The organism is Zavarzinia compransoris (assembly GCF_003173055.1).
Taxonomy (GTDB): Bacteria; Pseudomonadota; Alphaproteobacteria; order Zavarziniales; family Zavarziniaceae; genus Zavarzinia; species Zavarzinia compransoris.
The window spans coordinates 165,353-222,249 of the sequence record NZ_QGLF01000004.1 but is presented as its reverse complement, the minus strand read 5'-3'; the positions used below and the strand labels follow the sequence as shown (position 1 = coordinate 222,249).

Genomic DNA, 56,897 nt, shown 5'->3' with positions numbered 1-56,897 from the left:
ACCTCCACCTTGGCCGCCGTCACGGCGGCGCGGACCGTCGTCTGCATCTTCAGATTGATGTCGTCCAGGCTGATGCTGGTGCCGCCCACCTTGAGGTCGATGCGCCGTTCCGCGACCAGTTCGATGACGCCGGGGGTCGGGAAGAGCGCCGCCAGCACCTGCTCCTGACGGCGCAATTGTTCCGACAGGCGGGCGCACAGGCTTTCGAGCTGGGCGATGCGGGCCTCGGCCGAGAGGCCGACGGTCGTCGGCGCCGGCCCGGCCGCCGACGGCCTGTTCATGTTCTGCGCCGAAAGGGTCGGCGGCGGGTTGCCCTTGAGATCGACCATATCTGCCTCTCTCCCCGTGCTTCGCCCGCAGGAGGCGAAGCGGATGCGACGGACACCGGAACACGCGACGCGGACGCAACACGCCGGCCGCAGGTTCAGCGCATGCGAGCCGCGACGGTATCCGCGGCCAAGGATGGCCGGGGGGAGCCGGGAACCGGGAGGCAAGCCGCCGGCCTTGCGGCCGGCGGTCGATGATAGAACAGTGTCGCCGCGTCAGGAAGCGGCGGCGAGGGTCGTATTCTCGCGCTCCGCCTTGATCCCCTCGGCGAGAAGGAAGGCGAGTTCGAGCGCCTGAGCGGCATTGAGGCGCGGATCGCAATGGGTGATGTAGCGATCGCCCAATTGCTCGTCGACGATGTCGATCGCGCCGCCGATGCATTCGGTGACATTCTGCCCGGTCATTTCCAGGTGGATGCCGCCGGCATAGGTCCCCTCGCCCTGGTGGACGGCGAAGAAGCCGCGCACCTCGGTCAGGATGCGGTCGAACGGCCGGGTCTTCAGGCCCGACGCCGACTTGATCGTGTTGCCGTGCATCGGATCGCAGGACCAGACGATCTTGCGCCCCTCGCGCTTCACCGCGCGGGCGAGGGCGGGCAGCTTGCGCTCGACCTGATCGTGGCCCATGCGGGTGATCAGGGTCAGGCGGCCGGCCTCGTTCGCCGGGTTCAGGGCGTCGATCAGGCGGATCAGCTCGTCCGGCTCCATGCCCGGGCCGACCTTGCAGCCGATCGGGTTGCGGATGCCGCGCATGAATTCGAGATGCGCCCCGTCGAGATTACGGGTGCGCTCGCCGATCCACAGCATATGGGCCGAAGTGTCGTACCAGCCGCCCTTGGTCGAATCCTCGCGCGTCATCGCCTGCTCGTAGCCGAGCAGCAGGGCTTCGTGGCTGGTATAGAAATCGGTCGTGCGCAGCGCCGGCGTGGTATCGCCGGTGACGCCGCAGGCGGCCATGAAGTTCAGCGCCTCCTCGATCCGCTGGGCGAGATCGCGGTAACGCTCCATCGCCGGGCCGGAGACGAAGCCCATGTTCCAGCGGTTCACCTCGGCCAGATCGGCATAGCCGCCCTGGGCGAAGGCGCGCAGCAGGTTCAGGGTCGAGGCCGATTGGCTATAGGCCTGGAGCAGGCGGTTCGGGTCCGGGATCCGCGCTTCCGGCGTGAATTCCGGGCCGTTGATATTGTCGCCCCGGTAGGACGGCAGCGAGACGCCGCCGATCTCTTCGAACGGCGCCGAGCGCGGCTTGGCGAACTGGCCGGCGATCCGGCCAACCTTGACCACCGGGCAGGAGGCGGCATAGGTCAGCACCACCGCCATCTGCAGGACGACGCGGAACAGGTCGCGGATATTGTTCGGGTGGAATTCGGCGAAGCTCTCGGCGCAGTCGCCGCCCTGAAGCAGGAAAGCCCGCCCCTCGGCAACCTCGCCCAGCGCCTTCTTCAGCTTCCTCGCCTCGCCCGCGAACACCAGGGGGGGATAGGTCCGGAGCTTCGCTTCGACCGCATCGATGGCGTCGGCATCGGGATATTCCGGCACCTGCTTGATCGGCAGGTTGCGCCAGCTATCGGGGCTCCAGGGCTTACCCATTTGCTTGTTCCAGACCAGGGGTTCCAACAATAAGGGACACAGATATAGGGAGTTTGTGACCGGAACGCCAGCTTTGCCGCCGGTTTTGCCCACGGCGGGACCGGCGTTCCCTGCAATGGCCCATGACGTCACGCTTGGGGTTGCCCGCCCTGCCCGGCTCTGGAACACTGCGCCGGGCTCGAATCCACACATAAGGGACAGAAAAATGGACGTCCGCGCTGCGGTAGCCTTCGAGGCGGGCAAGCCGCTGGAAATCGTCACGGTCCAGCTGGAAGGGCCGCAGGCGGGTGAAGTGCTGGTCGAGATCAAGGCGACCGGGGTCTGCCATACCGACGCCTATACGCTGTCGGGCGCGGATCCGGAGGGGCTGTTCCCGGCGATCCTGGGCCATGAGGGCGCGGGCGTCGTGGTCGAGGTCGGCCCCGGGGTCACCAGCCTGAAGCCGGGGGACCATGTGATCCCCCTCTACACCCCGGAATGCCGCGAGTGCGACTATTGCCTCAGCCGCAAGACCAACCTGTGCCAGAAGATCAGGATCACCCAGGGCCGCGGCCAGATGCCGGACGGCACCAGCCGCTTCTCCTACAAGGGCCAGCCGCTGCACCATTACATGGGCACCTCGACCTTCGCCAACTACACGGTGGTGCCCGAGATCGCCCTGGCCAAGATCCGGCCGGACGCGCCCTTCGACAAGGTCTGCTACATCGGCTGCGGGGTCACCACCGGGGTCGGCGCGGTGATCAACACGGCGAAGGCGGAGCCCGGCTGCAACGCGGTCGTCTTCGGCCTGGGCGGGATCGGCCTCAACGTCATCCAGGGCCTGCGGATGGTGGGCGCCAATATGATCGTCGGCGTCGACCTCAACGACGACAAGCAAGAATGGGGCCGGCGCTTCGGCATGACCCATTTCGTCAACCCGAAGAAGATTTCGGGCGATGTCGTCGCCCATCTGGTCGAACTGACCCGGGGCGGGGCGGATTATTCCTTCGACTGCACCGGCAATACCACGGTGATGCGGCAGGCGCTGGAGTGCTGTCACAAAGGATGGGGCGAAAGCATCATCATCGGCGTGGCGGCGGCGGGCCAGGAGATCTCTACCCGTCCGTTTCAGTTGGTGACCGGGCGGGTGTGGCGGGGTACGGCCTTCGGCGGCGCCCGCGGGCGGACCGATGTGCCCAGGATCGTCGACTGGTACATGGACGGCAAGATCGAGATCGACCCCATGATCACCCATGTCCTGCCCCTCGACCGCATCAACGATGCCTTCGATCTCATGCACCACGGGAAATCCATCCGCGCCGTCATCACCTTCTGAGCGGCGGAGCTTTGCCATGACCATCGAGACCGTTGAAACCCACAAGGCCCATGGCGGCGTACAGGGGGTTTACCGCCACCGGTCGGCCGCGACCGGCGGTACCATGACCTTCGCGGTCTTCATGCCGCCCCAGGCGGCGGCGGGCCCGGTGCCGGTCGTCACCTATCTGTCCGGCCTGACCTGCACCCATGCCAACGTCATGGACAAGGGCGAATACCGCAAGGCCGCCGCCGCGCTCGGCCTTGCGGTGGTCTGCCCGGACACCAGCCCGCGCGGCGAGGGGGTGGCCAACGACGATGCCTATGACCTCGGCCAGGGCGCCGGTTTCTATGTCGATGCGACCGAGGCGCCCTGGGCGCCGCATTTCAACATGTGGACCTATGTGACCGCGGAATTGCCGGCGCTCGTCGCCGCGCAATTCGCGGTCGATCCCGCCCGCCAGGGCATCACCGGCCATTCCATGGGCGGCCATGGCGCCCTGACCGTGGCGCTGCGCCACCCCGGCCGTTACCGCTCGGTCTCGGCCTTCGCGCCGATCGTCGCGCCCATGCAGGTACCCTGGGGGCAGAAGGCGTTTCCGGCCTATCTCGGGGCCGATCCGGCCAGATGGCGCGGCCATGACGCCGTCGCCCTGATCGAGGACGGCGCCCGCCTGCCGGAGATCCTGGTCGACCAGGGCACGGCCGACAGTTTCCTCGACGGCCAGCTGAAGCCCGACCTTTTGCAGGCGGCCTGCGACAAGGCGGGCATCGCCCTGACGCTGCGGCTTCAGGACGGCTACGATCATTCCTATCACTTCATTTCGAGCTTCATGGCGGACCACCTCGCCTGGCATGCCGCCCGGCTGAAGGGCTGATGTGCACAGAACGGCGGTAGACGGATAGGGCAAGGCCGGGCAAGGTCCGGCCTTGTTCCTGTTGTTGCGGCCGCGCCATGAAGAAAGTCCTGACCGATCCCTTCCTCCTCGCCCTGTTCGGCATGGTGGTGCTGGCCGTCCTGCTGCCGGGGCCCGGCCGCAGCGGCGGCATCCTGCATCTCGAAGCGGTCTCGACCTATGGCGTCGCCATCGTCTTCTTCCTTTACGGGCTGACCCTGGCGCCCGAGAAGATGAAGGCCGGCCTCGTGCATTGGCGCCTGCATCTGGTCGTCGTGCTCGGCACTTTCGTGCTCTTTCCCCTGGTCACCCTGGGGGCCGAGGCGGCGGCGACGCCCCTGTTTCCCAAGGATGTCTGGATCGGCTTCTTCTATGTCGCCGCCCTGCCCTCCACCGTGTCGTCGTCGGTCGCCATGACCTCGCTCGCCCGGGGCAATGTCCCCGGCGCCCTGTTCAACGCCAGCCTGTCCAGCCTGATCGGGGTTTTCGCCACCCCGGCCCTGATGGCCTGGTACCTGGCGCAGAGCGGGGCCGGCAGCCTGCCGCTGGGTACCGTGATCCTGAAGATCGTGCTGCTGGTCCTGCTGCCCACCGTGCTCGGGCAGCTGCTGCACAAGCCCTTGCTGAAATGGTCGGTCAGGCATGCCCGGGCGATCAAGCTGCTGGACCGGGCGGTGATCCTGTCGATCGTCTATAATTCCTTTGCGGATTCGGTCGTTTCCGGCCTCTGGCAGCAGCATGATCCCCTGATGCTGAGCGAGATCGCCCTCGCTTCCGTCGTTCTGTTCGGGGTCATCTTCGGCCTGCTGACCATTCCCTGCCGGCTGTTGCGCTTCAACCGCGAGGACCGGATCGCGGCACTGTTCTGCGGCTCCAAGAAATCGCTCGCCACCGGGGTGCCGCTGGCCGGGATCATTTTCGCCGGCCATCCGGCGCTGGGCCTGATCATCGCGCCGATCATGATCTATCACTTCCTGCAATTGGTGATCGTCTCGGTCATCGCCAATCACGAGGGCACCCGGGCGACAACCGGGACTTGAGACCAGAAGCCCGATAAGCCACGATGCGCGATCTTCCATTCCAGGGATCGCCCGTGGCCGAACGCCGGTTTCCCCGCCCCGAGATCATCGACAGGCTGCGCCTGATCCGGACCGAGTCCGTCGGCCCCGTCGCCTTCGAGCATCTTCTCGATCTCTACGGCTCGGCCGGGGCCGCCCTCGCCGCCCTGCCCGATCTTGCCCGCAAGGGCGGCCGCAAGAGCCTGCGCCTCCCCTCCAAGGCCGAGGCGGAACGGGAAATCGCCGCGGTCGAAAAGGCCGGCGCGCAGCTGATCGCCAAGGGCGAGAGCGATTATCCCCCGCTGCTGGCGGCGATCGAGGCCGCACCGCCGCTGATCACGGCCAAGGGCCACCTGCACCTCGGTCGCCAGCCCGCGGTCGCCATGGTCGGGGCGCGCAATGCCTCTGCCGCCGGGCAGCGCCTGGCGCGGGAGATCGCCGGCGACCTTGGCCGCGCGGGGCTTGTCGTCGTCTCCGGCCTGGCCCGGGGCATCGACGGCGTTGCCCATCTGGCCGCCCTCGAGACCGGCACCATCGCCGTCGTCGCCGGCGGCATCGACGTGGTCTATCCGCCCGAACATGCCGCCCTGCAGGCGCGGATCGGCGAGGCCGGCCTCGTCATCGCCGAAATGCCGCCCGGCACCCAGCCCCAGGCCCGCCATTTCCCCCGGCGCAACCGCCTGATCTCGGGCCTTGCCCTCGGCGTCGTGGTGGTCGAGGCGGCCTTGAAGTCGGGCAGCCTGATCACCGCGCGCTTCGCCCTCGAACAGGGGCGCGAGGTGATGGCGGTGCCGGGCAGCCCGCTCGACCCGCGTGCCCGCGGTGCCAACGACCTGATTCGCCAGGGCGCCCGCCTCGTCGAATCCGGTGCCGAAGTCGTGGAGGCGCTGCGCCCGATGATCGGCCCGCCGCTGACCGAGCCCTCGGGCGGGGATTTCGCGAAACCCCCGATGCGACGGCCCGATGACGCGGAAATCGATCGCCATCGCGCCCGGGTGCTGGACCTTCTGTCGCCGGTGCCGGTGCCGGTGGACGAGTTGCTCCGGCAAGCCGAATTGACTCCACCCGTCCTTTTCACCATTTTGCTCGAACTGGAACTGGCTGGCCGCTTGCTGCGCCATGCCGGCGGACGGGTTTCGCTGATCTGACCGCCTTGTAGACGTGCCCTTTTGAACCGGGACCCAATGAACGTTGTCATCGTCGAGTCTCCGGCGAAGGCCAAGACCATCAACAAGTACCTCGGCCCCGGCTATACGGTGCTCGCGAGTTTCGGCCACGTCCGTGATCTGCCTGCCAAGGATGGCTCGGTCCGCCCGACCGAGGACTTCGCCATGGATTGGGAAGTCGACGCCGACGCAAAGAAGCGCATCACCGACATCGCCAAGGCGGTGAAGGGGGCCGAGCGGCTCTATCTCGCCACCGACCCGGACCGCGAGGGCGAGGCGATTTCCTGGCACGTGCTGCAGATCCTGAACGACCGCCACGCCCTGAAAGGGGTCGAGGTCGGCCGCATCACCTTCAACGAGATCACCAAATCCGCCGTCACCGGCGCGATCAAGGCCCCGCGCAAGCTGGACCAGGAAATGATCGACGCCTATCTGGCGCGCCGCGCCCTCGATTATCTCGTCGGCTTCACCCTGTCGCCGGTGCTGTGGCGGAAACTGCCGGGTGCGCGTTCCGCCGGCCGGGTGCAATCGGTCGCACTGCGCCTGATCTGCGAGCGCGAGCTTGAGATCGAGCGCTTCAAGACCCAGGAATACTGGTCCGTGGTCGGGCGCTTCGCCGCCGGCGACGGCAGCACCTTCGACGCCCGCCTGACCCACCTCGACGGCAGGAAGCTCGACAAGTTCGACATCAATTCGGCGGATAAGGCGGAAGACGCCAAGGCCGCGATCGAACGGCGCGAGTTTCATGTCGACAGCGTCGAATCGAAGCCGGCCGCGCGCCACCCCGCGCCGCCCTTCACCACCTCGACCCTGCAGCAGGAGGCGGCCCGCAAGCTCGGCTTCTCCGCCCAGCGCACCATGCAGATCGCCCAGCGCCTCTATGAAGGCATCGACGTGGACGGCGAGACGGTCGGCCTGATCACCTATATGCGGACCGACGGCGTCTCCATGGCGATGGAGGCGATCCAGGGCGCGCGCCGCCTGATCGACAGCGAATTCGGCCAAGCCTATCTGCCGGACAGCCCCCGGATGTACAAGGCCAAGGCGAAGAACGCGCAGGAAGCCCACGAAGCCATCCGCCCGACCGATTTCTTCCGCCACCCGGACAAGCTGCGCCGCCTCGATCCCGACCAGCGCCGGCTTTACGAATTGATCTGGAAGCGGGCGCTGGCCTCGCAGATGAACCCGGCCCGGCTGGAACGGACCACGGTCGAGGTCGCCTCGCGCGATCGCCAGGTCATCCTGCGCGCCACCGGCTCGGTCGTGCTGTTCGACGGTTTCCTGGCGCTGTACCAGGAAGGCGTCGACGACCGCGCCAAGGACGACGAGGACGGCGGCCGCCTGCCGAAACTGGTGAAGGACGAGGGCCTGCGCCGGGGTCCTGTCACCATCGCCCAGCATTTCACCGAGCCGCCGCCGCGCTATTCCGAGGCGAGCCTGGTCAAGAAGCTGGAAGAACTGGGCATCGGCCGGCCCTCCACCTATGCCTCGATCCTGTCGACATTGCGCGACCGCGCCTATGTCACCATGGACAAGAACCGCTTCCTGCCCGAGGACAAGGGCCGGCTGGTCACCGCCTTCCTCGAGAGTTTCTTCGCCCGCTATGTCGAATACGGCTTCACCGCGGGCCTTGAGGAACAGCTCGACGAAATCTCGGCCGGCAAGATCGGCTGGAAGGATGTGCTGCGGGCCTTCTGGGCCGATTTCGCGGCCGCGATCGAGGGCACCAAGGACCTCAAGATTTCCGACGTCATCGAGCAATTGGACCAGTTGCTCGGCCCGCACCTGTTCCCGGACGGGGCCGAGGGCAAGGACCCGCGCGCCTGCCCGTCCTGCGGCAACGGCCGCCTGTCCCTGAAGCTCGGCAAGTTCGGCGCCTTCATCGGCTGCTCGAACTACCCGGAATGCCGCTTCACCCGCCAGTTCGGTATCGCCAATGACGACGGCCAGAAATCCGCCATCGGCGACGACGGCATCAAGATCCTGGGCGACGATCCGGCCAGCGGCGAGAAGGTTTCGCTTCGCTCCGGCCGTTTCGGGCCCTATGTCCAGCTCGGCGAGGGCGAGAAGCCGAAGCGCGCCAGCCTGCCCAAGGACCTGACGCCGGATGCGGTCGACCTCGAGAAGGCGATCGCCCTCCTCTCCCTCCCGCGCGAGGTGGGGGCGCACCCTGAGAACGGCAAGGCGATCCAGGCCGGCATCGGGCGCTATGGCCCCTATATCGTCCATGACGGGCGCTATGTGAACCTGCCGACGTCGGAGGAAGTCTTCACGATCGGGCTGAACCGCGCCGTCTCCCTGCTGGCGGAACCGCCGAAGCGGGGCAAGCGCGCGGCCGCCGCCCCCCTGAAAGCCTTCGGCGACCATCCGGAAGACGGCAAGCCGGTGAACATCATGGACGGCCGCTTCGGCCCCTATGTGTCGTGGAACGGCGTCTATGCCACGATCCCCAAGGGCACCGATCCCCAGAGCCTGAGCCTGGACGAAGCCCTCGCCCTTTTGGCCGCCAAGGCGGCGAAGGGCGGCGGCAAGAAGCCGGTGAAGAAGGCGGCCCCCCTCCAGGCCAAGGCCGAAACGGCGGACGAGGCCGAAACGCCGGCAAAGAAGCCGGCCGCGAAGAAGGCGGCGGCCAAGCCCGCGGCAAAGAAGGCTGCGCCTAAAAAGGCCGCCCCCAAGAAGGCGGCCCCCAAAAAAGCGGCCCCCCAAAAAGCCAAGGCGGACTGACGGCCTTGGCCAAGCCGCCCCCGAAGCCGCCCGGCGCCGCCCTGCCCACCAAGGAAGAGATCGCCAAATTCCTGGCGGAACACCCGGGCAAGGCCGGCAAGCGGGAAATCGCGCGGGCCTTCGGCATCACCGGCGATGCCCGGATCGAATTGAAGCGCCTGCTGGCCGAGATGAAGGACCAGGGCGTCATCGGGCGGGAGCGCCGCCGCGGCCTGGTCGCCGCCGGCGCCCTGCCCTCGATCACGGTGATCGAGGTGATCGCGACCCCGGCGGACGGCGAGATGCTGGCGCGGCCGGTGCAATGGCCCGAGGGCCTGCAAGCGCCCGAGATCGACGTCGTGCCCGGCCGCCATCCCGGCCCCGCCCCCGGCATCGGCGACCGCGTGCTCGCCCGGATCGAGCGGGTGGAGGACCACGCCGGCCAGCCGCGCTATCAGGCGAAGATCATCCGCGCGCTTTCCCGCGAGGCGGAGCGCGTGCTCGGCGTCATCCGCATCGAGAACTCGGGCGAGGCCCGTCTCGTCACCACCGACCGGCGGGCGAAGAGCGATTTCCGCGTCGAGGCGGCGGACCTGAACGGCGCCGTCGAGGGCGAGCTGGTCGAGGCGGAGACCCTGCCCGGCCGGCCCATGGGCCTGCCCAAGGTGCGGGTGCGCCGGCGCCTGGGCGCGATGGATTCGCCGAAATCGATCAGCCTGATCGCCATCCACAGCCACGGCATCCCCGTCGCCTTCCCGCCCGAGGCGGTGCAGGAGGCGAAGAAGGCGAAGCCCGTGGCCCTGGGCAAGCGCGAAGACCTGCGCCCCCTGCCCCTGATCACCATCGACCCGGCGGATGCGCGCGATCACGACGACGCCGTCTTCGCCGAGCCGGACGAGGACCCGAAGAACCCGGGCGGCCATCATGTCGTCGTCGCCATCGCCGATGTCGCCCATTACGTCCGCCCCGGCTCGGCGCTGGACCGGGCGGCCAAGGAGCGGGGCAATTCCGCCTATTTCCCCGACCGCGTGGTGCCCATGCTGCCGGAGGAATTGTCCACCGACCTGTGCTCCCTGATCGAGGGGCAGGACCGGGCGGCGCTGGCCGTCCATATGTGGCTGGATTCCGAGGGCAACAAGATCCGCCACCGCTTCACCCGGGCCCTGATCCGGATCGTGGCGGGGGTTCACTATGCCCAGGCCCAGGACGCCATCGACGGCCGCACCGACGAAATCACCAAGGGCCTGCTGGACCCCGTCCTGAAACCGCTGTGGGCGGCCTGGAAGGCGGTGATGATCGCCCGCGAGAAGCGCGAACCGCTGGAAATCGACGCCCCCGAACGGCTGGTGAAGCTGGGCGAGGACGGCACGGTCCAATCGATCGAGCCGCGCCAGCGCCTGGATGCGCATCGGGTGATCGAGGAATTCATGATCCTCGCCAATGTCGCGGCGGCGGAGGAACTGGAGACGCGGCGCCAGCCCTGCATGTACCGGGTGCACGACCAGCCGACCGCGACCAAGCTGGAGGCCTTGCGCGAATTCCTGCGCACCATCGACATCAAGCTGGCCAAGGGGCAGGTGCTGAAGCCGCGCCAGTTCAACGGCATCCTGGCCCGCACCGCCGAGGGGCCGCACGCGAGGGCGGTGGCCGAGATCGTGCTGCGCAGCCAGGCCCAGGCGGTCTACAGCCCGGAGAACATGGGCCATTTCGGGCTGGCGCTGCGCCGCTATGCCCATTTCACCTCGCCCATCCGGCGCTATGCCGACATCCTGGTGCACCGGGCCCTGATCCGGGGCGGCAAGCTCGGCGACGGCGGCCTGTCGGACGACGAAGTGCCGCTGTTCGAGGAAACCGCCGAACACATCTCGACCACCGAGCGCCGGGCCATGGCGGCGGAACGGGAATCGACCGAACGCTATCTCGCCGCCTTCATGCAGGACCGGGTGGGGGCGCGCTTCACCGCCCGGGTGAACGGCGTCACCCGCTTCGGCCTGTTCATCACCCTCGAGGATACGGGGGCCAGCGGCCTGGTGCCGATCTCGTCGCTGGGCGCCGATTTCTTCCGCCACGACGAGGCCGCCCATGCCCTGGTCGGGCGCAACCCCAGCAACCGCTTCGCGCTTGGCGACGCGGTCAAGGTGGTGCTGCGGGAAGCGACGCCGCTGACCGGCGGCCTGCTCTTCGCCATCGCCCGGCCGGGCGGCGAGGACGAGGATTTCGAGCCGCCCCCGGCCTTTCCCCGCTTTCGCCGGGGTGCCAGCGCGTCACGCGGTCGCGCACCCTTGAAGAAGAACCGGAAGCGTTCTTAACTGAAGGCCGCAACCGGAGTTCGCCATGCCCATCGAGATCAAGACCGGCCCCCGCCCGGACACCCCGGCGGAACCGCGCCGCGAATGGCAGCGTGCGGTGAAGCGCGGCGCCCGCCTGCGCTGCCCCGCCTGCGGCGAGGGGCGGATGTTCAACGGCTTCCTGAAGGTGAACGACGCCTGCCCCCACTGCGGCCAGGCGCTGAACCTGCACAAGGCGGATGACGCCCCGCCCTATTTCACCATCACCATCGTCGCCCATATCGTGGTGCCCCTGCTGCTTTTCGTCGAACAGACCTATGCCCCGGCGGAATGGCTCCATGCCGTGATCTGGCTGCCGCTGTCGCTGGTGCTGTCGCTGCTGATCCTGCCGCGGGTCAAGGGCGCCCTGATCGGCCTGCAATGGGCCTTCCGCATGCATGGCTTCGGCGCCGAAGAGGACGGCCCGGTGCCCGAACCCGCGCCGAAGGCGACGCGGGCGGCCTGAAACCGCGTCCTCCCCCCGACAAATGATGCCTACAGATCCCGCCGGCTTCCGGCGGGATTTTGTTTCATGGCCCCGGCAGGGGCCGGGCCTGGGGTGCCGCCTGTCGCCCGGAGCAATCAGAAGAAATAATTTCGATATATCTAGATATTTACAAAATGGACCTCTAAAGTCGCGGGCGACGGCGCTGGCCGCCCCTTTCCCCGACTGGAGGCGAACCGACATGAAATCCTGGGTCAGGAACCGCCTGAAAGCCCTCGGCAAGGCCGGCCGGCTCGGCCATGACGCCATGACCGCCGGGCCCCCACCCGCCCGGAAGCCGGAACCGCCGACCCCGGCCCCTTCGACGCCGGCCGCCGCGGACGGCGAATCCTCTCCCTCCTGAAAGACGCCCTCATGTCTGAACAGAGCCATCCCCTTCACCGCATCGAACGCATCCGGCAGGAGCCGAAGCGCCGCGACCTGACCGTCAGCGCGGTCGGCGACCTCAGCCCGCGCATGCGCCGGATCACCTTCACCTCGCCCGATCTTCGCGACTTTCAAAGCTGGGGGGCGGACGACCATGTGAAGATCTTCCTGCCCGACCCGGCATCGCCCGGCGGCACCAGCATGCGCGACTATACGCCCCGCTATTTCGACGCCGCGGGCGAAAGCCTGACCATCGATTTCGCCCTGCACGACACAGGGATCGCGACCGACTGGGCCCGGGGCGCCAAGCCCGGCGACCGGCTGGCGGTTGCCGGGCCGCGCGGCTCCGCCGTGGTCAGCGACGATTTCGACCATTACCTGCTGGTCGGCGACGAGACCGCCCTGCCCGCCATCGGCCGCCGGCTGGAAGGATTGCGCCCAGGCGTGCCGGTCACCACTATCATGGTGGTCGAGGATGCGGCCGAGACGCAGCATATCGAGACGAGGGCGCATTGGCAGCCGGTCTGGCTGTGCCGCAACGGCGGCGCGGGCGGCGATGCCACGCTGCTGCTGGAGGCGCTGAAAGCCTGGCAGGCCCCGGCCGGCGACGGCTATGCCTTCGTCGCCGCCGAAGCCGCGGTCGCGCGCCTCCTGAAGGATTACCTGCTCGACGTGCGCCACCACCCCAAAGCCTGGCTGAAAGCCGCCGGCTATTGGGTGAAGGGTGCGGCCGGCGCCACCGACAAGATGGAGAATTGACAGGACCTGCCCCGGCGGGCACGAGGAATTCGCCAGATGAATAGCGGGTGCCGCCTGGTCCGGCCTTTTGCCGGCGCCGTTTCCGTCGCGCGCCTTTCGACGATCGGGGGTATGACATGCTGATCCGCAACGAAACCGCCGGCGACGTCCCGGCGATCGGCCGGCTTGTCACCGAAGCCCTTCGGGTGCTTGCGCAATCCACCGGGACCGAGGCCGGCATCGTCGAGAAACTGCGCGCGCAAGGCGCCCTCGCCCTCTCGCTGGTGGCCGAGGCGGCGGGAGAGGTGATCGGCTATCTGGCCGCGTCGCCGGCCCGGATCGGGACGCAGGACGGCTGGGCCCTGATCGGCCCGCTGGCCGTTCTGCCGTCGCGGCAGCGCCAGGGCATCGGCACCGCCCTGATGGCGGAAGCCCTCCGCCGCTTGCGGGCGACCGGCCGCGGCGCGGCGCTGGTCGGCGACCCCACCTACTATGGCCGCTTCGGCTTCCGCGCCTTCCCCGGCCTCGGCGTCGCCGGCTGCCCGCCCGAGGTGGTCCAGGCCCTGCCCTTCGACGGCCAGCACCCCTGCGGGGAACTGATTCACCACCCGGCGTTCGGGCTGGACCAGCACGGGAACGGATAGCCGGCCTGCGGGCCAGCGCCACCGCTTGTTACAGCACTGCCGCTAAAGGGCGAAATCTGGGGTAATGGCGGGTTGCGCGGGAACCTGATGGGTACGACTTTTACTCTACTGCCCTCCCGATCGATCCATGAAATCGTTTGAGAACCTTACGGAAACGCGAAAAAATCTCACTTTCAATACGGCAATCGGCGGTTTCGGCAGCAATGCGCGGCGAGCACTTGGTCAACAACGGCATAGAAATGTGCTCTCCGCTGTTCGCTCTCATCTCAGTCAGGCAACAAGCCGTAGACTGATCTAATAAGCTGTCGTTCATTCAGCGCAAGACAGGGGAAGCGCGTTGTAGCGGTATTGGCACGCGACCATACCAATGCCATAGATTCGGCATGAGTGGTGCGGATTCCGCGACACGCATGGGCTGACCCAAATAGCGGGGGGAAGATGATAGTTGAGCGAAAGATCAACAATGTGTCGGACTTCCTGACCGCTATCCGAGCGGATCAGACCGCCCGGCCCGGCACAATCTGGTTCCGAGGTCATTCGGACGCGACTTGGAAACTGTTGCCCGGGTTCATGCGGTCAGCGTCCGACACGTCCGAAACAACGCTTCTCAACCGTTTTCGGCAGAGCGCAGCGATGCTCGCCGATCGGCGCCCGGCGACATCTTTCGACTGGACATTTCTTATGCAGCATTACGGTGTTCCGACCCGGCTGCTCGATTGGAGCGAGAGCCCTCTCACCTCCATGTATTTCGCAGTAGAGGATTGGGCAGACAAGCCGGCGACAGACGCCGCCCTATGGTGTCTCTGGCCCACTGAGTTGAACAAGAATGCTAATATCGTCGACAAATTGGAGGGCCAGTATATTCCATCCTTCGAGGACGATGAGCTCCAAGGCTATACTGTCGATAGCCTACGCCAAAACACACGGTTGGAACTCTTTCCCGTTGCCACCATCGCCACGCGCAATAATGCGCGCATTCAGGCGCAGATGGGTACGTTCACAATTCATCACAATAAAAGGATTGCGATCGAAGAGGTCGGTGATCATTCGCACGTCGCAAAATATATCATTCCAGCGCCAACTAAGGAGACGTTCGCCGAGGAGCTAAAATTGCTTGGCATGACCCGGTTCAGCCTTTTCCCTGAACTCGCGAGCGTCGGGGCCATCCTCAAGGATATGATGAAATGAGCTACGTCGAGACTTCTATCCTCAAGAACAGCACTATCATGCTGCTTTACTCGGAACGCTCAGAAATCAATATGAGTCCCGAGTATCAGCGCATGGGAGGGGTGTGGACCAAGGAGAAGCGCAGGCTGCTAATTGATTCCATCCTTAACGACTACGATCTGCCCAAAATATATTTCCACATGCTCAGTCCAGATGAGGTTTCCAAGTCTGGGTTCCGCTTCGCAGTCATCGATGGCAGGCAGCGTCTCGAAGCGATCTGGGCCTTTATGGACGGCGAATTTACCCTCGCCACTGACTTTGAATATCAACGAGATACGCAACTCAACCTTGCAGGCCTCAGCTATGAGGACATCGCGAAACAGCATCCGAAGATTCGGGTGAAGTTCGATTCCTTCGTCCTGCCGGTCGTTACTGTATCAATCGAGGGCAATGACATCGATCTGATCGAGGACATGTTCTCCCGACTTAATGAAGCAGTACCTTTGAATGCAGCAGAGAAGCGCAACGCAATCGGCGGCGACGTTGTCCGAGCAATCGCCGATCTTTCGCAGCACGTTTTTTTCACCAGCCGAGTGAAGTTTCACAACAATCGCTACCAGCATCGCGAAGCTGCAGCACGTTTCCTGCTCGTGGAGGATAGTCTCAACACGTCCGGCCAGATCGTCGATACGAAGAAAGTGTATCTGGATTCGCTCGCGAGGCGATATCGCGCTGAACATCAGCCTCTGGTCAATAATCTCAAGGCAAATGTGACGAGTATCCTGAATCGGATGGCAGCAGAATTTACTGCCGATGACGAACTCCTGCTCGCGCAGGGCATTCTTGTAGTTTACTACTTGATTTTCCGATCGGCGATCGCGCATGGCGAGGAGGCAAAGGTCACTCGCCGCAATCTCCTCGATTTTAGGCAGAGGCTAGCCGAAAACCGCGAAGCGGCGATCAAAAATTATGAGGGTGCTTCGTTTGATCTGCTCGAGTTCGATCGTCTCAATCAGCAGGGCACTAATGATGCATCGAGCGTCAAAGAGCGTGTCAAGATCCTCAGTGAGTTTCTTGCGGTACCCCTTCAGAAAATCTGAGGAAGCCCAAATTTTTCTCGGCGCGGCACAGACCTTCTTCCTCCCAGCGGGCAATTCGCTTCCCTAGTACTACGGATTTTTCTTCAACCATAAGATTTCAACACCGTAGGCTCTACACCAAAAATCGGACAGCCGCCGGGCGCCCCCGCCCCGACCAAGGAACCGCTTGAGATTCCCCGCCCGAACACCGATGTTCGGCAGATCATGTCGCCGCCGTCCCGCCCGTTTGCCCGTTCGTCCGCCGCCGTCGTGGCCGAGGGCCGGGTGACTGCCGTTCTCGGGCCGACCAATACGGGCAAGACCCATTTCGCGATCGAGCGCATGCTGGCGCACCGCAGCGGCATCATCGGCCTGCCGCTGCGCCTTCTCGCGCGCGAAGTCTATGACCGCATCGTGCGCCAGAAGGGCGAGGCGGCGGTCGCCCTGATCACGGGCGAGGAAAAGATCATCGGCCGCGACGCCCGCTATTTCGTCGCGACGGTCGAAGCCATGCCCCAGGACCGCCTGTTCGATTTCATGGCGGTGGACGAGATCCAGCTCGCCACCGATCTCGAGCGCGGCCATGTCTTCACCGACCGCCTGCTGCGCGCCCGCGGCCTGACCGAGACCCTGTTCCTGGGCGCCGAGACCATGCGGCCGGTGATCCGGCGCCTGATCCCGGACGCCGCCTTCATTTCCCGGCCCCGGCTGTCGACGCTCGCCCATGCCGGGTACCGCAAGCTGGCGCGGCTGCCCCGCCGCTCCGCCATCGTCGCCTTTTCCGCCAACGAGGTTTATGCCCTGGCCGAGGCGATAAGGCGCCAGCGCGGGGGTGCTGCGGTCGTGCTCGGCGCCCTGTCGCCCCGGACGCGGAATGCCCAGGTCGCCCTGTTCGAGGCGGGCGAGGTCGATTACCTAGTCGCCACCGATGCGGTCGGCATGGGGCTGAACCTCGGGGTCGATCATGTCGCCTTCGCCAGCCTCGATAAATTCGACGGCCAGCGCCACCGCCCGCTTCATCCGACCGAAGTCGCCCAGATCGCCGGCCGCGCCGGCCGCCACATGCGCGACGGCACGTTCGGCACCACGGCCGGGGTCGAGCCCTTCGACGAGGACATGATCTCAAGGGTCGAGGGCCATCGCTTCGATCCGGTCCGGCAATTGCAGTGGCGCTCCAGCGATCTCGACTTCACCTCGGTCCAGGCCCTGCTCGCGGCCCTGGACCGCCCGCCGCCCCTGCCCGGCCTGATGCGGGTGAAGGATGCGGACGACCAGTCGACCCTGCGCGCCCTTGCCGAGGACGAGGAGATCCGGACCCTGGCCCAGGGCCGCCGGCAGGTCGAGCTGCTGTGGCAGGTGTGCCAGATCCCGGATTTCCGCAAGACCATGGCGGACATGCACGTCCGCCTGCTGGGCCGGATCTACCGCCATCTCGCGACCGAGGGCCGCCTGCCCCACCCCTGGGTGGAAGCCCAGCTCGCCCGCCTCGACGATACCGAGGGCGACATCGACACGCTGGCCACCAGATTGGCCCATATCCGCACCTGGACCTTCGTCTCCTACAGAGGGGATTGGCTTGAGCGCCCGGAACCGCTACAGGAACAAGCCCGCGCGATCGAGGACCGGCTGTCGGATGCCTTGCACGAGCGGTTGACCCAGCGCTTCGTCGATCGGCGATCGTCGGCGCTGATACGAAGATTGGCCGGCGAGGCCGAACTGCTTGGGGCCATCGATTCCTCAGGTGACGTTCTCGTCGAAGGGGAGTATGTGGGACGCATGTCTGGTCTGAAATTCATCCCCGACCCGGAAGCCGAGGGTGTCGACGGCAAGGCGGTGCTCGCCGCCGCCAACCGTGCCCTGGGCCCCGAGATCAACCGCCGCACCGACGAGCTTGAAGCCGCCGGCGACGACGTGTTCAAGCTCGATCCCGAAGGCCGCGTGCTGTGGGAGGGGGCGGTGCTGGCGCGCCTGCTGCCCGGGCGCGACGTCCTGCACCCGCGGGTCCACCTGCTGCCCCACGAACTGCTGGACGGGGCGCAGCGCGAACGGGTGCTGCACCGGGTGGAGCGCTTCATCGCGGCCCGGGTCGAGACCGTGCTCGGCGCCCTGCTGAAACTCCAGACCGCCGAGGAATTGCCGGGCGCCGCCCGCGGCCTCGCCTTCCGCCTGGGCGAAGCGCTGGGCGCCATCCCGCGCCGCGACATCGCCGGCGAACTCGACGCCCTGCCCCAGCCCGCCCGTGCCGAATTGCGCCGCCTCGGCGTCAAGTTCGGCAAGCTGACGATCTACCTGCCCGCCCTGCTGAAGCCCGAGGCGACCCAGCTGAAGCTGACGCTGCGCGCCGTCGCCCTCGGCAAGGGCGCGGTGGCGCCGCCGGCGCCCGGCCATGTCGCCTATGCCCTCGACGGCCAGACGCCGGACGATTGGCTGACGGTGGTCGGGTTCCGCCGCTGCGGCGCCAAGGCCATTCGCATCGACATGCTGGAACGCCTGGACCAGGCGCTGCGCGAGAAGCAGGGCGACGACCTGGTCGTGCCCACCGGCGAGCTGACCGGCCTCGTCGGCTGTTCCAACGACGAATTCGTCGCCGTCATGCGCGCCCTCGGCTATGAGAAGCTGACCCTCGAAGACGGCGCCGTCCGCTATCGCGTGCGCGGCCGCCGCGGCCGCCCGCAGCGCCCGCCCCAGGCGGCGGCCCAGCCCGCATCGGCCCAGCCCGCAACAGACGAGCCCGTGCCGGTCGAGCCGGCCCCGACCGAAGACGCCGCGCCGACGGCAGATGAGGCCGAGGTCGCCCTCGAAGACGCGGGCGAAAACGCCGACGTCGCCGAGGCAGGCGCCCCCGAAGGCGCCCCCGAAGGCGCTGGCGAACCGGCCAAGCGCCGCCGCCGTCGCCGTCGCAAGCCCCGTCAGGCCCCGCCGGGCGAAAGCGTGGCGGCAGCCGGTTCGGAAACGCTTCCGGCCGAGGGCGGCGATGCGCCGGCCGTCGATGCGGCCCCGGCTGACGAGAGCGCCCCGGCCGACGAGGGCGCCGCCGAGCCGAAGCTGATCGGCCAATTCGCACCGAAGCCGAAGAAGCACCCCGACCCCCGCGACCGCAAGCGGAAACCCCGAAAGCGCAAGCCGGAAGGCGCCCCCCAGGCAGCGGACGGCCAGACGGCCGCGCCCGCGCCTGCGGCGGACGGCCCCCGTACCGATGCCCCCCGCACCCATGCCCCCCGCACCGATGTCCCCCGTGCAGACGTTACCCGCGCCGACGGCCCCCGTCCGCAGCAGGGCCAGCCCCGGCCGCAGGGCCAGCCGCGCCCGCCGCATCAGGGCCAGGGCCACGGCAAGCCGCAGCATGCCCAGGGCCAGGGCCAGGGTCACGGCAAGGGGGGCGGCAAGCCGCCGCACAACAACCAGAACCGTCAGCGCCGGCCCGAGCCGCCGCCGGTGAAGGTCGACCCCGATTCGCCCTTCGCCAAGCTGGCCGCACTCAGGGACAAGCTCGCCCGCTGATGGTGGAGACGTCCGGACCGGCGATCCGTCTGGACAAATGGCTGTGGCACGCGCGTTTCGTGAAGACGCGCGGCCTCGGCGCCGATTACGCCGAACGGGGGCGGGTCCGGCTGAACGGCCAGCCTGCCCTGAAGGCCCATCAGAATATCCGCATCGGCGATGTCCTGACCCTCGGCTTCGGGCCGAAGCCCCGGGTGGTCCGGGTGCTCGGCCTCGGCGAGCGGCGCGGGCCGGCGCCCGAGGCGCAGATGCTGTACGAAGACATTACGCCCGCCGGTTAGGCGCGGCCCGGGCGGGTTCGCGGCAAATCCTTACTCTGCAAAGGGTTGTCGCTGATCAGCCCCCGTGATAGGCAAACGCGTGCTTGATAGATTGCTGTCATTTCTGAAGGGGGGCGACGCCCCGGAAAAGGCCGGTTCCGACTTGGCCTTGGCCGCCGCCGTTCTGCTGCTCGAAGCCGCAGCCATGGACGACAGCATCGATCCGGCCGAAACGGACAAGGTCGAAGGCCTCCTGATCCGCCATTTCGATCTCGATCCCGCCGGGGCCAGGGCGGTGATGGAGACGGCGGCGAAACGCCGGGCCGAGTCCACCCAATTGCTGCGCTTCACCCGCCGGATCAAGGACGGGATGGACGCGGCCGAACGGGAACGATTGATCGAATGGCTTTGGGACGTGATCTATGCCGACGGCAAGGAACACGACATGGAAGCCAATCTCATGCGGCGCATCGCCGGATTGATCTACGTCGATGACGCGATCAGCGGGCAGGCGCGAAAAAGGGTACGCCGCAGGCTCGGCCTCGAGGCCTGAGCGGCTGGATGGAGTGATTGAAGATGACCTATGTGGTCGGCGAACAGTGCATCAAGTGCAAGTACACGGACTGCGTCGAAGTCTGCCCGGTCGACTGCTTCTATGAAGGCGAGAATATGCTCGTCATCAATCCGGACGAATGCATCGATTGCGGCGTGTGCGAACCGGAATGCCCAGCCGAGGCGATCTTCCCCGATACCGAGGACGGTATCGAGAAATGGGCGGAGCTGAACCGCGAATACGCCAGCCAGTGGCCGAACATCACCCGCAAGATCGATGCCCTGCCCGAGGCCGACGCCATGAAGGGCGTGGCCGACAAGCTGGAAAAATTCTTCTCGCCCCATCCCCCGAAGGGCGAGTGAGCGCGAGAGAATCGCCGCATCGCAACACGGACATGCCGCGCCTGCCCGGCCCCCGGCCATGGGCAGCGCGCATGGCGCTGTGGCGAAATAGCGCTTCCATTACGATTCGATGAATACGATCAACGGCTTAGCCTTCAGGCACGGCACCGCGGCTGAAATTTTTATGGTCCGGTGTCAAGGGGCAATGTGACAGTCCCTTCATTTTCGCCGCGCAACATGCTATAAACACTCCGGTTGGCTGATCCCCCCGGAATACCGGAAACCCGTCACACCCGTCGCCGAAGCGCCGGGCGCGGCGGCAATGTCCGGTTCACGCCATCCGGCCCTGGCAACAGTGCTTCTGTCCCCGCCTGCGGAACCCGTCGGTTCCGCTGTCCGGGCAATGTGTCTAACCGTCTGAGATGGGACGAAAAATGGCTGTCGTGACGAAGAAGAAGACGCAGGTCGATTATGCCGTTGGCGACCACATCGTCTATCCCGCGCACGGGGTGGGCAAGATCGTGGCCGTGGAAAGCCAGACGATTTCCGGCATCGCCCTCGAACTCTTCGTCATCACCTTCGACAAGGACAAGATGACCCTGCGCGTGCCCTTCGCCAAGGCGAAGACCGTGGGCATGCGCAAGCTGTCGGATCCCGATACGATGAAGGCGGCGCTGACCGTGCTGAAGGGCCGCGCCCGGGTGAAGCGCACCATGTGGTCGCGCCGCGCCCAGGAATATGAGGCCAAGATCAATTCGGGCGACCCGGTCTCGATCGCCGAGGTGGTGCGCGACCTGCACCGCAACGCCGGCCAGCCGGAACAATCCTACAGCGAGCGCCAGATCTACGAGGCGGCCCTCGACCGTCTCGCCCGCGAAGTCGCCGCCGTCGAGCAGATCGACGAGACCGCCGCCGTGGAGCGGCTGGAACAGGTGCTGCGCGCCGCCTGACCGGCCGCGGCGGCCCATTCTTCCGGGGCGGGGGCAGTGATGCCGCCGCCCTTTTTCATGGCGGATTTCGGGCCCTACTGTCCCCCTCACCCCGGCCCTCTCCCCCAAGGGGGCGAGGGAGTCGATGCCGCCTCTCCCTCGCCCCTCCGGGGAGAGGGCCGGGGTGAGGGGGAGGCCGCCCCCTGCCAGGCACCATAGTTTGTGGTCAGCCCTCGCCGTGCCGGCTAGACATGGTAGACTTCCGCCATGAGCCTGGCCCAACCGATTCTCTCGCCGACGAAACCTTCAGGGAAGGCTGCCGGGATCGCCATGACCGCAATGGCCACTGCGCACAGCGAGGTGTTCGGCCGCCTGGAATGGGCCCGGCGGGTCTGGTGCCTTGGCGCCATCCATGCCGATCTCGCCCGCCTGACCGGGGTGCATGACGCGCTGGCGGCCCGGCTCCGCCCCGGCGACCGGCTGGTCTATCTCGGCAATATGATCGGCCATGGCCCGGCCGCGGTCGACACGATCGACGAATTGCTGGCCTTCCGCCGCCATTTCCTGGCCCTGCCGGGCATGGAGCCCTGGGATATCGTCCATCTGCGCGGCGCGCAGGAGGAGATGTGGACCAAGCTGGCGCAATTGCAGTTCGCCCCCAACCCGCGCGAAGTGCTGGCCTGGATGATCGGCCAGGGGGTGGGCGCCACCATCAGGTCCTATGGCATCGATCCCGACAGCGGCTTCGGCCATTGCCGCGACGGCGTGCTGGCCATCACCCGCTGGACCGCCCGGCTGATGCAGGCGGTGCACGACCGTCCGGGCCATGACGAAATCCTCTCCGGCCTGCGCCGCTATGCGACGACGGGGCCCGCCGGCCTGCTCTTCGTCAATGCCGGGCTGGACACCGGCCGGCCGCTCAGCGAGCAGCGCGACACTTTCTGGTGGGGCAGCGGCACCGGCTTCCCGGCCGAGGGGCCGGCCTACGGCGATTTCCGCCTGATCGTCCGCGGTTTCGACCGGGCCGGCGGCGGCCCCCGCCTCGGCCCCCATCGGGCGACGGTCGACGGCGGCTGCGGCTTCGGCGGCAAGCTGGTCGCCGCCTGTTTCGAGCCGGACGGCACGGTGGCCGACTGGCTGGAAATTTGACCGGGCCGGGGCCCTACAGCCGTTCGATCTGTTCCGGGTGGGTGACGTCGATCGAGGCGCCGTTGCGGTCCTCGATCCAGCCGCGGATGCGCAGGCGCAGGCCCTGGTAGGCGGCGGGATCGATCCCGGCCTCGGCGAAAGCCCCGGCATCCCCGGGCGCGATGGTGGCGGTGAAATCGCTGCGCTGGTCCGGGCCGAAGTTCAGGAACCAGCGGCCCTTGGCCTGGCCGGTCTTCACCACCTTGCCCTCGACCAGATGGTAGCCGGGGACTTTGCCGGCCTCGGCGGCGAGATCGGCCTCGCTGGCCCGGCGCACGCGGTAGAGGGGATCGTTCCAGAGGCCGCGCTTCGCCTTTCGCGCCGCCGCCTCGATCGCCAGCATGTCGGCGGCCAGGGCCCGGTTGTCCTTGAAGGTATAGACTCGGGCCGCCCCCTGTTCGAGCATGGCGCCCTGCAGCCAGATCCCCGTCTCCTCGACCAGGAGATGGGCGAGGATGCGGCCATGGCGGTCGCGCGGGGCGCCGCCCGTGTGCAGGCTGACCCGCTTGCCCTGGCACAGGGCGGCGAGAATCGCCTTCGATTGTTCGGCGAAGGGCCAGGTCGGAAAATTCGGCCGGTCGAGGGGCAGTTTCGGCGCCTGGGTGCCGACGAAACGGACCTGATCGCCGGTATCGAGGCGGACCGTGTCACCGTCCACCACCTCGGTCACCCGCCCGCCGCCCGCCGGGGCAAGGCCGCCCGGCAGGGCCGGCGCCGCCGCGAGACGGCGCCCGAAGAGGATCAGGCCGAGGCCGATCGCCCCGCCCCCCACAATCTGCCGCCGGTTCACCGTCATGCCCGCCCTCGCCCGCGCCGGTCTGCCATGCCGACACTATAGACCACATCAGGGCGCCAGGGCCTAGAATGGCGCCACCTTCCTCGCCATCGGATGTGCATCATGACTCTTTCCCCCCGCAGCGGCGGCGCCGTTCTTGTCGACCAACTGGCGCTGAACGGGGTGCGGCGGGTGTTCCTGGTGCCGGGCGAAAGCTATCTCGCCGCCCTCGACGCGCTCTACGACCACGCCGACACGATCGAGACCGTGGTCTGCCGCCAGGAGGGCGGCGCCGCCTTCATGGCCGAAGCCCATGGCAAGCTGACCGGCGAAGTGGGCGTCTGCTTCGTCACCCGCGGGCCGGGCGCCTGCAATGCCGCCATCGGCGTCCATACGGCGATGCAGGATTCGACGCCCCTGATCCTGCTGATCGGCCAGGTCGGGCGCGAGATGCGCCACCGCGAGGCATTCCAGGAAATCGACGTCGACCGCCTGTTCGGCTGGACCACGAAATGGGCGGTCGAGGTGAACGACCCCCGCCGCCTGCCCGAGATCATGGCCCGCGCCTTCCGCATCGCCCAATCCGGCCGCCCGGGCCCGGTCGCCATCGCCCTGCCGGAAGACATGCTGACCGAGATGGTCAGCGTCGCCGATGCGCCCCCGGGCGACGCCCTCGCCCCCTATCCCGATCCGGGCGCCCTGGCCGCCCTCGCCCAGCACCTGAGCCGGGCGGCACGGCCGCTGATGATCGTCGGCGGCGGCGGCTGGACGGCGGCGGCGGCGGACGACATCCGCCGTTTCGCCAGCGCCTGGGCCCTGCCCACCGCCTGTTCGTTCCGCCGACAGGACATTGTCGACAATGCCCTGCCGGTCTATGCCGGGGAATTGGGCACGTCGGTCGACAAGGGCCTGATCGCGCGCATCCGCGAAAGCGACCTGCTGATCGCGGTCGGCACCCGCCTGTCCGAGATCGCGACTCAAGGCTACGAATTGATCAACATCCCCGTGCCCCAGATACCGCTGATCCATGTCCATGCCGATCTCGCGGAACTGGGCCGGATCTACCAGCCGGTGCTGGCCCTCAATGCCGGGCCCGGCGAATTCGCCGCCGCCGCCGCCGCCCTGCCCGCGCCGGCCGCCCCGCCCTGGGCCGCCTGGACCGAGCGCGTGCGCGCCGATTACCTGGCCAGCGCCACCCCCACCCCCTGCCCGGGGCCCCTGGACATGAATGCGGTGATGGCGACCCTGGCCGGCGCCCTGCCGGCGGATACGGTGATGGTGAACGATGCCGGCAATTTCACCGGCTGGCTGCAACGCTTCTGGTGCTACCGCCATTTCAAGAGCCAGCTCGGCCCCGCCAATGGCGCCATGGGTTACGCCGTGCCGGCCGCCGTCGCCGCCGCCATCGAATGCGCAGGGCAGCGGCCGGTGGTCGCCTTCGTCGGCGACGGCGGCTTCCTGATGACCGGGCAGGAACTGGCGACCGCCATCCGCCATGGCGCCGCCCCGGTGATCGTCGTGGTCGACAACGGTTCCTATGGCACCATCCGCATGCACCAGGAACGGCACTACCCCAACCGGGTGGTGGCGACCGACCTCGCCAACCCGGATTTCGCCGCCTACGCCCGCGCCTTCGGCGCCCATGGCGAGACGGTGGCCGAAACCGCCCAATTCGCGCCGGCCCTGGAGCGCGCCCTGGCGGCGGCGGCCAAGGGCGTGCCCGCGCTTCTGTGCCTGAAACTGTCGATCGAGGTGATCACCAGCCGCACCACGCTGACCAAAATGAAGGGCGGCTGAGGCGGCGATCTTTCGGAAATCGCATAAGGTGCATTGCGGAACAGCCGGGAAGACAGCAGGCGAAACCATCACCATCCTTTTTCCATGTCCCGGTCCCTGAACGATATTTCCCTCGGCGCGCGGCTCTACGATCGGCTCGAGGCTTTCGCCCGCCACTCGGAGGATGCGGACAGATTGACCCGCGTCTTCCTGTCGAAGGAACACCGGGCGGCGGCGGAAGAATTGCTCGGCTGGATGCGCGATGCCGGGATGAAGGCCCATATCGACGCGATCGGCAATGTAGTCGGCCGTTACGAGGGGCTGGTCCCGAACGCCCCCTGCCTGATGATGGGCAGCCATATCGACACGGTCCGCGATGCCGGCAAATACGACGGCAACATGGGCGTTCTCGCCGCCCTGGCCGCGGTCGAGGAATTCAACAAGGCCGGCGAGCGTTTCCCCTTCGCGATCGAGGTGATCGCCTTCGGCGACGAGGAGGGCGTGCGCTTTCCCGTAACCCTCTCCGGCTCGCGCGCCATTGCCGGCACCTTCGACCAGACCACCCTGTCGCTGACCGACAAAGAGGGCAAGAGCCTGCGCCAGGCCCTGGCCGAGTTCGGCTGCGACCCGACCCGTATCACCGACAGCGCCCGCCGGCGCGACCAGGTGCTCGCCTTCGTCGAGCTTCATATCGAGCAGGGCCCGGTGCTGGAAGCGGCGGGCCTGCCGGTCGGCGCGGTCACCGCCATCAACGGCGCCAGCCGCCTGTCGGTCGAGGTGAAGGGCACGGCCAATCACGCCGGCACCGTGCCCATGCACCTTCGCCGCGATGCCCTGGCCGCCGCCGCCGAGATGATGCTGTCGGTCGAGGCGCGGGGCCGGGCGGAACCGGACCTGGTCGCCACCGTCGGCCGGGTCGACGTGCTGCCGGGCGCGGTCAACGTCATTCCGGGGCTGGTGCGCTTCACCATGGACGTGCGCTCGCCCTCCGACAGCGCGCGGCGCCGGGCGGTGGCCGACATCGACCGCCGCATCGCCGAGATCGCCGCCGCCCGCGACGTCGGGATCGCCATCACCCTGACCCATGAGGCCGCCGCCTGCCGCTGCGACCCGAAACTGATCGATGCCATCGGCCGCTCGATCGCCCGCACCGGCCTTGCCCCCATGACCCTGCCGTCCGGGGCCGGCCACGATGCCATGGCGTTCGCGCGCCTGTGCCCGGTCGGCATGATCTTCGTCCGCTGCGAGAAGGGCATCAGCCACAACCCGGCGGAGGCGATCACCGTCGAGGATGCCGATGCCGCCATGCGCGTGCTGCTGGACTTCATCCGTCACTTCGACGCCAGCACCCTGACCCGCCCGGCGGAGGACCGCCCGGCCGCCTGATCCCCCCGCCGGGGGCGAGGCTATCTCTTGACCTGGAACATCCCATGACCGTGAAAATCGACGGCCGGCGCCTTTCGATCGCCGGCACCGTAAGCGTGGCGCGTCGCGGCGCCAAGGGCCGCTTCGAAAAGGCCGCCCTGCATCCCGCCGCCCGCGCCGCCATCGCCGATGCCCGCGCCTATATCGACACCCATTGGATGCACGATGAGGCGCCCTTGATGTATGCCTTCAACACCGGCGTCGGCCTGTTCAAGGAAATCCGCGTGCCCATGGCCGATATGGCGGCCTATCAGGAAAAATCGATCCTGGCCCATGCCACCGGGGTGGGCGAGCCCTTCCCCGAGGATGTCACCCGCGCCACCATGCTGCTGCGGGCCAATGCCTTCGCCTCGAATTACTCCGGCCCCAATGTCGCCGTGGTCGAGCGGCTGATCGCCCTGCTGAACGCCGGCGTGCATCCGGTCATCCCGATGAAGGGATCGGTCGGCGCCTCGGGCGATCTCGCCCCCCTCGCCTATCTGGCGGCGACGGTGGCCGGCCTGCCCCGGGCCGAAGCCGTCTACAAGGGCAGGCGCATGCCCGCGCGCGACGCCCTGGCCAAGGCCGGGTTCGAAGTCGATTTCAAGCTCGGGGCCAAGGATGCCTCGGCCCTGATCAACGGTTCCACCGTCTCGCTGGCCCTGGCCGTGCTGGCCGCCCATGACGCGCGGCGGGTGGCGAAGCTGGCGGATATTTCCCTTGCCCTCAGCCTCGAGGCGCTGCGCGGCGAGAAGGCCGCCTTCGATCCCCGCGTCCACAAGGCCCGGCCCCATGCCGGCCAGGCCAAGGTGGCGCGCAATGTGCTGCGCCTGATCGGCGATTCCGCCCGCTGCTCGCAGGCCGCCCGCGACGTGGTCTTCCCCGACGAGGCCCGCGCCCCGGGCCAGCCGGCGCCGCCCCGGGTGCAGGACGTCTATTCGCTGCGCTGCGCGCCGCAGGTCCATGGGCCGGTCGCCCAGGCCCTCGACTATGTCGAGGGGATCGTGACCACCGAGATCAATTCGGCGACCGACAATCCGCTGATGTTCGGGCTGGACGATGGCGGTTACACGGTGATTTCCGGCGGCCATTTCCACGGCGCCTATATCGCCCAGGCCATGGACCTGCTGGGCATCGCGCTGGCCGATCTCGGCGCGATCGCCGAGCGCCGCCTCGCCCGGCTGGTCGATCCCACCATGTCCTACGGCCTGCCGCGCAACCTGCTGGCGGGCAAGCGCGGGCTCAATACCGGCTTTGCCACCGTGCAATGCACGATGTCGGCCCTGGTCATGGAGAACCGCCATCTGGCGACGCCGGGCAGCGTCGATTCGATCCCGGGCAAGAGCAATGCCGAGGATCACGTTTCCAATTCGACGTGGTGCGCGCGGAAGGCCCGCACCATCGTCGAGAATGTCGAGCAGATCGTCGCCGCCGAAGCCCTGATGGCGGCCCAGGCGCTGTCGCTGGTCGAGCCGCTGGCGGGCGACTACCCCCTCGGCAAGGGCACGCGGGCGGCGCTGGACGCCATCCGCGCCGTGATCCCGCCCGCCCTGGACGGCGACCGCTGGTATCACGACGAGATCGCTGCCGCCCTCGATTTGGCGAAATCCGGCGCCATCACGGATGCCGTGGAAGCCGCGGTCGGGCCGCTGGAATGACGCCCCTTACGACCGGCCCGGCAGGGGATGGCCGGGCATCAGGTCGTAGGGGTGCCGCCAGCCCGGCTGGGCCTTGATCCGTTCCGCCCAGGCCTGGATCGGGGGATAGTCCGCCGCCCAGTCGATGCCGTATTCCGGCGCGAAATAGACATAGCCGGCCAGCGACAGGTCGGCGATGGTCAGGCGGTCGCCGACGACGAAATCGCGCCCGGCCAGATGCGCGGCCAGGACCTTGGCCGTTACCTTGACCCGGCCCTTCAGGAACTCCAGCACCTCGGGCGCCGCCGGTTTCGGGGCGAAGTTCAGCAGGAAGCGATAGGTCGCGATATAGCTGGTGAACTTGTGGTTGTCGAACAGGATCCAGCGCAGGATCTCGCGCCGCTCCTCCTCGCTGTTCCAGCCGAAACGGCCGATGGTCGAGACCAGATAGTCCAGGATCACGCCCGACTGAGTGAGACTCGTCGCGCCGTGTTCGAGGATCGGCACCTCGCCCATCACATTCTTCGCCAGGAAATCGGCGCCCCGCCCCTCGCCGTTGAAGAAATCGACGAAGCGGGGCGCCCAATCCGCCCCGGCGAGTTGGAGATACAGGGCGGGCTTATAGGCATTGCCCGACTGGGCGAAGCAATAGAGCGTGTATTCGGCCATGGTTCCGGCCCCTCCCCTTATTCGTCTGAAACCCTAGCCTGCCAGGGCCGTCTTGTGACGGACAGGACTTGCCGCCCCCGCATGCGGTAAACGCAATGGCCCCAGGCCACCCGCCCGCGGCGGAGACTGCCGACAACGGCTGCCAGATGCAGCAGATGGACAAGGGGCAGCACCAGGGGCACGAGGCGCAGCGCCGCCTCCGCCCGCCGGTCGCCCGTGCCCGCGATGCCGGCGGCGGCGGCAAGGCGGCGCCGCTCCCGGTCGCCGAGCGCGGCCAGGAGGACCGAAAGGGCAAAGGCCGCCGCCCCCGCCGGGCCGCCGGCCACGGCGAGCCAGGCCAGCGACAGCGACCCGAACAGGTTGAGCGCGACCGTCGCCCCGGCCCAGGCCCACAGCCAGGGCTGATAGAGGATGAACATCTGATATTGCCGCCGCCCGAAGGCCAGCAGGGAGGACAGGCTGTGGCCGAAGGGCGTGGGCACCAGCACGGCGCCCCGGAACAGGATGCGCAGGCCCGCCGCCCGCGCCGCCGTCGCCAGTGCCAGATCGTCGGAAATTTCCCGTTCCAGCAGGTCGGCAAGGGACAGGCGCCCGGCCACCGCCGGGGTCAGGGCGACGGAACCGCCCCAGACCAGCCAGCCCCGGTTGGGCTTGGGCAGGCCGGCGACGCCGCGATCGATCCAAGTGCCGAGCACGGTGGCCGGCCGCGCATCGCCCGGCACCGGCCAGCGGTAGCCGGTGACGATCTCCGCCGCCCCCCGCGACAAGGGGCGCAGCAGATGGGCCAGCCAGTCGGGCGGCGGCACGATATCGGCATCGGCCAGGACGATGAAGGGCGCATCGCCCCCATGCGCACGAAGGGCAGCGGCAAGGTTGCGGCCCTTCTGGCCGCCGGCGACGGCCTCGCCCGCGATCACCACCGCGACCGGCAGCCCGGCACCGGCACCCGCCCCGGGCAGGCCGGCGAGGCGCGCGAAGGCGGGGTCCAGCTCGGATTCGACCGCAAACACCACGGCCCGCGGCCGGCAGGTCTGGCGGCCGAGGGCGGCCATCAGCGCTTCCAAGCCGGGAAGTGGGCCGGTGGCGGGGATGATGACCACGGCCTGGGCCGTCACCGCTTCGTCGAGCCGCGGCATCCGCCGCCGCATGCGGCGCGCGGCCCAAAGCGCGGTCGCGCCGCTGCCCAGGCCCCAGGCGGCCCCGGCGATGGCGGCGGCGGTCAGGCTCACGCCGCCGCCTCGCGCCGGTAAAGGCGCAGCATCACGCCGTTTTCCGCACGCAGCGTCAGCCGCGCCACCGGCTTCGGGACATGGCCTTCGACCGTCTCGAAGCGATAGCGGCGGATCAGCATGGCCAGGATCAGGGCCGCTTCCTGCTGGGCGAAGGCCGCCCCCAGGCACACCCGGGGCCCCATGCTGAAGGGCATATAGGCGCAGCGCGCCGCCTCGATGCCCTTGTCAGTGTCGAAGCGGCCGGCGTCGAATTCATCCGGCGCCTCCCAATGCTCGATATTCCGGTGCAGCATCCAGGGCGAGATGAAGACGATGGAGCCGGGCTTCACGTCCTTGCCCCGCATGCATTCGCGCACCGCCGGCTCGCGGGCGAAAAAGGCGACGGGCGGATAGAGACGCAGCGATTCCCGGAACACGTCGCGGAGATAGGCCATGCCGCGCAGGTCGCCGATTTCCGGCTCCCGCTCGCCCAGGACCGCCGCGACCTCGGCATGCAGCCGCGCCTGGACGTCGGGCTGGCTGGCGATGAGGTAGAGGGTCCAGGCGAGCGCGCTGGCCGAGGTCTCGTGCCCGGCCAGGAACAGCATGGCGACCTGCTCGTAAAGCTCGCGGAAGTCGAACGGCTGGTCGTTTTCGGGATCGCGGGCCTCGATCATGGCCGCCAGGAAGTCGCGTTCGGGCACGGCCTCGCCCCGGGCGATGCGGTCCAGCCGGGCCTGGATCAGGGGCGCCAGCAGGCCGCGGATGTCGCGCGCCGTGCGGTCCGCCTCGCGGTTGCGGCGGAAGAACAGGAAGGTCGGCACCCGGAACACCCGCAGCATGCCGAGGCCATAGGCGATTTCCTGGAACCGGTTGAAGGCGGTGAAGACCTGCTCCGCCCGCTCCCGGTCCAGGGATTCGGAAAAGATCGTGCGCAGGATGATGTCGGCGGTGACATGAGTGGTTTCGATATCGACGGCATGGGGCCGGCCGTCGGCGACCGCGTCCAGGCGGGCCGTCATCTCGTCGGCGGCGCGGCGCATCTGGTCGAAGACCAGCTTCACCCGTGTCGCCTCGAAGGCCGGGTTCAGCATGGCGCGCTGGCGCCGCCAGACCGCACCGTTCGAGGTGAAGATACTGTCGCCCATCAGGCGCTTCAGCATGAAGCCGAGAATATCGCTCTTCGGATAGTTGCCGGCCTCGTCGACCAGCACCCGGCGGATCAGGGGCGGGTCGTTCAGCATGAAGAAGCGCCGCGTGGGCAGGCGGAACTGCCCCATCTTCATGCGGTAGGCCTTCTCGGACAGCACCGCGAGACCGTCATGCAGCCAGGCGGGCAGGACCTTCCAGAACGGCAGGCCGCCGGGTTTCGGCTCGGGCTTGGGCGGTCGGAAGCCGGCCATGGACGCTACCCCTGATACTGTTCGAACTCAGGGAAGCGATCCTTGAGCGCCACCGGTCCGGCGACAAGGGCGAAGAAGTCGCAGCGCCCGGGCTTCGGCGTCGCCATCAGGTATTGGGTGTGCATCTGCCCCCGGTCGCGGCACAGCGCCGCATAGGCTTCGGCATCGAACAGCGCATGAAAACGCGGCGTCATCAGCAGCGGACTGATGCGCGCCCCCGGCGGGCGGGCGTGCCCGCTCAACGTCAGCGGATCGACCCGGTCGAAGCAGACGGCGTCATAGGGCGCGCCGGCGTCGAGCCAGGCGATAGCGGGATCGAGCGCGAGCGCCGCGACCTCGGCCCGGAACCACGCCGCCCGCGGCTCCACCGCCAGGGCGGGCGTCATGGCGCCGAGGGTGACGAAGCCGACCGCCGGCAGGCCGGCGAAGGCTTCGGGCCGCCGGGCCCGCGCCCGCGCCAGGGCGGAAATGGCGACCGTGGTGCCGACGCTGTGGCCGATGACGAGGAGTTCGTCGACGCCGCCCTCGGCCGCGGCCGCGGCGATCAGGCCGGCCATCGCATCCATCCGGGCCTGCATCTGCGGCGCCTCGTTAAAGATGAGGGCGCCGTAGTAGCTGCTCAACTCGCCGCGCCACAATACCGTGCCCTTGTCCAGGCGGCGCAGCACGGCCGGCATCAGCAAAAGCCCGAGGGGGGCACCCGCCGGGGCCAAGGACAAGGCCAGCCCCGCCAGGGCCAACCCCGCCGCGGCGGCCAGGCCCGCCGCCAGCATCAGGCCGGCCATCAAAGCGATCAGCAGCAGCGCCGGCTGCACCATGGTCAGGACATAGAGCCGCCTGACCCCATAGACCCGGCGGAAATAGCCGATGGCGATGCCCCGGACCAGAGTGCGCAGCGTGCGCCCGACGAAGACCCAGTCCGGCTTCGGCCAGAATTCGCGGGCGAGATCGTCCCAGCGCAGGAAATCGAAGCGGGTCTCGGTCAGGACCGGCACGCCGTCGACCGGGGTTTCGCCGCTGATCGTCCATTCGACCACCGTCTCGCCGTGGCGGCGCCGATTGCCGAGGTCGAAGCGCGTCGCCGCACCGAAGGCACGCGCGGCCTTGGGCGCTTCGTCTCGCCAGAGCTGGTGATAGTGCCGGGGGCCCCGCGGGTCGAAGCCGCTGACGAACAGCACCCGGCGCTTCCGCACCGGGGCCGCCCGGGGGGTGCCGTCGTCCGTCATGTTTCCCGCCTGCGCAAGCGCCGCCCGGTGCGCAGCATATCCGGAAAAGGCGGCGGATCGTCATCCCCCAGCCAGCGCCACACCGCCTGCCAGCCGGCATCGGCGCCGCGGATCAGCTTCAGCCCGCGCCGCTCGACCTTGGACACCCGGCGCCAGCGCCCGATGGGCCGCACCAGGGCGACATGGGGCGCGCCCCCATAGGGCAGGCGCGGGCCGGACAGCGCCCCGGCCAGACCGGTGAACAGCGCCGCCCGCCCGAGATAGGCCTCGGCCACGGCGGGGGAGACATGGCGCGCCAGCAGGCGGGAGAACAGGGCATTGGTCCGGCCGCCGTCGATCGTGCTGACATCGTGCCGGGTCGCCAGGGCCAGGACATGGGTCGCCCCGTCGACCGCCGCCTGTTCGACCGGCAGGGGCGCGGACAGCGCGCCGTCGACCAGCCGGCGGCCGTCGGTCCAATCGACCGGCCGGCCGGCGACCAGGGGCAGCCGGGTGGTCGCGCGCAAACCCCGCATGACCTGACCGTGGTCGGCGAAATCGCGCAGCATGACCGCCCCGCCGGTCGCGACATCGGTCGCCATCATCACCAGGGGCACGGGATGGCCGATCACCCGCGCGGTATCGAGCGGCCGGACCCGGGTCATCACATGGTCGATCAGCAGGTCGACATTCATCACCGGCCGGCGGATCAGGGCCCGGCCGATGCGAATGAAGCGCGGATTGTTGATGTCGCGATAGAAGATCCGGGTGCCTTCCCGCGCCTGGCCGGCCAGGAGATAGGCCCCGGCGCAGGCCCCGGCCGAAGTGCCGTAGACGGCATCGAAGACATCGGCAAGGCCGAGCTGTTCGAGCGCCGAGACCATGCCCCCGGCGACGACGCCGCGCATGCCCCCGCCCTCGATGGCAAGCGCAAGGCGGAACCCGTCCCGGCGCCGGCCCGGCTTCGAATGCTCGGCGCGGCGGGCCAGCACCAGGGCGGCGACCGGGTCCATCGCGGCGGGGGGACCGGCGCTCAGAACGCGAAGGTCAGCGAGGCGCTGCCGTATTCGAAGGCATTGGGCTGGCTGGAGAATTCCTCCGAGCGCTTGATATAGGTCGCGTTGAAGCGCCCGCCCGGGACATAGGCGACGAAGCCCACGCTCCATTCGCCGACCACGCTCTCCTTCGAGACGCTGGGCGAATCCTCGAAAGTGCTGCCGTCGAGGAAAATATCGCGGGCGACCACCCAGCCCTCGGCCCCGGCGAAGACATACCAGCCGAATTCATTGCGCATCAGGGGGATGGCGGCACCGCCCGCCGGGCGCACCCGGGGCGAGCCGAAATCGGCCCGCAAGGCCGAGCCCAGGCGAAGCTGCGCGCCGAGATTGGCATAGGTCTGGACATTGCCGACCGCCACCCCGACGAAGGGCACGACATCGATGCCGATGCCGCCCACCACCGGCACCGGCGTCGACCGCCAGCGCCGGGACAGGCCGACGAGCAGCCCCGGCTCGTTGGGCAACTGGCTGCCCCAGCCCTTCGGCTGATCGGAACCGATCAGGGTGTGAACGACATCCTGGATTTCCTTGCCGAGCGCCCAGGGACCGACCACGCCCAGCTGAACCTCCAGCGTGTTCTGCTGCCCGCGGTTTTCGGCCACCGCCGTCGCGGAGAGATAGGCCCAGGCGGCATAGGGCCGGTCGCGGGGGTCCGGCGGGTTCAGGCTTTCATCGTTCGGCTCGTAGATATTCTGGCCGAGCGCCAGTTCGTAGCGATTGCGCCCGGGCTGATCGAAAATCCATTGATTGGCCGCGATCAGCGGGCTGACGATGAAGGCCGGCGTCGCCGGCGCGGGCCGGGACAGGATCAGCTTGGCGCCGCTGGTGTACCATTTGTCGGTGCCGTTGAACTTGTCGTTCTCCATCAGCAGGGTGAAACTTTCCTGCTGCTCGCGGGCTTCGAGGGGTCCGGACGGCGCGACCGTCTGGGCCTTGGCCCCGGTTGCCGCGACCGCCGCCAGAATGCCGGCCGCCGCCAGCCACCGCCCCATCTTCATCGCCATGAATCGACCCCCGGAGAAAACCCGCCGATGTTAGGAGCGGTGCAGCATAGGGTCAACGCGCGTCCCTATCGGCTCAGCACGCGCGCCACCGCCTTTTGCCAGCCGTCCCAGCGGGCGGCGCGCTCGTCGGCGCCCATCTGCGGCTCGAAGCGCCGCTCCAGGCGCCAGGCATCGGCGATCGCCGCAGTGGTATCGTAGATCCCGGCGCCGAGCCCGGCCAGGAAGGCGGCGCCCAGCGCCGTCGTCTCGGTCACTTTCGGGCGCTCCACCGGCAGGCCCAGGGTATCGGCCAGGAATTGCATGGCCCAGTCGTTCACCACCATGCCGCCGTCGACCCGAAGCGATTCGAGCGGCGGGCGCCCCTCGGCGGCAAGGTCGGCCGCGATCGCCTCGATCAAGTCGCGGGTCTGGAAGGCGATCGCTTCCAGCGTCGCCCGGACGATTTCGGCGATGCCGGTATCCCGCGTCAGGCCCAGGATGGCGCCCCGCGCCTCCGGGTCCCAATGGGGCGCGCCGAGGCCGGTGAAGGCCGGCACGACATGGACGCCCGAACCCGGCCGCGCGGCCCGGGCCAGGGCCTCGGTCTCGGCCGCGCCCTTGAACAGGCCGAGGCCGTCGCGCAGCCATTGCACCGCCGCCCCGGCAACGAAGATCGAGCCTTCGAGGGCATAGCTGGCCCGCCCGCGGTGGCGCAGCGCGACGGTGGAGAGCAGGCGATGGCGCGAGGCGATGGCCGCATCGCCCGTATTCACCAGCACGAAGCAGCCGGTGCCATAGGTCGCCTTGACGCTGCCGGGGGCAAGGCAGGCCTGGCCGACGCCGGCCGCCTGCTGGTCGCCGGCGATGCCGCGGATCGGGATCGGGGCGCCGAAGAGATCGGCCTCGGTCGCGCCGAAGTCGCCGGCCGAATCATGCACCGCCGGCAGCAGGCCGGCGGGAATGTCGAGCAGGGCGAGGAGATCCGCGTCCCAGCATTGGCGGTGAATGTCGAACAGCAGGGTGCGGGCGGCATTGGTCGCGTCGGTCGCATGGACGCGCCCGCCGGTCAGGCGCCAGAGCAGGAAACTGTCGACGGTGCCGAAGGCCAGGTCCCCGCGCGCCGCCAGATGCCGCGCCTCGGGCACATGGGCCAGCACCCAGGCGAGCTTGGTGCCCGAGAAATAGGGATCGACGACGAGGCCGGTGCGGGCGGCGACCAGATCGGCGGCGCCTGCCGCGCGCAGGCGGTCGCAATGATCGGCGGTGCGGCGGTCCTGCCAGACGATCGCATGATGCAGCAGCCGGCCGCTCCGCCGTTCCCAGACCAGGGTGGTCTCGCGCTGGTTGGTGATGCCGATGGCGGCGACGTCGCGGGCGCCGATGCCGGCCAGCGCCAGCACTTCGCGCACGACATCGAGCACGGCCTGCCAGATCTCCTCGCCGTCATGTTCGACCCAGCCCTCGGCCGGATAGATCTGGCGCAGTTCGCGGCGCGCCTCGAAGGCGGGGGTGCCGTCCAGGGCGAAGAGAATGGCCCGCGTCGAGGTGGTGCCCTGATCGATCGCCAGAAGATGCCGTGCCGCCATGTCCCCCCCTCCCGTTTGGCCCGGATGGTTCCGGCTTCGCGGCCAAAGGTCAAGGCGCGGCCATGGCCGCGGCCGGGAATCCGTGCCATAAAGGGGGGATGGACGGAACGCTTCCCGACCGCATCGTGCCGAAGCTGCCGCCGCTGATCGATCCCTATCAGCGGCGGATCACCTATCTGCGCGTCTCAGTCACCGACCGCTGCGACTTCCGCTGCCAATATTGCATGGCGGAGGCGATGACCTTCCTGCCCCGCGCCGACCTCCTCAGCCTCGAGGAACTGGACCGCCTGTGCAGCGCCTTCGTGCGCCGGGGCCTGCGCCGCCTGCGCCTGACCGGGGGCGAGCCGCTGGTGCGGCGCGGGCTGATGGACCTGGTGCGCAGCCTGTCGCGCCACCTGCACACCGGCGACCTCGACGAAATCACCCTGACCACCAACGGCAGTCAATTGGCCCGTTTCGCCGCCGAACTGGCCGCCGCCGGCGTGCGCCGGGTCAACGTCAGCCTGGATACGCTGGATGCCGACGATTTCCGCGCCATCACCCGGCGCGGGACCCTGGCCCCGGTGCTCGACGGGATCGAGGCCGCCCGGGCCGCCGGCCTCGCGGTCAAGATCAACACGGTGGCGCTCCGGGGCGTCAACGAGCACCAGTTCCTGCCCCTGGTCGACTGGGCGCATGGCAAGGGCATGGACATCACCTTCATCGAGACCATGCCGCTCGGCGATATCGACGGCGACCGCACCGACCATTACCTGCCCCTGGCCGAGGTCCGGCGCAGCCTGGCCCGGCGCTATGCCATGACCGAGAGCGAGTATCGCACCGGGGGACCGGCGCGTTACGTCCGGGTCGCGGAAACCGGCCGGCGCATCGGCTTCATCACCCCGCTCAGCCATAATTTCTGCGAGTCCTGCAACCGGGTGCGGCTCACCTGCACCGGCACCCTTTACATGTGCCTCGGACAGGAGGACGCTGCCGACCTGCGCGCGGTGCTGCGCGGCGGGGCCAGCGATGCCGACCTTCTGGCGGCGATCGACGCGGCCATCGCCCGCAAGCCCAAGGGCCACGACTTCATCATCGACCGCCGGGGCGCACCGCCTGCCCTGGCCCGTCACATGAGTACCACCGGCGGCTGAGTACCGCCCTACCGACATGCCGCGCGACCGTATCACCTTCATCGCCTCCGACACGGCGGACGCCCAGGGGGCGTTGCGCCGCCTGCGCCACCGCTACGGCGAGGCCGGCAGCAATGCCGACGTCATCGTCGCACTGGGCGGCGACGGCCTCATGCTCGCCTGCCTGCACAAGGTCATGACCGGGGAGCGGGCGGAAAACCCCCTGCCCATCTACGGCATGAACCAGGGCACCCTCGGCTTCCTGATGAACCCCTATGCCGAGGACGACCTGCTGGTCCGCCTGGCGGTGGCGGAGACATCGGCCCTGCACCCCTTGCGCATGCGTGCGACCGGGCGCGACGGCAAGATCAGCGAGGCGCTGGCGATCAACGAAGTGTCGCTGTTCCGCGAGACCCATCAGGCGGCCAAGCTGCGCATCTTCGTCGACGGGCGCATGCGGCTCGAATCGCTCACCTGCGACGGGCTGCTGCTGGCGACGCCGGCGGGCAGCACCGCCTATAACCTCTCGGCCCATGGCCCGATCCTGCCGCTCAACGCCGGCGTCCTGGCCCTGACGCCGATCAGCGCCTTCCGCCCCCGGCGCTGGCGCGGCGCCCTGCTGCAACACGAGGCGGTGGTCCGGGTCGAGGTGCTGGAGCCGGGCAAGCGCCCGGTTTCCGCCGTCGCCGACAATGCCGAGGTGCGCAGCATCGCCGAGGTCGAGATCACCGAGGACCGGGAGGTCACCCTGAAGCTGCTGTTCGATCCGGGCGGCGCGCTCGGCGAGCGCATCCTGACCGAGCAATTCGCGCCGTGACCGGGGCGCCCGTGCTGCGCCTCGCCATGTGGTCGGGGCCGCGCAACATCTCGACCGCGATGATGCGCGCCTTCGAGAACCGCGCCGACACGACGGTGGTCGACGAGCCGCTGTATGGCTTCTACCTGAAGGCGACCGGGATCGACCATCCGGGGCGGGACGAGATCGTCGCCGCCATGACTTGCGACTGGCGCCCCGTGGTCCGCGACCTGACGACGGGGCCGATCGCCAGGGGCCGGATCCATTACCAGAAGCACATGACCCACCACCTGCTGCCCGCGGTCGGGCGCGACTGGCTGGACCGCGTGGTCAATTGCTTCCTGATCCGCGATCCGGCGGAAGTCGTCGCCTCCTATCTCGAAAAGCGGGCGGACGTGACCCTGGCCGACATCGGCGTGCGCGAGCAGTGGGAAATCTTCGAGCGCGCGGCCGACCGCCTGGGCCGGGCGCCGCCGGTGATCGAGGGGCGCGACATCCAGGCCGATCCCGAGGCCATGCTGCGGGCGCTATGCGCCGCCATCGGCATCGGCTTCGATCCCGCCATGCTGTCCTGGCCCGCGGGGCGGCGCGACACGGACGGGATCTGGGCGCATCATTGGTACGGCGCGGTCGAAGCCTCGACCGGGTTCGGCCCGCCCGCCCCGGCCAAGGCGCCGCCGCCCGGCCACGAAGCCCTGATCGAAGCCGCTGAACTCTATTACCGGCGCCTGCGCGCCCACCGCCTGACCGGAGCCCCCTGAATGTCCATCGGCAGCCAGTCCTACGCCGACGATCCGCGCAATGCGTCCGTCCTCGTCCATGTGAACGGGGCGCTGGTGCCCCGGGACGAGGCCAGGGTCTCGGTCTTCGACGCCGGCTTCGTGCTGGGCGACGGGGTGTGGGAGGGTTTCCGCCTGATCAAGGGCCGGGTCGCCTTCATGGAACGGCACCTGGACCGGCTCTATGCCGGGGCGCGGGCGATCGACCTCGACATCGGCCGCAGCCGCATCGAACTGGCCGCCGCCCTCTACGAGACCATCGTCGCCAACAATATGGTCGACGGCGTCCATATCCGCCTGATGGTGACCCGCGGCCTGAAGCGGACGCCGAACCAGGACCCGCGCATGACCATCGGGCCCGCCACCCTGGTCATCGTCGCCGAATGGAAGGAACCGTCCCCTGCCCTCTTCGAGCGCGGGCTGCATCTCGCCTCGGTGCCGATCCGCTGCACCCCGGCCGACATGTTCGACATGCGCCTGAACAGCCATTCGCGCCTGAACCTGATCATCGCCCTCAACCACGCGATCAAGGCCGGTGCGGACGAAGCCCTGATGCTGGATCCCCACGGCTTCGTGTCGAGTTGCAACGCCACCAATTTCTTCATGGTGAAGCGCGGCACCATCGTCACCTCCAGCGGCGACTATTGCTTCAACGGCATCACCCGGGCCCATGTGATCGAATTGGCGCGGGCGAACAACCTGCCGCTGGAGTTGCGCAATTTCACCCTGGCCGAGGTCGGCGGCGCGGACGAAGCCTTCGTCACCGGCACCTTCGGCGGCCTGACCCCGGCGACCCGGCTGGACGGCCGCCCGATCGGCAGCGGCAGGGCCGGCCCGGTCACCGAGGCGCTGAAGACCTTCTACCTGCGCCTGCGCGATGCCGAGGGCCGGTGAGGCTCAGTCAAAGCGTGCCGCCGCTGAGCACCGTATCCGGCGCATCGAAATAGCGGCCGGCCTTGCCAGTGCCGGAGCCATCGAGAGAGAGAGCGGCCCGGCCGGGATCGGGCTTGACCCGGCGCCGGGCCGGATCGATCTTGCCCAGATGATGAAGCGCATCCTTGCCGCCGCCGTGCTGGCCCTTGCCGCCGGCCCCCCCGCCCTTGCCCAGCCGGCCCCGGCGGGCGGCGTCCCGCTCGGGCTGCGCCTGCTGTTCGTCGCGGTCGACCGCAATGCCGACGGCCGCATCGACGAGGCGGAGGCGGATCAATTCGTCGACAATCTCTTCGCCCAGGCGGACAGCAACGGCGACGCCCGCCTCAGCCTGGCCGAAGTGCTGGCCCAGCAGGCCCGGCTGGCCCCCGGGGCGGCAGGGGAACGGGCGGCCAAGGTCCAGTTCCGCCAGATGGACCGCAATCGCGACGGCTTCGTCGACGGGCGCGAGGCGAACAAAGCCTCGATCGCCCATTTCGCCTTTCTCGATGCCGACAAGGACGGGGTGATCACCCTGGCCGACCTCGCCGGCCGCGACCTGACGGCACCCAGCCTGGGCGCCGCGGCCGCACGCTGAGGGCACGGTCATGCGCCTGTTCGCCCGCCTTCTCCTCGTCCTTGCCCTGGCCTGGGCAGGGGCGGTGCTGTGGCTGGTCGCCCCGCACCTCAGTTTCGCCCGGCTGCCCGCACGGGCCGCGGTCCTGCCGGCCTATAGCACGATCTATCTCGCGCCGGCCCAGGTGCGCGGCATCGATATCCTCTTCGGCCCCCGGGCCTTTCCGGCGCCGAAATCCGATGCCGACTGGGCGGCCCTGGAAAGCGAAGTCGCCCTGCCCCTGCTGGTGCGGAACGGCGCCGCGGTCGGGGCGGTCGGCGGCATCGCCCTGCTGCCCCTGGCCCTGATGCTGGCCGGCCGCGCCCTGCGCCGCCACCGGCGCTGAGCGGCCGGAAACGGCAAAGGCCGGATAGAATGAAAAAGGCCGGGCGGTTTCCCGCCCGGCCCCGATCCAGATCAACCGGCGACGATCGTCAGATCGTCGCGATCCAGGTCGCCTCGCGACCCTTCTGCGCGGTCTGCACGGTCATCTTCACGCGCTGCTGAGCCTGCAGGTCGACGAGACCGCAGCGGCGCAGCACGCTCTTGTGAATGAAGACATCCTTGCCGCCGTCATCGGCGACGATGAAACCGAAGCCGGATTCCGGCTTGAACCACTTCACGGTGCCCGAGATGGTCTCGGCGTCCGAAGCCGGGGCCGCGATCGGGGCATTGTTGAAGCCCCCGCGGTCGCCGCCGCCCGAGAAACCGCCCGAACGCTCGCCGCCGAAGCCGCCCGAGCGCTCGCCGCCGAAGCCGCCCGAACGCTCGCGGTTGCCGAAGCCGCCGCGGTCGCCGCCGCCGCCGAACCCGCCACGGTCGCCGAAGCCGCCGCGATCACGGTCGCCGAAACCGCCACGGTCGCGGCCGAACCCGCCACGCTCACGGTCGCCGAAGCCGCCACGGTCGCCGAAGGGGGCACGATGCGGGGGGGCCGAACCCGGCTCCACGCCGACCACGTCGATCAGGCGCTGAACCTGGGGACCACGCGGCCCTTCTCCGATATCGACCGTGAGTTCCGCACCGTCGGGAAGATCGCCGTAACCGGCCGAACTCAACACGGAGACATGGAGGAAGGCGTCAGGGGAACCATCGATCGGGGCGACGAAACCGAAGCCCTTCATGCTGTTGAACCACTTGACACGCGCTTTGACGTTGTTCGGCACTGGATCAGACCTTGGAGAGGCGCGCCGCTGCACGGCGACGCAAATGCTTTTCGGACGCTCCCCAAGACACACAGTCCCTTTGGCGGCACCACCGACCCACGGCGACCCGCACTTTTGGGGAGCGGACAAACGATATGCGGCGTCCGTCCCGTATTCAAATCAAATTTGGTGACTCCGGAGCCATTTTGGCCGCCGGAACGGTCGGAATCGACGTTGCGGCCCATGAATAGCAATGCGCTCAGCGCACATCTGCAATGACGGTGAGACATGGTGAATTGATGCGCTGCGATGACGCGTTGACTCGGCCTCGCCCGCCCGGCATATATCGGCCCGGCATATATCGATCTGATATATGGAACGAGACGCCCCGGCATGGACATCAAGACGGTCTGCACCGGCCTGCTCACCTTCGGCGAGGCCAGTGGCTACGAGATCAAGAAGCTGTTCGAGGACGGCACCTTCAACGGTGTCTTCGACGCCTCCTTCGGCTCGATCTATCCCGCCCTGACCCGGCTGGCGCAGGAGGGTCTCGTTCTCTGCCGCGCGGAGGAACAGGACGGCCGGCCCGACAAGAAGGTCTATTCGATCACCCCCGCCGGCCGCGCCCATTTCATCGCCGGACTGTCGCGCGGCATCCAGCCGGAAAAGACGCGCTCCGAATTCCTGATCGCCATGATCTTCGCCCATCTGCTACCCACCGGGGTGGCGCTCGGCTATGTCGAGCAGACCCTCGGCGAATACCGCGAGGCGGAACGGCGGCTGGAGGCGGCCCGCGCCGACCCCGCCGCCGCGGCCATGCCCAACCTGCAATTCGCCATCGGCCTCGGCCTTGCCAAGATCCGGGCGGCGATCGACTACATGGAAAACAACAAGGCCCTGGTCGTCCAAGCCGGCCAGTCCCCGTCCGGGAGTGAAGCATGCGTAAGTCCTATGTGATCGCCGGCACGCTGGCGGCGGCCATGGCGCTCTGGATCGCCTCCGGCGCCCTGACCGGCAACGCCCATGTCGCCCCGGCCGATACGCTGGCGGAAAAGCCGGACGTGCTGCCGCGCGTCCGCGTCCGCGCCCTGGCCCCGGGGGATTACGCCGGCACCGTCGTCCTGCGCGGCCGGACCGAGGCGCTGCGCAGCGTCGACGTCCGCGCCGAGGTTTCGGGCGCGGTCGCCGCCATTCTGGTCGAACGGGGCGACCGGGTGAAGCAGGGCGACATCCTGTGCCGCCTGTCGGTCCGCGACCGCGAAGCCGCCCTGACCGAGGCCGAGGCCGAGCTTCGCCAGCGCGAGATCGAATATAATGCCGCCGCCAAGCTCCAGGGGGCGGGCTTCGGCACCGCCAACCGCCTGGCCGAGGCCCGCGCCCTGCTCGACGCCGCCCGGGCCAAGGTCACGCGCATGCGCCTCGACCTCGGCAATATCGAGATCCGCGCCCCCTTCGATGGCGTGATCGAGGAGACCGCGGCGGAAATCGGCGACATCCTCAATCCGGGCGGGCCCCAGGGCTGCGCCACCGTGGTCGATACCTCCACCATCCTCATCACCGGCCAGGTGGCGGAGCGCGAGATCGCCGACATCGCGCCCGGCGCCACCGCCCGCGCCCGCCTGATCACCGGCCAGGCGGTGACCGGCAAGGTCCGCTTCATCGCCAGCAAGGCCGATCCCGAGACCCGCACCTTCCGCGTCGAGATCGCGGTCGAGAATGCGGCGGGCGAGATCCGCGCCGGCGTCACCACCGAGGCCCGCATCCCGACCCGGGTGCTGCCCGCCCATCACGTCTCCCCCGCCATCCTGAACCTCGACACCGACGGCACCATCGGCCTGAAGACGGTGGCGGCGGACGGTACCGTCGCCTTCGTGCCGGTCGCGATCGTCGGCTCGGACGACGGCGGGGTCTGGGTCACCGGGCTGGAGGGAGCGGCCGACGTCATCGTGGTCGGCCAGGATTACGTGCTGCCCGGCCAGAAGGTCGAGGCTGCCCGCGACGAGGGCGAACCCTCGTGAACGCGATCATCGACTGGTGCCTGCGCTATCCGCGCACCGTGCTCAGCTTCCTGGTGCTGCTGGCGATCGCCGGCCTCTCCACCTATCTGACCATCCCGCGCGAGGCGCAGCCGGACGCGGAAATCCCCTATATCTACGTCAACCTGATCCACGACGGCATTTCGCCCGAGGACGGGGAGCGCCTGCTGCTGCGCCCGATGGAACGCGAACTGCGCGCCATCGAGGGCATCAAGACCATGAAGGCCGAGGCGGGCGAGGGCTATGCCTATGTCCTGCTCGAATTCGACGCCGGCTTCGACGGCGACAAGGCGCTGGCCGACGTCCGCGAGAAGGTCGACCAGGCGAAGCCCAAACTCCCGGCCGACACCGAGGAGCCGATCGTCACCCAGGTCTCGATCTCGCTCTTCCCCGTGCTGCTGGTCACCCTTTCGGGCGATGTCCCGGAACGCACGCTGCTGGCGATCGCGCGCCAGTTCGAGGATGCCTTCGAGGCCCTGCCCGACGTCCTGTCCGCCGATATCACCGGCAAGCGCGACGAATTGCTCGAAATCGTGGTCGATCCGCTGAAGCTCGAATCCTACCGGATCAGCCAGGCGGAACTCCTCAACATCGTCGCCCTGAACAACCGCCTGGTCGCCGCCGGCGCCCTCGATACCGGGGCCGGCCGCTTCTCGATCAAGGTCCCCGGCCTGTTCGAGACGGCGGAGGATGTCCTCTCCCTGCCGGTCAAGGTCTCGGGCGATGGCGTGGTGACCCTGCGCGACATCACTGAGATCCGCCGCACCTTCAAAGACCCGGACACATTCGCCCGGGTCAACGGCAAGCCGTCCCTGACCCTCGAGGTGAAGAAGCGCGCCGGGCGCAACATCATCGAGACCGTGGCCAAGGTGAAGGCGATCGTCGACTACGCCCGCGCCGACCTGCCGCCCAACGTGCAGATCGACTATGCCCAGGACGCCTCGAAGGAGATCCGCACCATGCTGGTCGATCTCGAGAATTCGGTGGTGATCGCGGTCTTCCTGGTCATGGTCGTGGTCGTCGGCTCGCTGGGCCTGCGCTCGGCCGGGCTGGTCTCGCTCACCATTCCGGGCTCGTTCCTGCTCGGCCTCATTCTGCTGTCGGCCATGGGGGTGACCTTGAACATGCTGGTCATGTTCTCGATGATCCTGGTCGTCGGCATGGTGGTCGACGGCGGCGTGATCGTGGTCGAATATGCCGACCGCAAGATGACCGAGGGCATGGGCCGGCGCGAAGCCTATGCCGTCGCGGCCAAGCGCATGGCCTGGCCGGTGATCACGACGACGACGACGACCGCCATCGTCTTCGTGCCCCTGCTGTTCTGGCCGGGCATCACCGGCAAGTTCATGTCCTATATCCCGCTGACCCTGATCGTCACCCTGATGGGCTCGATCCTGATCGCGCTGATGTTCATTCCCGTGCTCGGCGCCATCTTCGGCAAGCCCGGCGCGACCGACGAGAAGACCGAGCATTACATCGCCGTCACCGAGCGCGGCGACCTGGGCAGCCTGCCCGGCTTCACCGGCTGGTATTCGCGCACCCTGGAACGGGCCCTGCACCATCCGGGCAAGATCCTGCTCGGCTGCGTCGGCCTGCTGATCGCCTTGCAGGTCGCCTATGGCGCCCAGGGCAAGGGCGTGCAGTTCTTCCCCGAGGTCGAGCCGGAACGGGCCATCGTCCTGGTCCATGCCCGGGGCAACCTGTCGATCCGGGAACGCGACGCCCTGATGCGCGAGGTCGAACGGGAAGTCCTGGCGGTCGAGGGCATCGTCATCGCCAATACGACCGTGGGCGAGCCGCCGGGCGGCGTGGACGCGGCCCCCGACACGATCGGCAACATGACCATCGAATTCGCCGAATGGGACCACCGCCGCCCGGCGGCGCAAATCCTGGGCGAGATCCGCGAGCGCGCGGGCCGCATCGCCGGCATCGCGGTCGAAACCCGGCTGCCCGACGTCGGCCCGCCGGTCGGCAAGGCGGTGCAGATCGAACTCAGCGCCAACCTGCCCGATGCCCTGTCCCCGGTCGCCGACCGCATCCGCGCCTATCTCGAAACCTTGCCCGGCCTGATCGACATCGAGGATTCCCGCCCCCTGCCCGGCATCGACTGGGTGCTGCGGGTCGACCGCGCCCAGGCGGGGCGCTTCGGCGCCGACATCACCTCGGTCGGCAATGCGGTGCAACTGGTCACCAACGGCGTGAAGATCGGCGACTACCGGCCGGATGACGCGGACGAGGAAATCGACATCCGCGTGCGCTTCCCCGCCGAGATGCGCAATCTCGACGCCTTCGACCAGCTGCGCCTGGAAACCCGCCTGGGGCAGGTGCCGATCTCGAGCTTCGTCGACCGGGTGGCGGAACCGACCACCGGCAAGCTGAAGCGGATCGACGGCAAGCGCGTGATCACCCTTCAGGCCAATGTCGCCGCCGGCATCCTGGCCGACGACAAGGTGCGGGAAATCAAGGCCTGGCTGGCCGCCCAGCATTTCGACCGCGGCGTCGCCATCCAGTTCCGCGGCCAGGACGAGGAAGCCGCCGCCGCCGGGGCGTTCCTGGGCCAGGCCTTCTTCATCGGCCTGTTCCTGATGGCGATCATCCTGATCACCCAGTTCAACAGCTTCTATGCCACTTTCGTCATCCTGTCGGCGGTGGCGCTATCGACCATCGGCGTCTTCGCCGGCCTGCTGATCACCGGCCAGCTCTTCTCCATGGTCATGACCGGGATCGGGGTGATCTCGCTGGCCGGCGTCGTCGTCGCCCACAATGTGGTGCTGATCGACACCTACAAGGAATTGCGCGACCGCGGCATGGAACCCTATGAGGCGATCCTGCGCACCGGCGCGCAGCGCATGCGGCCCGTGCTGCTGACCACCTTCACCACCATCATCGGCATCCTGCCCATGGCCTTCAGCCTGACCATCGACGTCTTCGGGCGCGAGGTGACGGTGGGCGCCCCTTCGGCGCAATGGTGGGTGCAATTGGCGACCGCGGTCGCCTTCGGCCTGGCGTTTGCGACCGTGCTCACCCTCGTGGTGACGCCCTGCCTGCTCGCCCTGCCGCTGCGCCTGCGCGAGACCTGGGGCCCGCGCCTGCGGAAACTCGGGCGCCGGACCCGCCCGGCCTGAAGGCCGGTCAGACCTTGGCGGGGCCCTGCCCCGCCTCTTCTTCCGTCGCGCGGAGGGCGGCCTTGTTCAGGGCCTTGCGCCAGGCGATGGGGCCGAAGGGAATGGTCGCCGCATAGGCGATGATGACGAGGCAGAGCACCTGCCACGGGTAGGACAGGGCCAGCGCGGTGCCGATGCCGACGAAGACGAGGGTGGGCAGGACCCAGTCGCGGTGGACGCGGATCTTCTTGAACGACAAGGTGGGCAGGCGGCTGACCATCAGGAAGGCGACGGTGACCGCGACCCCGGCGACGAACCAGGGCGAGCGGAAGACTTCCAGCCCGGTCGCGAAAGTGCCGATGATCGGCAGCAGCACGAGGGCGGCCCCCGCCGGCGAGGGCACGCCGGTGAAGAAGGCGGAGGTCCAGGCCGGCTTGTCCGGATCGTCGATCGCGACGTTGAAGCGGGCTAGGCGCAGCGCGCAGCAGACCGCATGGGACAGCACGGCGATCCAGCCGAGCCCGGACAATTCCTGCAACGTCCAGAGATAGAGCACGACGACCGGCGCGACCCCGAACGACAGGAAATCGGAAAGCGAATCGAGTTCCGCGCCGAAGCGGCTGGTGCCCTTGAGCAGGCGGGCGACCCGGCCGTCGATCCCGTCGAGGAAGCCGGCGATCATGATCGCCGCGACCGCCAGCTCGAACTTGTCGTCGAGGGCGAAGCGGATCGAGGTCAGCCCGGCGCAAAGCGCCAGCGTGGTCAGGATATTGGGCAGGAGGCTGCGCACCGGCAGGCGGTTCAGCCGCGCCTCGCGCAGGTGCAGGCGCCGGCGGCGGCGGGTGGCCTTCTCGTTCCAGGATTGCCAGTCCGACATGCCCGCCGCCTCCCCGCCGTCAGCCGACGACCGCGAGGCGCGGCCCTTCGTTCGAAGTCAGGTCGGCAAGCACGGTCTCGCCCGCCACCGCGCGCTGGCCGACGGCGACCAGCGGCGCCACCCCGACCGGCAGGTAGACGTCCAGCCGGCTGCCGAAGCGGATGATGCCGAAACGCTGGCCGGCGTCGTATGTCTGCCCGGGCGCCGCGTCGCAGACGATGCGGCGGGCGACGAGGCCGGCGATCTGGACGACGCCGAGATCCCGGCCATCGTCGAGGATCAGGCGCAGCGAATTGCGCTCGTTGTCGTCGCTCGCCTTGTCCTCGGCGGCATTGAGGAATTTGCCGGGACGATAAGACACGCGGTCGACGGTCGAGGCCACGGGCACCCGGTTCACATGGACGTCGAAGACGCTCATGAAGATCGAGATGCGCGGCCGCGCCGCCTCGCCCAGGCCGAGTTCGGCCGGCGGCACCGCATCGGCGGTGGCGACCACCTTGCCGTCCGCGGGCGAGACCACGAGGCCGGCGCGGGTGGGCGTCGCCCGCGGCGGATCGCGGAAGAAATAGGCGCACCAAAGCGTCAGCACCACGCCGAGCCAGCCGAGGGGCTTCCAGATCAGGAACAGGATCAGGGTGGCGATGGCGAAGAGGGCGACGAAGCGCACCCCCTCGCGGTGCAGGGGATGCAGGACGGAACGGATCGAAGCCAGAATATCCAACGGTCTTCTCCCAGGCTCGGTTTCGGTCGCGCATGAAACCGCGCGGAACAAGGTCTAGAACAATGCAGCGATTCCGTGAACCGCGCATTGCCCCGGCGCGTCAGGCGCCCCTGGTCTCTGCGAGCTTGGCCTCGGCGAGCTTGGCCTCGGCCTCCACCGCCTCCAGCTGGCGCTGCCACATGCCGGCATATTGGCCGCCGAGATCGAGCAGCGCCTCGTGTGTGCCGCGCTCGACGATCCGGCCCTTGTCGAGGACCAGGATCTCGTCGGCATCGACCACCGTCGACAGGCGGTGCGCGATCACAATAGCGGTACGGTCGCGGGAAATCTCCTTCAGGCTGGCCTGGATTTCCTTTTCCGTCTGGGTATCGAGGGCGGAGGTCGCCTCGTCGAGCAGCAGGATGGGCGGATTCTTCAGGATCGTGCGGGCGATCGCCACCCGCTGCTTCTCCCCGCCCGACAGTTTCAGGCCGCGCTCGCCCACCATGCTGTCGTAGCCGTCGGGCAGCGAGACGACGAAATCGTGGATGCGGGCAAGCCGTGCCGCCGCCTCCACCTCTTCGTCCGTGGCGCCGGGGCGGCCGTAGCGGATGTTGTAGCGGATGGTATCGTTGAACAGCACCGTATCCTGGGGAACGATGCCGATCGCCCGGCGCAGGGATTCCTGGCTCACCTCGCGGATATCCTGGCCGTCGATCGAGACCCGGCCCGCCTCGATGTCGTAGAAGCGGAACAGGATGCGGCTGATGGTCGATTTCCCGGCGCCGGACGGGCCGACGATGGCGACCGTGCTGCCCGGGGCCACGGTGAAGCTGACGCCCTTCAGGATGCCGCGCCGCGCATCGTAGCGGAAATCGACGTCCTCGAAGCGGACCTCGCCGCCCGCGACCGTCAGGGCCGGGGCGCCCGGCCGGTCCTTCACCTCTTCCTCGACGTCGAGGACGGCGAACATCGCCTCCATGTCGATGATGCCCTGCTTGATCTCGCGATAAACGAAGCCGAGCATGTTGAGCGGGATATAGAGCTGGATCAGGAAGGTGTTCACCAGCACGAAGTCGCCGACCGTCATGGAGCCGTCGGCGACCCCCCGGCCAGCCAGATACATCACCCCGGCGAGCCCCGCCGCCATGATCAGGGACTGGCCGGCATTGAGGACGGAGAGCGTGGTCTGGCTCTTCACCGCGGCCTGTTCATAGGCCTGGAGGGCGCGGTCGAAGCGCCGGGCCTCGTGCCCCTCGTTGGAGAAATATTTCACCGTCTCGTAGTTCAGCAGGCTGTCGACCGCCTTGGTGTTGGCGTCGGTGTCCTGGTCGTTCATGGTCCGGCGGTATTTGATCCGCCATTCCGAGACGAGGAAGGTGAAGCCGATATAGGCGACGATGGTCGCCATCATCACCGCGACCATGGGCCAGCCGAAGCCGGTGGCCAGCAGGATTAGGACGAAGCCGATCTCGAGGATGGTGGGCGCGATGTTGAACAGGGTGAAGCGCAGCAGCAGGTCGATGCCCTTGGTGCCGCGCTCGATCACCCGGTTGAGGCCGCCGGTGCGCCGCTCGACATGGAAGCGCAGCGACAGGCGATGCAGGTGCTCGAAGGTCGAAAGCCCCAGGCGGCGGACGGCGAACTGCCCGACCCGGGCGAAGATGCTGTCGCGCAGTTCGGCAAAGCCCTGGGCCCCGACCCGAGCCAGGCCATAGGCGATGATCATCAGGATCGGCACGGTGACCACCGTCGCCTTCACCGACAGGGCATCGACCGCCGCCTTGTAGAAATAGGGCACGATCACATTGGCGATCTTGGCCAGGACCAGGAAGCCGACCGCCAGCAGCACCCGCCGGCGCAGGTCGGCCCGGTCACGCGGCCAGAGATAGGGCAGGAACAGTTTAACGGTCTGCCAGCCGCTGCGCTTGTCGGCAGCGGCACTCTTTCGCGGATCGGACATCGGGGCTTAAGGCTCTTTTAACGGAGATCGGCTGGACTGGGGGCGGGCGTCGCGCCGGGCTTCCGGCCCGGGCGCCTGCGCGCGGGTGCCATCGGTTTTACAGATCCTGGCAGTATAGGAGTTAACGAGCCTTGTCCACGGTCTCGACATTCCGCTTTGCCCTTGACGGCACGGTCTTCGACGGCCGGGCGGAGGACGGCGTGCTGGTCGTCGCCGCCGACCTGGGCCCCCTGCCCTTTTCGGCCGAGGATCGCCCCGCGCGGAAACGCTGGCAGCAGACGATCGCGGCCGAAGGCCCGCGCAGCCCCGACCGCCACGTCATCGACCGGCAGTCCCGCGTCCGCTATGAAACCCGGACCCGCCTGGACCAGCCGCTGGACCGGCGCGGCCTGATCGAGGCCCTGACGGTCATTCTGCTGGCGACAGGGGCCGGCCGCGCCCCGGGACCGGATGCGCCCCCGACGCCGGATGCACCCCCGACGCCGGCCGCCCCCGTCAGGCGCTTCCGGGCCGAGCGGGGCGGGTAACGAGGGCGATGCCGCAAGCGATCGGCACGATGCCGAGCAGGTCGAGGGCCGGCACCGATTCGCCCGCCAGCAGCCAGCCGAAGCCGAGGCCGAGCGGCGGCATCAGGAAATGCAGGCTGCTGGCCGCCGTCGCGCTGTGGCGCGCGAGCAGCCGGAACCACAGCATATAGCCGCCGACCGAAACCCCGAGCACCATCCAGGCTTGGGCCAGCAGGACGGTCGTGGTCGCCTCTGCCGTCGACCAATCCTCGATCAGCAGGCTGGCCGGGACGAGGACGAGACCGGCGGCCAGCGCCTGCAAGCCGTTGCCGGTCCAGGGCCCGACATGCCGGGGCGCGAGCCGCTTGTAGAGGATCGTGCCCGCGACCAGGGACAGCAGCCCGCCGAGCACGAGCAGGGCACCGCCCGCATCCTCCGCCCCGGTGCCGAGGCGCGAGCGCAGCACCAGCGCGACCCCCGCAAGCCCGAGCAGAAGACCCGCGAGCTTCCGCCCGGTCATCCGCTCGCCCAGCACCGGCCCGGCGACCAGCGCCGTCAGCAGCGGGTTGGTGCTGATCAGCACGGCGGCGAAGCCGGACGAGACCGAGGCCATCCCCGACCACGACAGGCCGAGGTAGATCGCATTGTTGAACAGCCCGAGCAGGGCCAGGGCGGCAAGGTCGCGACGCGCCGGCCAGCCGCCCTCGCCGCGCCAGCGGGCCAGGCCAAGGCAGAGCAGGCCGGCCGCCACGAAGCGGCAGGCGAGAAGCAACAGCGGCGGGGCATGGGCGACGGCCAGTTTCGCCGGCGCGAAAGCCGAACTCCACAGCAGGCAGAACAGGACGACCAGCAGGATTTCCCCGCGCTCTATCCCCGTTCCACGCCCCCCGTTCGCCGCATCGCCCCGCGCCATAACCGCACTCCCGTCTTTACAGGATGACCATAGCGGCCCCGCTCTTCATTTGGAAATTCGATGTTTCCATGCATATCATTCAAGAAATCGATATTGAGGCAGCCATGTTCGACCTCGACCTGTTGCAGAGCTTCGTTTCCGTGGTCGATGCCGGGGGCTTTACCCGGGCCGGCGAGCGGGTGAACCGGACGCAATCGACCGTCAGCCAGCAGATCCGCCGGTTGGAGGACGGTCTCGGCCGCCCCCTGTTCCACCGTGACCGCCGCCGGATCGCCTTGACCGAAGCCGGGGAGACCCTGCTCGGCTATGCCCGCCGGCTGCTGGCGCTGGCCGGCGAGGCGCGGCAGGCCCTGGTCGGGCAGCCGGCGCCCGCCGTCGTCCGCCTGGGCATTCCGGAGGATTTCGCGGTCACGGCCCTGACCGGGGTCATCGCCAGTTTCGCCGCCGCCCGGCCCGACATCCGCCTGGAGGTGCGCTGCGATCTGAGCGTGGCGCTGCGTGACGGCCTGACCCGGGGGCTTTACGATCTCGTCCTCGCCAAGCGCGAACCGGGCCAGGGTCCGGCCTTCGGCGCCTGGCCGGAACGATTGGTCTGGGCCGCCGGCGCAGGCCATGCCCCGGCCGGCGGCGGCGATCCCTTGCCCCTGGTCACCTTCCTGTCCGGCTGTCTTTATCGCGAACGGGCGATCCGCGCGCTCGAGGCGGCGGGCCGGCGCTGGCGCATCGCCTATGAAAGCCCGAATCTGGCCGGGGTCCAGGCCGCCGTCGCCGGCGGCCTCGGCATCGCCCTGCTGGAAGCCGGGACGGTCGGCCCGGGCTTGCAGGCGCTGGGGCCGGCGCAGGGCCTGCCGCCGATCCCGCCGACCGAACTGGCCCTGATGCGGCGCCCCGATGCGCCCGAAGGCGCGATCGACCTTTGCGGCACAATCAGCGATTTCTGCAGCCGGAAGGCGACGGAGAACCGGATTGACGCCCGATGAGTGCATGACGGCCGCCATTTCGGCGATAACGCCGAAACGATTGCCGCCGTTTCTGGCCCAATCCAATATAATACTAAAGTATAAGTGATTTTTTCAGGCACACTGGCTGGGCATTCTGGACAGTCCGGGCCTCTATGCTTTCTCTTCGCAGCTATCGTGCACTCATCTGGTCCGGCCTGACGCTGGCAGCCTCGATCGGGATCGGCTACTGGGCCTATCTGTTCTATGCGGGGGAACGGCTGCTGGAAGGCGCCCTCGCCGCCGGCAGCGCCGAAATGCAGCGCACGGCCGCCACCACCGCCGACCGCTTTTCCTCGGCCGTGCGCGAGGTCGATTTCGTCCTCCTCGACATGCGGAACGACCTCTCCCTGCCGGAAAAGACGGCGGCGGCCCAGGCGGAGCAGAGCCGGGCCCTGTTTGGCGGCGACATCGATTTCGCCCTGTCCCGCTTCGGCCGCCAGGGCGAGCTGATCGACAGCAGCATCGCCGCCGCCCTGCCCCTGAATGTCGCCGACCGGGACTATTTCCGCTATTTCGCCGACGACCGGGGCCCGGATTCGCTGTTCATCTCGACCCAGCAGGTGGGCCGGCACACGGGCCGGCCGCGGATCTTCTTCGTGCGCCCGCTGTATGGCCCGGGCACATTCGACGGGGTTCTGCTGTGTTCCCTGGACCCGGCCTATCTGTCCGGGCGGCTGGCGCTGCTCGGTACCGGCGGCGCCGGGCGGATCGCCCTTCGCCACCGCTCAGACGGCAGCCTGATCGCCGGCAGCGCGGACGACGGTCCGACCGCGCTCGCCCCCGCGATCGCGGCCCCGGCAGCGGAAGACCGGGGCGCGCATATCTTCGGCGACGGGGCGGCGGCCCAACTCGTCGCCTGGCAGCAGGTACCCGGAACGCCGCTGGTGGTGACGGTCGGGCGCACGGTCGACGAGCTTCTGGCGCCGGCCCGCAGCGAAGTCAGCGACCACTTCGCGAAGAGCGCCCTGGCGACCGCGCTGCTCACCCTCCTGATCGCCGGCGGTTCCGCCCTGCTGCTGCGCGACATCAGGCTGCGGCGCCTGATCCAGCTCAGCGACGCGCGCTATGCCCGCCTGTTCGAAGCCATCCCCGACGGCCTGGTGCTGGTCGACCAGGGCGACGACATCGTGCTGTGGAACCAGTCCGCGCTCGACCTTCTCGGCGTCGATGCGACAGCGCTGAAGGAACGGCGGACGGTCCTTTTCGACGAGACCGGGCGCCCCCTGCCCCTTCATCTCTACCCGTCGATGCGGGCCAACCGGCAGGTGTCGGCGGTCGCCCTCCACAGCGTCAGGACATCCGGCGGGCATCTGCGCTGGCTGTCCTTCAATACCCGGCAATTGCCGGCGGCGGGCGATCTGCCGGGCGGTGCCGTCATCTCCTTCTCCGATGTCTCCCGCCTCGTCATGCTCGAAGACTCGCTGCAGATCTCGCAGTCGGTCTTCATGACCGCGGGCGAAGGCATCATGGTGACCGACCGCAACCGGCGGATCATCCGGGTCAATCCCGCCTTCACCGCCATCACCGGCTATTCGTCCGAGGAAGCCCTGGGCCGCTCGCCGCGCGAATTGCTGGGCTCGGGCACCCATGACAGCACCTTCTTCGACGCGATGCTGCAAGACCTCGCCCAGAAAGGCCATTGGGAGGGCGAGATCACCAATCGCCGGAAGGACGGGCAATTGTTCGTCGAATGGCTGAAGATCAACACGGTGCGGGATGCCGCCGGCAACCTCATCCGCTATGTCGCTTTGCTGTCGGACATCACCGCGCGCAAGATGCGCGACCAGGAAATCTGGCATCGCGCCAATTTCGACGCCCTCACCGGCCTGCCCAACCGGACCCTGGTGATGGACCGCCTGGGCCAGGCCCTGCCCCAGGCGGCGCGGCAGCGCGACCAGGTCGGCATCCTGTTCATCGATCTCGACAAGTTCAAGCCGGTGAACGACCTTCTCGGCCATCGGGCGGGGGACGAATTGCTGTGCCAGGTCGCGGCCCGGCTGGCTGCCGCGGTCCGGTCCGAGGATACGGTCGCGCGGATCGGCGGCGACGAATTCCTGGCCCTGATGCCCCTGATCGGCAGCATGGATCATCTGAAGGCGGCGGCGGAGCGGATCAGGGCCGCCCTGGCGGCCCCCTTCACCATCGGGTCGGATGTGGTCCATATCTCGGCCAGCATCGGTGTCGCCGCGGATGCCGGCGCCAACGCCAACCCGGGCAACCTGATCAAGAAAGCCGATGCCGCCATGTATCTGGCGAAGAGCCGGGGCGGCAACCAGATCGAAAGCCGCCTGTAGGCCAGGCCCGGGCCCGGCGTGCCGGGGGGTCGAACCCCGCCCGGCCGCCGGGGGCCGGGGCTCAGCGGGCGGTCAGGATGGTTTCCGACATGTTGAGGTTCATGTGGATCATCATGTCGAGCAGGCTGTCGTCCTGTTCCCGGCGCAGGGTGCGGGCCGCCTCGACCATGAAGCGGCTGGCCCGGTTGAAGAATTCCGTCGTCGTCGACGGCAGGTCGCCGCGGCGCGAGATGGCGCGGTTGGCGACGCTCTGCCAGCGCGCGGCATTGACGTCCAGCGCATCGGCCAATTGCACGACCGGCGTGCCCTTGCGGACATTGTCGAGCAGCACGGCGCATTCGAGGAAGGGATAGGCGGCGGCTTCGCGGGTGGAAAGCGCTTCGGCGGCGATCTGGGTCATGGGGGGGGTCTCCCTGTTCGCGATCAGTGGATTACTGGAAGAGCTGGAGCACGGCCTGCTCGTTCTGGCCGGCGAAGGACAAGGCTTTCAGGGCCAGCTGCTGGCGGGTCTGGAGGGCGACGAGATTGGCGCCTTCCTCGTTCAGGTCGGCCAGGGTCAGCTTGTCCGAACCTTCCGTCAGCGCGTTGATGTAGTTCTTCGAGAAATCGAGACGGGTGGTCAGCAGGGTGATGTTCGAGCCGATGCTGGCGGTGGTCGCACGGACGGCCGAAACCGCGGTATCGACCCGTGCCGTGATGCTGTCGAGGGTGGTGATCAGGCGCGACGCGGCGATCGCCGAGAAGCCGGCGGCCTGGGCGCCGGCCGAGTTCGCGGCCACCAGCAGACCAGCCAGGATCGCGCTGCCCGCGGCGCTCGCGGCGCCGCCGGCGGTAATCAGCGCGCCGGCGCGGAGATCACGGGCATCGACCGTCAGTTCCGAAGTGCTGATTTCGGAGAATTTCACCGTCAGCTTCTGGTCGCCGTCGTTGTTGATCAGGTTGGTGCCCTGATAGGTGGCGTCGCCCAGCAGCGAATTCAGCTGGCCCAACAGGTCGGTGAATTGCTTGGTCAGATCCGCCTTGGTGGCCGCATCGGCCGTCTTGGCCGAGATCGCGACGCCCTTCAGCTGCTTCAGGATCTTGTCCGCCGCCTCGGTCGCGCTCATCGCCGACTTCAGGGACGAGATGCCCTGGTCGATTTCCGCCTTGCGGTCGGTGAAGTCGGCGCTGCGGTCGGAAAGCGACTTCGACGCGAAGTAAGCCACCGCATCGTCCAGCGCGCTGGACACTTTGAGGCCGGTCGACAGCCGGTTCTGGGTGCGGTTGGCGAGATCCGTGGTGTTCTGGAGCGAGAGCAGATTGGCTCTCGACGTGGCGCTGAGGGCGATATCGGCCATGGGTTGGTCCTTTCTGGTCGGTGGCCGCCACGTTCTGTCGCGGCGGGTCGCTGGGGATGTTTCAAGCCCCGTGCCAACTGCCGAAAACGCTATAATTAATTGATTTTGTTGATATTTTTAGGTTGGCAGCACACCCGGGGCAGGCCCGCCGCCGGCCGGGCCCGGCAATTTCTGCCCCGGGGCCCAGCACTTCCTGCCCGGCACCGGCAGAATCCGCCGTGGAATTTCTTGACTCGCATTCACACCGATTTAAGATTTTCCACAGGTATTGCGAAGTTTTTGGGTGCATTCGCTGCCAGAATCAGCCTTTGTCGCCGGTCCGGCCGGGCGGGTTCCCTCCGTACCCTTGCGGTCCTTGCCATGTTCGCTGCCTCAGGTTCGCCCCTGCCGTCCTCTGCGCTGCCTGTCGCCGCGCCGGTGCCCGTGCGCGCCGAGCCGGCCGCGGGCCGCGGCGTCTCGTCCCAGACCGCCC

At 68.4% G+C, this 56,897-nt stretch carries 51 protein-coding genes (2 of these 51 running past the window's edge); 34 read left to right on the top strand and 17 right to left on the bottom strand.

Features of this window, described 5'->3' with window-relative positions; all coding sequences use genetic code 11:
* On the bottom strand, window positions 1–329 hold the 5' portion of the coding sequence (locus DKG75_RS14905; RefSeq protein WP_109921925.1) for a hypothetical protein. 172 nt of this gene lie to the left of the window's left edge; the window shows 329 of its 501 coding nt (coding positions 1–329); it begins with the start codon at window positions 327–329; the stop codon falls past the left edge of the window.
* Between the two features lie 213 nt (window positions 330–542).
* Window positions 543–1,916 (bottom strand): class II 3-deoxy-7-phosphoheptulonate synthase, encoded by a 1,374-nt coding sequence (locus tag DKG75_RS14900; protein ID WP_109921924.1) that lies wholly within the window; start codon window positions 1,914–1,916, stop codon window positions 543–545.
* 205 nt (window positions 1,917–2,121) lie between these two features.
* Here DKG75_RS14900 and DKG75_RS14895 point away from each other — a divergent pair, with 205 nt between their 5' ends.
* From DKG75_RS14895 to DKG75_RS14815, 18 genes are all read left to right on the top strand, one after another.
* Window positions 2,122–3,231: an S-(hydroxymethyl)glutathione dehydrogenase/class III alcohol dehydrogenase gene (locus DKG75_RS14895; RefSeq protein WP_109921923.1), complete on the top strand. Its 1,110-nt coding sequence runs from the start codon at window positions 2,122–2,124 to the stop codon at window positions 3,229–3,231.
* A 16-nt stretch (window positions 3,232–3,247) separates the two neighbouring features.
* The gene (gene fghA / locus DKG75_RS14890; RefSeq protein ID WP_109921922.1) at window positions 3,248–4,087 is read left to right on the top strand and encodes an S-formylglutathione hydrolase; all 840 of its coding nucleotides are present in this window, start codon (window positions 3,248–3,250) and stop codon (window positions 4,085–4,087) included.
* A 77-nt stretch (window positions 4,088–4,164) separates the two neighbouring features.
* Window positions 4,165–5,145 carry a bile acid:sodium symporter family protein gene (locus DKG75_RS14885; RefSeq protein WP_109921921.1) on the top strand — a complete coding sequence of 327 codons (981 nt, stop codon included), beginning with the start codon at window positions 4,165–4,167 and terminating at the stop codon, window positions 5,143–5,145.
* A gap of 53 nt (window positions 5,146–5,198) precedes the next feature.
* Entirely contained in the window at window positions 5,199–6,311 is a 1,113-nt protein-coding gene (gene dprA, locus DKG75_RS14880) for a DNA-processing protein DprA (protein WP_243746601.1), read from the top strand.
* Between the two features lie 36 nt (window positions 6,312–6,347).
* Window positions 6,348–9,053 (top strand): type I DNA topoisomerase, encoded by a 2,706-nt coding sequence (gene topA, locus DKG75_RS14875; RefSeq protein ID WP_109921919.1) that lies wholly within the window; start codon window positions 6,348–6,350, stop codon window positions 9,051–9,053.
* Between the two features lie 5 nt (window positions 9,054–9,058).
* Window positions 9,059–11,341: a ribonuclease R gene (rnr, locus tag DKG75_RS14870; RefSeq protein ID WP_166646577.1), complete on the top strand. Its 2,283-nt coding sequence runs from the start codon at window positions 9,059–9,061 to the stop codon at window positions 11,339–11,341.
* Between the two features lie 25 nt (window positions 11,342–11,366).
* Window positions 11,367–11,825, top strand: a complete 459-nt coding sequence (locus DKG75_RS14865) for a DUF983 domain-containing protein (protein ID WP_109921917.1) — start codon at window positions 11,367–11,369, stop codon at window positions 11,823–11,825.
* Window positions 11,826–12,045: 220 nt separating this feature from the next.
* On the top strand, window positions 12,046–12,207 hold the full coding sequence (locus DKG75_RS23025; RefSeq protein ID WP_166646578.1) for a hypothetical protein: 162 nt from the start codon (window positions 12,046–12,048) through the stop codon (window positions 12,205–12,207).
* Between the two features lie 11 nt (window positions 12,208–12,218).
* Entirely contained in the window at window positions 12,219–12,989 is a 771-nt protein-coding gene (locus DKG75_RS14860; protein WP_166646579.1) for a siderophore-interacting protein, read from the top strand.
* Between the two features lie 116 nt (window positions 12,990–13,105).
* Window positions 13,106–13,612 (top strand): GNAT family N-acetyltransferase, encoded by a 507-nt coding sequence (locus DKG75_RS14855; RefSeq protein WP_109921916.1) that lies wholly within the window; start codon window positions 13,106–13,108, stop codon window positions 13,610–13,612.
* Window positions 13,613–14,050: 438 nt separating this feature from the next.
* Entirely contained in the window at window positions 14,051–14,800 is a 750-nt protein-coding gene (locus tag DKG75_RS14850) for an FRG domain-containing protein (RefSeq protein WP_109921915.1), read from the top strand.
* Window positions 14,797–15,879: a DUF262 domain-containing protein gene (locus DKG75_RS14845; RefSeq protein ID WP_109921914.1), complete on the top strand. Its 1,083-nt coding sequence runs from the start codon at window positions 14,797–14,799 to the stop codon at window positions 15,877–15,879. The genes DKG75_RS14850 and DKG75_RS14845 overlap by 4 nt, the downstream gene beginning before the upstream one ends.
* Before the next feature lie 204 nt (window positions 15,880–16,083).
* Entirely contained in the window at window positions 16,084–19,359 is a 3,276-nt protein-coding gene (locus tag DKG75_RS14840) for a helicase-related protein (RefSeq protein ID WP_109921913.1), read from the top strand.
* Window positions 19,359–19,640 (top strand): RNA-binding S4 domain-containing protein, encoded by a 282-nt coding sequence (locus DKG75_RS14835; protein ID WP_109921912.1) that lies wholly within the window; start codon window positions 19,359–19,361, stop codon window positions 19,638–19,640. The genes DKG75_RS14840 and DKG75_RS14835 overlap by 1 nt, the downstream gene beginning before the upstream one ends.
* A gap of 148 nt (window positions 19,641–19,788) precedes the next feature.
* Window positions 19,789–20,172, top strand: a complete 384-nt coding sequence (locus DKG75_RS14830; protein ID WP_166646580.1) for a tellurite resistance TerB family protein — start codon at window positions 19,789–19,791, stop codon at window positions 20,170–20,172.
* A gap of 23 nt (window positions 20,173–20,195) precedes the next feature.
* A complete protein-coding gene (fdxA, locus tag DKG75_RS14825; RefSeq protein ID WP_109921910.1) occupies window positions 20,196–20,534 on the top strand; it encodes a ferredoxin FdxA in 339 nt (112 codons plus the stop codon).
* 413 nt (window positions 20,535–20,947) lie between these two features.
* Window positions 20,948–21,463 (top strand): CarD family transcriptional regulator, encoded by a 516-nt coding sequence (locus tag DKG75_RS14820; RefSeq protein ID WP_109921909.1) that lies wholly within the window; start codon window positions 20,948–20,950, stop codon window positions 21,461–21,463.
* Between the two features lie 309 nt (window positions 21,464–21,772).
* Window positions 21,773–22,591 carry a hypothetical protein gene (locus tag DKG75_RS14815; protein ID WP_243746603.1) on the top strand — a complete coding sequence of 273 codons (819 nt, stop codon included), beginning with the start codon at window positions 21,773–21,775 and terminating at the stop codon, window positions 22,589–22,591.
* A gap of 13 nt (window positions 22,592–22,604) precedes the next feature.
* On the opposite strand, the gene DKG75_RS14810 is transcribed toward DKG75_RS14815, so the two are convergent.
* The gene (locus tag DKG75_RS14810) at window positions 22,605–23,426 is read right to left on the bottom strand and encodes a thermonuclease family protein (RefSeq protein ID WP_109921907.1); all 822 of its coding nucleotides are present in this window, start codon (window positions 23,424–23,426) and stop codon (window positions 22,605–22,607) included.
* Window positions 23,427–23,528: 102 nt separating this feature from the next.
* Between DKG75_RS14810 and DKG75_RS14805 the strand changes: the two genes are divergently transcribed.
* The 3 genes from DKG75_RS14805 to DKG75_RS14795 all read left to right on the top strand — a co-directional run bounded on the left by DKG75_RS14805 (window position 23,529) and on the right by DKG75_RS14795 (window position 28,243).
* Window positions 23,529–25,202 (top strand): thiamine pyrophosphate-dependent enzyme, encoded by a 1,674-nt coding sequence (locus DKG75_RS14805; protein ID WP_109922316.1) that lies wholly within the window; start codon window positions 23,529–23,531, stop codon window positions 25,200–25,202.
* Window positions 25,203–25,286: 84 nt separating this feature from the next.
* A complete protein-coding gene (locus DKG75_RS14800; RefSeq protein ID WP_109921906.1) occupies window positions 25,287–26,567 on the top strand; it encodes an allantoate amidohydrolase in 1,281 nt (426 codons plus the stop codon).
* A gap of 44 nt (window positions 26,568–26,611) precedes the next feature.
* A complete protein-coding gene (locus tag DKG75_RS14795) occupies window positions 26,612–28,243 on the top strand; it encodes an HAL/PAL/TAL family ammonia-lyase (RefSeq protein ID WP_109921905.1) in 1,632 nt (543 codons plus the stop codon).
* Window positions 28,244–28,249: 6 nt separating this feature from the next.
* Here the strand turns inward: DKG75_RS14795 and DKG75_RS14790 are convergent, their stop codons facing one another.
* The 7 genes from DKG75_RS14790 to glpK form a co-directional block, all read right to left on the bottom strand.
* Entirely contained in the window at window positions 28,250–28,891 is a 642-nt protein-coding gene (locus DKG75_RS14790; protein ID WP_109921904.1) for a glutathione S-transferase family protein, read from the bottom strand.
* 17 nt (window positions 28,892–28,908) lie between these two features.
* Window positions 28,909–30,120, bottom strand: coding sequence for a glycosyltransferase family 2 protein (locus tag DKG75_RS23790; RefSeq protein WP_109921903.1), 1,212 nt, complete (start codon window positions 30,118–30,120; stop codon window positions 28,909–28,911).
* Window positions 30,117–31,505 (bottom strand): cytochrome P450, encoded by a 1,389-nt coding sequence (locus DKG75_RS14780; RefSeq protein WP_109921902.1) that lies wholly within the window; start codon window positions 31,503–31,505, stop codon window positions 30,117–30,119. Before DKG75_RS14780 ends, DKG75_RS23790 begins: the two co-directional genes overlap by 4 nt.
* A 5-nt stretch (window positions 31,506–31,510) precedes the next feature.
* On the bottom strand, window positions 31,511–32,731 hold the full coding sequence (locus DKG75_RS14775; protein WP_109921901.1) for a hypothetical protein: 1,221 nt from the start codon (window positions 32,729–32,731) through the stop codon (window positions 31,511–31,513).
* Complete coding sequence (locus DKG75_RS14770; RefSeq protein ID WP_109921900.1) at window positions 32,728–33,723, bottom strand: patatin-like phospholipase family protein; 996 nt, start codon at window positions 33,721–33,723, stop codon at window positions 32,728–32,730. Before DKG75_RS14770 ends, DKG75_RS14775 begins: the two co-directional genes overlap by 4 nt.
* Window positions 33,724–33,743: 20 nt before the next feature.
* A complete protein-coding gene (locus DKG75_RS14765; protein WP_109921899.1) occupies window positions 33,744–34,772 on the bottom strand; it encodes a lipid A deacylase LpxR family protein in 1,029 nt (342 codons plus the stop codon).
* Between the two features lie 65 nt (window positions 34,773–34,837).
* Window positions 34,838–36,337: a glycerol kinase GlpK gene (gene glpK / locus DKG75_RS14760; RefSeq protein ID WP_109921898.1), complete on the bottom strand. Its 1,500-nt coding sequence runs from the start codon at window positions 36,335–36,337 to the stop codon at window positions 34,838–34,840.
* A 98-nt stretch (window positions 36,338–36,435) separates the two neighbouring features.
* On the opposite strand from glpK, the gene moaA reads away from it, so the two are divergent.
* The 6 genes from moaA (at window position 36,436) to DKG75_RS14730 (ending at window position 40,895) form a co-directional block, all read left to right on the top strand.
* Window positions 36,436–37,470 carry a GTP 3',8-cyclase MoaA gene (moaA, locus tag DKG75_RS14755; protein ID WP_109921897.1) on the top strand — a complete coding sequence of 345 codons (1,035 nt, stop codon included), beginning with the start codon at window positions 36,436–36,438 and terminating at the stop codon, window positions 37,468–37,470.
* A gap of 16 nt (window positions 37,471–37,486) precedes the next feature.
* Window positions 37,487–38,266 carry an NAD kinase gene (locus DKG75_RS14750; protein ID WP_109921896.1) on the top strand — a complete coding sequence of 260 codons (780 nt, stop codon included), beginning with the start codon at window positions 37,487–37,489 and terminating at the stop codon, window positions 38,264–38,266.
* Complete coding sequence (locus tag DKG75_RS14745) at window positions 38,263–39,006, top strand: sulfotransferase-like domain-containing protein (protein ID WP_208112255.1); 744 nt, start codon at window positions 38,263–38,265, stop codon at window positions 39,004–39,006. The genes DKG75_RS14750 and DKG75_RS14745 overlap by 4 nt, the downstream gene beginning before the upstream one ends.
* A complete protein-coding gene (locus tag DKG75_RS14740; RefSeq protein ID WP_109921895.1) occupies window positions 39,007–39,918 on the top strand; it encodes an aminotransferase class IV in 912 nt (303 codons plus the stop codon).
* Between the two features lie 148 nt (window positions 39,919–40,066).
* On the top strand, window positions 40,067–40,531 hold the full coding sequence (locus tag DKG75_RS14735) for an EF-hand domain-containing protein (RefSeq protein WP_166646581.1): 465 nt from the start codon (window positions 40,067–40,069) through the stop codon (window positions 40,529–40,531).
* A 10-nt stretch (window positions 40,532–40,541) separates the two neighbouring features.
* Complete coding sequence (locus DKG75_RS14730; RefSeq protein ID WP_109921893.1) at window positions 40,542–40,895, top strand: hypothetical protein; 354 nt, start codon at window positions 40,542–40,544, stop codon at window positions 40,893–40,895.
* A gap of 88 nt (window positions 40,896–40,983) precedes the next feature.
* On the opposite strand, the gene DKG75_RS23785 is transcribed toward DKG75_RS14730, so the two are convergent.
* A complete protein-coding gene (locus DKG75_RS23785; protein ID WP_279573953.1) occupies window positions 40,984–41,748 on the bottom strand; it encodes a cold-shock protein in 765 nt (254 codons plus the stop codon).
* Between the two features lie 339 nt (window positions 41,749–42,087).
* Here DKG75_RS23785 and DKG75_RS14720 point away from each other — a divergent pair, with 339 nt between their 5' ends.
* Genes DKG75_RS14720 through DKG75_RS14710 form a run of 3 tightly spaced genes read left to right on the top strand, consistent with a single transcriptional unit; the run spans window position 42,088 to window position 46,855 of the window.
* Complete coding sequence (locus tag DKG75_RS14720; protein WP_109921891.1) at window positions 42,088–42,651, top strand: PadR family transcriptional regulator; 564 nt, start codon at window positions 42,088–42,090, stop codon at window positions 42,649–42,651.
* Window positions 42,633–43,712: an efflux RND transporter periplasmic adaptor subunit gene (locus tag DKG75_RS14715; RefSeq protein ID WP_109921890.1), complete on the top strand. Its 1,080-nt coding sequence runs from the start codon at window positions 42,633–42,635 to the stop codon at window positions 43,710–43,712. Before DKG75_RS14720 ends, DKG75_RS14715 begins: the two co-directional genes overlap by 19 nt.
* Window positions 43,709–46,855 (top strand): efflux RND transporter permease subunit, encoded by a 3,147-nt coding sequence (locus tag DKG75_RS14710; protein ID WP_109921889.1) that lies wholly within the window; start codon window positions 43,709–43,711, stop codon window positions 46,853–46,855. The genes DKG75_RS14715 and DKG75_RS14710 overlap by 4 nt, the downstream gene beginning before the upstream one ends.
* Before the next feature lie 7 nt (window positions 46,856–46,862).
* Here the strand turns inward: DKG75_RS14710 and DKG75_RS14705 are convergent, their stop codons facing one another.
* From DKG75_RS14705 to DKG75_RS14695, 3 genes are all read right to left on the bottom strand, one after another.
* Window positions 46,863–47,711, bottom strand: a complete 849-nt coding sequence (locus tag DKG75_RS14705) for a CDP-alcohol phosphatidyltransferase family protein (protein ID WP_109921888.1) — start codon at window positions 47,709–47,711, stop codon at window positions 46,863–46,865.
* A gap of 19 nt (window positions 47,712–47,730) precedes the next feature.
* A complete protein-coding gene (locus DKG75_RS14700) occupies window positions 47,731–48,432 on the bottom strand; it encodes a phosphatidylserine decarboxylase (RefSeq protein ID WP_109921887.1) in 702 nt (233 codons plus the stop codon).
* Window positions 48,433–48,532: 100 nt separating this feature from the next.
* The gene (locus DKG75_RS14695; RefSeq protein WP_109921886.1) at window positions 48,533–50,374 is read right to left on the bottom strand and encodes an ABCB family ABC transporter ATP-binding protein/permease; all 1,842 of its coding nucleotides are present in this window, start codon (window positions 50,372–50,374) and stop codon (window positions 48,533–48,535) included.
* 131 nt (window positions 50,375–50,505) lie between these two features.
* Here DKG75_RS14695 and DKG75_RS14690 point away from each other — a divergent pair, with 131 nt between their 5' ends.
* On the top strand, window positions 50,506–50,901 hold the full coding sequence (locus DKG75_RS14690) for a hypothetical protein (RefSeq protein WP_109921885.1): 396 nt from the start codon (window positions 50,506–50,508) through the stop codon (window positions 50,899–50,901).
* Here DKG75_RS14690 and DKG75_RS14685 read toward each other — a convergent pair.
* Complete coding sequence (locus tag DKG75_RS14685) at window positions 50,870–51,793, bottom strand: DMT family transporter (protein ID WP_109921884.1); 924 nt, start codon at window positions 51,791–51,793, stop codon at window positions 50,870–50,872. The genes DKG75_RS14690 and DKG75_RS14685 overlap by 32 nt on opposite strands.
* A 104-nt stretch (window positions 51,794–51,897) precedes the next feature.
* Between DKG75_RS14685 and DKG75_RS14680 the strand changes: the two genes are divergently transcribed.
* Together DKG75_RS14680 and DKG75_RS14675 are read left to right on the top strand one after the other, a co-directional pair.
* Window positions 51,898–52,773 (top strand): LysR substrate-binding domain-containing protein, encoded by an 876-nt coding sequence (locus DKG75_RS14680; RefSeq protein ID WP_109922314.1) that lies wholly within the window; start codon window positions 51,898–51,900, stop codon window positions 52,771–52,773.
* 134 nt (window positions 52,774–52,907) lie between these two features.
* Window positions 52,908–55,088, top strand: a complete 2,181-nt coding sequence (locus tag DKG75_RS14675; RefSeq protein WP_109921883.1) for a bifunctional diguanylate cyclase/phosphodiesterase — start codon at window positions 52,908–52,910, stop codon at window positions 55,086–55,088.
* A gap of 61 nt (window positions 55,089–55,149) precedes the next feature.
* Here the strand turns inward: DKG75_RS14675 and DKG75_RS14670 are convergent, their stop codons facing one another.
* Both DKG75_RS14670 and DKG75_RS14665 read right to left on the bottom strand, forming a co-directional pair.
* Entirely contained in the window at window positions 55,150–55,488 is a 339-nt protein-coding gene (locus DKG75_RS14670; RefSeq protein ID WP_109921882.1) for a hypothetical protein, read from the bottom strand.
* A 31-nt stretch (window positions 55,489–55,519) separates the two neighbouring features.
* Window positions 55,520–56,425: a flagellin N-terminal helical domain-containing protein gene (locus tag DKG75_RS14665; protein ID WP_109921881.1), complete on the bottom strand. Its 906-nt coding sequence runs from the start codon at window positions 56,423–56,425 to the stop codon at window positions 55,520–55,522.
* 360 nt (window positions 56,426–56,785) lie between these two features.
* Between DKG75_RS14665 and DKG75_RS14660 the strand changes: the two genes are divergently transcribed.
* On the top strand, window positions 56,786–56,897 hold the 5' end (the start) of the coding sequence (locus tag DKG75_RS14660; protein WP_109921880.1) for a hypothetical protein. Its footprint extends 341 nt past the window's final position; 112 of the gene's 453 nt are visible here — the first part of the coding sequence; the start codon lies at window positions 56,786–56,788; the stop codon falls past the right edge of the window.

What these genes read in the sequence shown, in the direction of transcription:
- DKG75_RS14855 (WP_109921916.1), top strand. Translation starts at nt 13,106, where the DNA reads ATGCTGATCCGCAACGAAACCGCCGGCGACGTCCCGGCGATCGGCCGG.
- fghA (WP_109921922.1), top strand. Translation starts at nt 3,248, where the DNA reads ATGACCATCGAGACCGTTGAAACCCACAAGGCCCATGGCGGCGTACAG.
- DKG75_RS14670 (WP_109921882.1), bottom strand. Translation starts at nt 55,488, where the DNA reads ATGACCCAGATCGCCGCCGAAGCGCTTTCCACCCGCGAAGCCGCCGCC.
- DKG75_RS14765 (WP_109921899.1), bottom strand. Translation starts at nt 34,772, where the DNA reads ATGGCGATGAAGATGGGGCGGTGGCTGGCGGCGGCCGGCATTCTGGCG.
- DKG75_RS14835 (WP_109921912.1), top strand. Translation starts at nt 19,359, where the DNA reads ATGGTGGAGACGTCCGGACCGGCGATCCGTCTGGACAAATGGCTGTGG.
- DKG75_RS14665 (WP_109921881.1), bottom strand. Translation starts at nt 56,425, where the DNA reads ATGGCCGATATCGCCCTCAGCGCCACGTCGAGAGCCAATCTGCTCTCG.
- DKG75_RS14840 (WP_109921913.1), top strand. Translation starts at nt 16,084, where the DNA reads ATGTCGCCGCCGTCCCGCCCGTTTGCCCGTTCGTCCGCCGCCGTCGTG.
- DKG75_RS14770 (WP_109921900.1), bottom strand. Translation starts at nt 33,723, where the DNA reads ATGGACCCGGTCGCCGCCCTGGTGCTGGCCCGCCGCGCCGAGCATTCG.
- DKG75_RS14685 (WP_109921884.1), bottom strand. Translation starts at nt 51,793, where the DNA reads ATGGCGCGGGGCGATGCGGCGAACGGGGGGCGTGGAACGGGGATAGAG.
- moaA (WP_109921897.1), top strand. Translation starts at nt 36,436, where the DNA reads ATGGACGGAACGCTTCCCGACCGCATCGTGCCGAAGCTGCCGCCGCTG.
- topA (WP_109921919.1), top strand. Translation starts at nt 6,348, where the DNA reads ATGAACGTTGTCATCGTCGAGTCTCCGGCGAAGGCCAAGACCATCAAC.
- DKG75_RS14735 (WP_166646581.1), top strand. Translation starts at nt 40,067, where the DNA reads ATGATGAAGCGCATCCTTGCCGCCGCCGTGCTGGCCCTTGCCGCCGGC.
- DKG75_RS14740 (WP_109921895.1), top strand. Translation starts at nt 39,007, where the DNA reads ATGTCCATCGGCAGCCAGTCCTACGCCGACGATCCGCGCAATGCGTCC.
- DKG75_RS14885 (WP_109921921.1), top strand. Translation starts at nt 4,165, where the DNA reads ATGAAGAAAGTCCTGACCGATCCCTTCCTCCTCGCCCTGTTCGGCATG.
- DKG75_RS14780 (WP_109921902.1), bottom strand. Translation starts at nt 31,505, where the DNA reads ATGGCCGGCTTCCGACCGCCCAAGCCCGAGCCGAAACCCGGCGGCCTG.
- DKG75_RS14895 (WP_109921923.1), top strand. Translation starts at nt 2,122, where the DNA reads ATGGACGTCCGCGCTGCGGTAGCCTTCGAGGCGGGCAAGCCGCTGGAA.
- DKG75_RS23025 (WP_166646578.1), top strand. Translation starts at nt 12,046, where the DNA reads ATGAAATCCTGGGTCAGGAACCGCCTGAAAGCCCTCGGCAAGGCCGGC.
- DKG75_RS14850 (WP_109921915.1), top strand. Translation starts at nt 14,051, where the DNA reads ATGATAGTTGAGCGAAAGATCAACAATGTGTCGGACTTCCTGACCGCT.
- DKG75_RS14675 (WP_109921883.1), top strand. Translation starts at nt 52,908, where the DNA reads ATGCTTTCTCTTCGCAGCTATCGTGCACTCATCTGGTCCGGCCTGACG.
- DKG75_RS14715 (WP_109921890.1), top strand. Translation starts at nt 42,633, where the DNA reads ATGCGTAAGTCCTATGTGATCGCCGGCACGCTGGCGGCGGCCATGGCG.
- DKG75_RS14810 (WP_109921907.1), bottom strand. Translation starts at nt 23,426, where the DNA reads ATGACGGTGAACCGGCGGCAGATTGTGGGGGGCGGGGCGATCGGCCTC.
- glpK (WP_109921898.1), bottom strand. Translation starts at nt 36,337, where the DNA reads ATGGCGGCACGGCATCTTCTGGCGATCGATCAGGGCACCACCTCGACG.
- DKG75_RS14860 (WP_166646579.1), top strand. Translation starts at nt 12,219, where the DNA reads ATGTCTGAACAGAGCCATCCCCTTCACCGCATCGAACGCATCCGGCAG.
- DKG75_RS14800 (WP_109921906.1), top strand. Translation starts at nt 25,287, where the DNA reads ATGTCCCGGTCCCTGAACGATATTTCCCTCGGCGCGCGGCTCTACGAT.
- DKG75_RS14795 (WP_109921905.1), top strand. Translation starts at nt 26,612, where the DNA reads ATGACCGTGAAAATCGACGGCCGGCGCCTTTCGATCGCCGGCACCGTA.
- DKG75_RS14680 (WP_109922314.1), top strand. Translation starts at nt 51,898, where the DNA reads ATGTTCGACCTCGACCTGTTGCAGAGCTTCGTTTCCGTGGTCGATGCC.
- DKG75_RS14815 (WP_243746603.1), top strand. Translation starts at nt 21,773, where the DNA reads ATGACCGCAATGGCCACTGCGCACAGCGAGGTGTTCGGCCGCCTGGAA.
- DKG75_RS14805 (WP_109922316.1), top strand. Translation starts at nt 23,529, where the DNA reads ATGACTCTTTCCCCCCGCAGCGGCGGCGCCGTTCTTGTCGACCAACTG.
- DKG75_RS14730 (WP_109921893.1), top strand. Translation starts at nt 40,542, where the DNA reads ATGCGCCTGTTCGCCCGCCTTCTCCTCGTCCTTGCCCTGGCCTGGGCA.
- DKG75_RS14865 (WP_109921917.1), top strand. Translation starts at nt 11,367, where the DNA reads ATGCCCATCGAGATCAAGACCGGCCCCCGCCCGGACACCCCGGCGGAA.
- DKG75_RS14820 (WP_109921909.1), top strand. Translation starts at nt 20,948, where the DNA reads ATGGCTGTCGTGACGAAGAAGAAGACGCAGGTCGATTATGCCGTTGGC.
- DKG75_RS14845 (WP_109921914.1), top strand. Translation starts at nt 14,797, where the DNA reads ATGAGCTACGTCGAGACTTCTATCCTCAAGAACAGCACTATCATGCTG.
- DKG75_RS14775 (WP_109921901.1), bottom strand. Translation starts at nt 32,731, where the DNA reads ATGACGGACGACGGCACCCCCCGGGCGGCCCCGGTGCGGAAGCGCCGG.
- DKG75_RS14695 (WP_109921886.1), bottom strand. Translation starts at nt 50,374, where the DNA reads ATGTCCGATCCGCGAAAGAGTGCCGCTGCCGACAAGCGCAGCGGCTGG.
- DKG75_RS14790 (WP_109921904.1), bottom strand. Translation starts at nt 28,891, where the DNA reads ATGGCCGAATACACGCTCTATTGCTTCGCCCAGTCGGGCAATGCCTAT.
- DKG75_RS14720 (WP_109921891.1), top strand. Translation starts at nt 42,088, where the DNA reads ATGGACATCAAGACGGTCTGCACCGGCCTGCTCACCTTCGGCGAGGCC.
- DKG75_RS14900 (WP_109921924.1), bottom strand. Translation starts at nt 1,916, where the DNA reads ATGGGTAAGCCCTGGAGCCCCGATAGCTGGCGCAACCTGCCGATCAAG.
- DKG75_RS14705 (WP_109921888.1), bottom strand. Translation starts at nt 47,711, where the DNA reads ATGTCGGACTGGCAATCCTGGAACGAGAAGGCCACCCGCCGCCGCCGG.
- fdxA (WP_109921910.1), top strand. Translation starts at nt 20,196, where the DNA reads ATGACCTATGTGGTCGGCGAACAGTGCATCAAGTGCAAGTACACGGAC.
- DKG75_RS14750 (WP_109921896.1), top strand. Translation starts at nt 37,487, where the DNA reads ATGCCGCGCGACCGTATCACCTTCATCGCCTCCGACACGGCGGACGCC.